This window comes from Paraburkholderia sp. BR10872 (genome assembly GCF_040965835.1).
Taxonomy (GTDB): domain Bacteria; phylum Pseudomonadota; class Gammaproteobacteria; order Burkholderiales; family Burkholderiaceae; genus Paraburkholderia; species Paraburkholderia nodosa_A.
In genome coordinates this window covers 1-56,541 of record NZ_JBFRCN010000021.1, presented here as the reverse complement: position 1 = coordinate 56,541, position 56,541 = coordinate 1, and the positions used below count along the sequence as shown (strand labels likewise).

The window sequence follows — 56,541 nt, the reverse complement described above, 5'->3', positions numbered from 1 at the left end:
CCAGCCGCCGCGCGTGAGGCGCGGGCTGGCGCGGGGGCGCGCGGCGCTACGACCTGTTCTTGTTCTGCTTGCAGGCTCATCTGCTGCTCCACACCTGGCGGGTTTCCTTGGCGGGGCGCAGGCGGCGCGTCACGCGCACATAGTCGAGCACCACCCAGATGGCGAACAACGGCGCCCCGATCGAAGCCGCGATAATGAACGGCGACACGACGCCCGTCAGCGTGACAAGGGGTAGCAGATACAGCACGTCTTCGGTCTCGAAGCCGCCGGCGAACGCCTGTTGGGTGCCCGCCTTGCCGGCTATTTCCTCGATGCGCATGCGCAGGAAAAAGATCACGGCGACCGCGACGCCCGCGATGCCGCCCAGCACGGCCGGCGGCACATGCCATTCGGCGCCGGTGTGGGCGGCCACGACGCCGAGGCCGTAGCCCATGCCGAGGAACAGCAGGACGGTGACGAGCGCGTCCGCCGCGAGATCGTAGAAATGCCCGATGCGGCTGGTTTTACCGCCGATACGCGCCAGTTCGCCGTCGGTATGATCGACGAAATTCGACAGTACGATCAGAAACGCGCCAATATTGACGTGCAGAAAGTCTCCGCGCGCCAGAAAAAACCCGCCGGCAACGCCAATCAGGAGTCGCAGCGTGGTCAGATGATTCGGGGTAACGCGCGTGGGTACAAGCGGAGTGACAAGCCAGCGCGCCGCGCGAGCGTCCCACGTGCGCGGCGGCGGCACCGCTTTCGGAGCCATTTTTACAGGTTTGTCTTTTTCGGTCATAACCGCGCAATATATACGCCTTCCAGAAATCTTGCAGGTATTCCGACGATCGTCCCACTTTTTGCTTGTGGTTCTGTAAGGCAAAGCGCTAGATCGGCTCCCGCGGCGCCGCAAGCGAAGTTGCCCGAACACGCGTAGAGTGCAACCCTTCGCGCCAGCCCGGACGTTTTGCGTCCAACGGCTCCGGCGCACGCACTTTCGCCATTCACGTAATGAAACGCTTTACCTTTGCCGCCCTTTTTCTCGCTGTCCTGACGCTTCTCGCCGGCAACGCCCGCGCCGCCGCCATCGACGATTCGCTGACCTGCAGCGAGTCCGCACACGACTTCATCTCCGGGCTGATCACGCAAAACCTGATCGATCCGAAGCCCATGAAGGTCGAAAGCAATTCGATCAACGCATTCTGGCCCGCGCGCGGCCAGCACATGACCGCCTATGGCTTCAGCGTGTTCGCCATCGTGGGTTTCCAGAAGGACGACCCGCTCTTCAAGACCGGCGACGGCACACCCATCGCCCCTTCCGCCTACGGCGCCGTCGTGGTCGGCACCCAGACGAGGGTGCAGGCGGCCCTCACGGCGGCAGGCAATAACGCCATCGTCCACCATGCCGGACCGCTGTTAACAGCGATCTTCTGCAAGCAGGAGTAAGCGGGCAGGCTTTGAGCGTTATTCGATACGCCCGAAACCGCCTTCGGCCCAGGCCTCGGCGCGGGCTTTCGTGAGCTTGAAGTTCGGCGCGACGCGCGCCTGAGCGAGTTGCTCGCCGAACGCGTCGATCGCGCTGATGAGCCCGTAGGGCTCGTACTCGTCGGGAACGATGTCGAGCGTCACGTCCACATCGCCTTCGGCGGTCTGCACGCTCACGCGCTTGTGCAGCAGTGCGCGCAATTGCTGCTCGTGCCGGCGCAGCACCTCCGAAGCGGTCTTCACGAGCGTGTTGAACGCCGACGTGTCGAGCGGCTTGGGATTCTTCTTGTCACGGCCCATGGTCCACGGGCCGACGAGTGCAGGCTCAGGCTCGCCGTCCTTGATCATTTCGACGGCCCAGCCGTCGTCGTCCTCATTCTTGATCACGCGCGCGGTCCAGCCGTCCTTGCGCCACAGGCGCGCCTCCTGGATCACCTCGGCTTCAGCGGCGAGGTCATCGGCGGGGAAATCGGAATCGGTTGCGGGTGAGGAATCGGTCATGGCGGGGTTTTCATCGGGTTCTGCGGGGGACTTGCCCGTCGCGGGGCAAGGGCAAGATTCTACCCGGATCGCGTCGCGCGTCGGGCGCCGCGTCTTTCTATCCAGCCGGTTCGGATTATCGCGCCACCAAAGCAGAATATCGACTGGTGATTTTAATCATTGCGTTTTCCGCAACGCATCATTCCGCCTTGCGCATTAATTTAAAATAATTTCCTGCGGGCAAAAAAAACGCGGCCCGAGAGCCGCGTAAAAACAGATGAAAAAAGACCACCCTTGGTCGAGGGCTGAAGCCATTGTACCGCCGCGCAATGCGTGGGTTCAGCCCATGATCTGGAACAGTACCTTTCACCAAACGACAAGAATCGCGCTTGAAAAAGCGTTGAATTCGCGTTAGGCCAGCTCCTGCGCGGGTTTGTCGCATCGTCGCGGATGCACAACGGATTATCCAGATCGACCATTTTGTCGCACCCGATAATCCAATAGAAAAAGTCTTTATATGCAATCACTTACGGCGATTAATGCCGATCGCGAAATGAGATGAATGCATTGTTGCGTCGATTTGCGTAAATACGCCGAATACCGGGCTTACACTTCGTTGCGAATCATCCGGGCACGAAATCGATTTTCAGAATATTCGGCCTGAGATTCCCCAAGTTCTGACCGGAGAAAAACATGAAAAAAGCACTCATTGCTGCAGGCGTCCTCAGTGCATTTGCCATCAGCGCCCATGCGCAAAGCAGCGTCACCCTTTACGGCTCGCTCGACGCCGGCATCGTCTACGCGAACAACGTCGGCGGCCACAGCCTGTGGGCTCAGGGCAGCGGCGCTCTCTCGAACAACTACTTCGGCTTTCGCGGCGCCGAAGACCTGGGCGGCGGCCTGAAGGCGATCTTCACCCTCGAAAGCGGCTTCAACCTCAACAACGGCGGCTACAAGAACGGCGACAGCGGCTTTAACCGCCAGGCCTACGTCGGCTTGAAGAGCGACAAGTTCGGCACGCTCACGCTCGGGCGGCAGTACGACTCGATGGTCGACTACCTCTCGCCGCTCTCGGAAGCCGGCGCGGGCTACGGCAACAATCTCGCGGGCCACCCGTTCGACAACGACAACCTCGCCCAAAGCTATTCGATCAAGAACTCGGTCAAGTACGCCAGCGCAAACTACGCGGGCCTCCAGTTCGGCGGCCTGTACGGCTTCAGCAACGACGCGAACGGCTTCGCGAATGGCCGCGCGTGGAGCGTGGGCGCATCGTACGGCAACGGCCCGCTGAACTTCGCGGCCGCCTACTCGCAACAAAACAACTCCGGCGGCCTCGGCGCCGCGAACAGCGCGGCCTCGGCCGACCAGAACATCTCGGCGCGGCTGCAGCGCTCGTTTGGCGCGGGCGTGAACTACACCTACGGCCCGGCACAAGTTGGCTTCGTGTGGACACACTCGCAGATCGACGGCATGCAGAGTCTCTCGAGTGGCGGCAGCGCGCCGCTGCCGGGCCTCTCAGGCCTCAACCTGCACGTCGACAACTATGAAATCAACGGCGCCTACCATCTGACGCCCGCCCTCGCGTTCGTCGGCTCCTACACGTTCACCGACGGCACGGTCACCGGCAACGGCAGCAACAACAGCCCGAAGTGGCACACCGTGGTGCTCGGCACCGACTACTCGTTGAGCAAGCGCACGGACGTCTACCTCGCTGGCGTCTACCAGCACGCTTCGGGCTCGCTCGGCTATAACGCCGACGGCTCGGGCATCGCAAACGTCGCTGCGATCAATACGCTCTCGCCTTCTTCAACGAACAACCAGGTGGCCGCGACAGTCGGTCTGCGTCACCGCTTCTGATCGCTCGCGGTTGGGCAAACCCGGCGCGACCCGCCACGCTGCCTGTCCTTTGCGAAACGCACATGCGCCACAAGCGCATGTGCGTTTTTTCTTGTGAACTGTTGCATCTTTTTACGTCTGCGTGGGCCTTGATTCAGATCAGGGTGCGTATACTCATTGGCAGAATCCGCTGCTTCGATATTGTCACGCCGCCTATGAAAACGCTCACGCAACGACTTCTCGCCGCGACTCCGCTCGCACTCATCGCCGCTTGTGGCTCGACACCGCCGTCCGGCACTGCTTCGAATGGCGAACCGATGATCTACGCTTCGTCGGCGCGTTCGGCGTCGTGGGTCGCGAGCTGCCTCGAAGACCGCTTGCCGCACGTGCACAGTTCGCGCGACGGCAATACGACGGAACTGAGCGTAGGCTCGCGCTCGGACGCGTCGTACTTCGTCACGCTCACGCCGAATGGCCACGGCTCGGTCATTCGCGTGACGCACGGCGCTTCCGCGTCGAACGATCCGCCTGAAGAAGAACTGCGCTTCGACGTGGCGCGCTGCACGACCTGACGCGCGAACGGCTGGCGCGGGCACCGCACGCGCCACACGACGTACCGCAAGTCGCCCGCATGTCACCCCTGTCATAACGGCGACACATCTGCGAAGATTGCGCCCCCTTCGACTTCGCAACACAGCGCTTCATGGCATCAGGCACCGCACATCACGCCACGGGTTGGGCCGCCGGCGTCATCGCCGCCGCAATCGTCACGCATCAGGGCGCCGATAGCGCCTGGCATCTCTACGCCGCGCTCGCGTTCGCAGCGGGTGTCGCGGGCGGATCGGCGCCCGACTGGCTGGAGGTCGCCTGGTGGCGCAAGAAGCGGCGCCTCTGGATCACGCATCGAACGTTCACGCACTGGGGCATCGGCTGGATCGCGTTGCTCGCGTGGTCGTATCACAAACTCGGGCACGTGCCGCTCGCGGCGCCCGCGTTCGGCTTCGCTTGCGGAGGCGTGATCCACCTGTTCGCGGACTGGCCCAATCCGCTCGGTGTGCCGTGGATCTTTCAACGGCATTCGCTGAACTGGTGGCGCAGCGGACGCTGCGACCTGATCGTCGTCGCGGCGTCATGGGTGGCCGCGTGGTTTTTCGCCGTGCATGGCGTGCCGCACGATTGGTCGCTCGCGCCATTGCGTCGGCTCGTCTGATCGGTCAGGTTTTCCTGGCAACAGGTGCAGGCACCCTGGGAGTCATGCAGCCGATGAAGCGTCGATTGACAATCGTCGGAACCGGTCAGGCGCCACATCGCCCATTCATCAGGCAACGTTTATTATCGTATTAACCAAAACCAAAATAAAAACGGCGCCCCTTTAAAGGGCGCCGCTCCTAAATCGCGTCATTCGGTAATCAGGTGTTCTCTTCGCACTCCACGCGTCCCATGCGGTAGCCGACGATCAGCCCGGCGTCATAGGCCGACTCCAGCGCGCGGCCAATATCCTCCGCGCTCACGAGGTGCGCGTCGGCGGTCGGCTTCCCGGTCAGTTCGAAGCTCTCGATCCCGAGCGTTCTTCGCGAGATTGCCAGCAATAACTCCAGTCGTTCGTCATGCATTTTGCTCTCTCCACTTGATCCACATCATCTGATTACAATGATAAATATCAAAATCCGTGAGAGCCGCGGCGCATGGACGCATATTGAGGCGTCACTCTAATATCAAAACCAGAAATCTTTAAAATTTGTTAAAACATCGGCGGATTAACTTTTAGATATCGTTAAGTCGAATCGTTTTGATTCGCAATTGAACAGGGCGTCAATCCACGATGGGTTAACCCATACCGCCGAGCCGACGTCGCGGCGCGGCCCAGCCAGGCCAGTCCAGGGTTTCTTGCGGGCAACCGTTTGATATGATCGGTAAGACATCGCGGGGCCCAACCAGGGCTTTTCGTCAGCATTCGAACGTAGCCCATGGATTCCACGCTCACCCCATCCGCCAGCACGGCGACCACCGACCTCGGCCGCCGCGTGCGCGCCGCGCGCGTCGCCCAGGAGCTGACGCTCGATACGGCCAGCCGCCTGTGCGGCGTCTCGCGCTCGACCCTGTCGAAAGTCGAAAACGGGCTCATGTCGCCGACCTTCGACGTGCTGCAAAAGATCGTCGGCGGGCTCAGAATCGACCTGGCCGAGCTGTTCGGCACCCCGCCCAAGCTCAATGCCGGCGGCCGCCGCGCGCTCACGCGCAATGGCGCGGGTCAACGCCACGCCTATCGCGGCTATCAAATGGAGTTGCTCGCAACCGATCTCGCGCACAAGGCCATGCTGCCGTTTCGCATCCGCATCACCGCGCATTCGCTCGACGCGTTCGACGACTGGGGCCGCCACGAAGGCGAAGAGTTTCTCTACGTGATCAGCGGCAGCGTGTGCCTGTATTCGGAGCTTTACGCGCCCACGTGTCTGGAAGCCGGCGACAGCCTCTACTTCGACAGCCGCACCGGCCACGCGGCCATTTCGACGAGCGAAGAAGACGCCGAAGTGCTGTGGATGGCAACGAGTGCGCGCCTGCCCGGCGTCGCACCGGAAGCGTCGGCAACCTCGAAGTCACGCGCCAGGACGAAGCTCACGGCCAGCTAAATGTGGCGCGCGGCGTTGGGTCTGCTGGAGCCGTAAAGCCTCACCCCCCGGCGTCGGGCGAACGCTTGCCAGCGGAAGGGTTTGCGGTACGCGCACGCCGCGCCCGCGGAGCCGCTGAGCCATCCGGCCGCACATCGCGCTCGCGCGCCGCACGCCGCACCGCCTCGATCAGCGCGCGACCGGCAGGCGTGGGCTGGGTATCGGTACGCTGAATCACCCCCACCGGCTCCTCGCCGCCCGCAGAAGGCAACGGCAACCGCACCAGCGTCCCGCGCCGCAGGTCGTACTCGACGGCACCGGCGGGCACGAACCACACCGCGTCGTTCTCGAGCGCGAGCGCGCGCCCCACCGAAACCGATAGCAACTCGACGAACGCCGACAGCGGCGGCGCCCCCCAGGCGGCGAGCAGACTGTCCGCCGCCTGGCGGATCAACGTGCCGAACGGCGGCAGCACAAGCGGAAACGATGCGAGTTGCGCCGGCAGCCCCGCCCCCGGCGCGAGCGGATGTCCCGCGCGCACCACCACGGCGAGCGGCTCGTTGTACAACTGCTCGAAGCTCAGGCCCACCATGCGCTCGGGGTCGGCCAGACGGCCCACTGCAAAGCTGATTGCCCCTGTCTTCAACCGCTCGAGCAACTCCGTGTTGGCGCCCGTCACGAGCCGCACGCTCACCCGCGGCCATTCCTCGCCGAAGTGACGCAACGCGCCGGGCAGCAACGCCGTCGCCACCGTGGGCAGCACGCCGATATCGAGCGTCGCGGCCACCGCGCCTTCGTCGCGCGCGAGCAAGGCCACGCCCTGGCGCAGCGCGCTCACGCAGGCGCTCGCGTGTGGCATGAAAAGCTGCCCCTCGCGGGTGGGCACCGCACCGTGCCGACCGCGCTCGAACAGCTTCACGCCCAGCACGAGCTCCAGCTCGGCGATCGTCTTCGACACCGCGGGCTGCGTGACCGAAAGACTCTCGGCAGCCTGCTGCACGCTGCCCATCTGCGCCACGGCAAGAAAACACTGGAGATGGCGGAATTTGACGCGTCCGTCCGCGAGCCGGTTTTGCATAACGGTTCGTTATACGAAGTGCGAAAAAACATCATTTTGCATAACTTTTCGCTTTGGATAAAGTGGCTGCATCGGCTCGTAGCGACAAATCGCTGCAGGCAACGAGCCCTTCCCCAATAATCCACCCCAGGAGACACCCCATGGACGAGTCCATCCTGTCGCCGCGCGACTTCGACTCGCATCCCGCGTACGTTTATCCGCCGTACCGTTCGTCGGTCAAACGCGGCCCCACGCTCCCGCTCATCCCCCTGAAGGAAAAGCTGCGCAACCAGCATGCACCCGTGTACGGCACCGACGACCTCGGCGCGCTCGACCACGACCTCACGCGCAACGCGGCCAGGAATGGCGCGCCGCTCGGCGAGCGCATCATCGTGACGGGCCGCGTGCTCGACGAAGGCGGCAAGCCGGTGCGCAACACGCTCGTCGAAATCTGGCAGGCCAATGCCGCCGGCCGCTATGTCCACAAGCAGGACCAGCACGACGCGCCGCTCGATCCGAACTTCCTCGGCGCCGGCCGCGCGATCACCGATAACGACGGCCGCTATCGTTTCCTCACGATCAAGCCGGGCGCGTATCCCTGGGGCAATCACCCGAACGCGTGGCGTCCGAATCACATCCACTTCTCGCTGTTCGGCGACTACTTCGGCTCGCGTCTCGTCACGCAGATGTATTTCCCCGGCGACCCGCTGCTCGCGTTCGACCCGATCTATCAGGGCACGCCGGAAGACGCACGCGAGCGCATGATTTCGCGCTTCTCGCTCGACACCACCGAAGAAGGCTACGCACTCGGCTACGAATTCGACATCGTGCTGCGCGGCCCGAACCAAACCCCCACGGAGCGTTGAACCATGGCCCTCAAGGAAACGCCTTCGCAAACGGTCGGCCCGTACTTTGCCTACGGCCTGTGTCCGCAGCAATACGACTTCGATTTGAAGAGCCTCTTCACGGCCAACGTGGTCGGGCCTGAAACGCCAGGCGAGCACATCACGCTGATCGGCCGCGTGATCGACGGCGACGGCAACGCCGTGTTCGACGCGATGCTCGAGTTTTCGCAGGTCGACGCAAACGGCCGCTATCCGGCTTCGCGCGAGGAAATCGCCAAAGACGGCTTCCGCGGTTTTGCACGCGTGGGCACGGGCACGGATGCGCAGCACCGTTTCATCGTGCACACCGTGAAGCCGGGCGTCGAGAACGCCGGCGAAGCGCCGCATCTGAATGTGATCGTGATGATGCGCGGGATGCTCACGCACACCTTTACGCGCATCTACTTCGAAGACGAAGCCGCCGCCAACGCCGCGGACCCGGTGCTCTCCGCCGTGCCCGCGGCGCGCCGCGACACGCTCATCGCGCGCCGTAGCGAGCAGGCCGGCAGCATCGTCTACACGTTCGACATCCGCATGCAGGGCGAACAGGAAACGGTGTTCTTCGATCTTTGATGCAGCAACGGACACGCGAGACGAATCGCGCGGACTTTCACGCGGCTTTCATGAACTGGCCCTATGATCGTGACACTGCGATCTGATCGCGGAACTCCGAGCTGTACCTTGTGAAGCCTGCCATGCGCAGGCTTCTTTTTTTGCAGTGCGCTCGCGGCCTGCCGCGCACTCAGCCGAGCGGCCGCACGCCGATCAGCACGCCATGCAGCCAGAAGGCGAACACGGCCCAGACGACGAGCCCGACCACGACGACGATCGCATCGCGCGACACCTCTCCCGGCGGATAGACCACCCCGGCTTCTCGGTCGCGCCGGTTCTCGCCTCGCAGCTCGAACAACGCCCAGACGAGGAAGACCCCGAAGAGGATGATGTCGTTGAGCGTGCCGTTGGCGAGCAGATGCGCGAACGCCCAAAGCGCGACGCCGCTCACGAACGGCTGGCCGAGCGCGCGCTTGAAGTGATTGCCCGGCACATAGGCCGCGACGATCAGAATGAAGGCAATGGCGGTGAGGAGTGCCGTGACATGCGCCATCCAGAACGGCGGCAGCCAGATCGGCACGGGGTAGCGGCGTGACAGACCGTAGCCATAGACGATCAGCACGAAGCCCAGAATGGAGAGCAACGCGAACGCGCCTCGCCAGGCACGCGGACCCAGGCGCTCGATCTGCGCGGCGCGCCAGGGCCCTGCCACGATGCGGATCGAATGGACACCAATGAAAATCACGAGGCCCAGCACGAGTATCGCCATGACTACCTCCCTGCCGTAGCAAGAACGCAATGGGCGAGATTGTCGCGCAGCTTGATCGCGCAGCCAACCGAAGTTTTCAAAAAAGCTGACTAATTACGCGCGCAAATGCCAGCAAAAAAGAATGCATAAATCATTGCGCGCCTAAACCGGCACGGCACATTAGGAGGCGCAATTAAATCCCGGCTCGCGCCGAAAGGCATTTTAAAACTATGCTGAATAATACTGGGCGCCGCACCGATGTGCGGCTTTGCGGCATGCGCCGCGAACGGTCTGGCGGTCGAAGGGCAACACCGGCGCGCACTCACGCACCGTCATGGCTAGCAGCGAAAATGCTCGATATCCTGTCCCGCGTGCTTATAGCGCAACAGCCAGGCCGGCATATCGCCCTCGCCATTCCACGTATTCCCGTATGCGTCGCGGTACTTGGGTAGTTTTTCGCTTTCAGCAATAGACGCTTCAAGCTCTTCGAACGTAATGCCGTACTCTTCCATGCGGCGTCGAATCCACACGATGAGCCGTTCGCGCGCCTCTCCATCGAGGTCGAACATCGATTAATTCCTCTCGCTTCGTCAAGGGCAAGGCACCGATACAACGATCGGCAAAGAATGGTCTTCCCTGAAAAGACAAAGGCTTCGCGCACGAACTGCGAAGCCTTGCTGCACTGATGAGGTAGCCTGGGTATGGAGCCCGCGACCGGTTCGGAGGGGATCTGTAGTCCGCTGCTCCGCTCTCAGGTGACGCCGCTACAGGTGAGCGAACGTTTGCTGCAAGCGGAACCGATGATACCTTGCGCGCGCGGCACAGATCAAGCGGTTTCAAGGCGGAGCGGGCCTCTGCGGCCCGCTCCATTCCTTTAGCCTGAAGCCGCCGCGCCCGTTGCGCGCCGCTCTGGTGCAGGCTTGCTTTCGGCGGCATTCACGTCAGCCTGGCCACGCGCCAGCACGGGCGCGAGTGCCGCACCGGTGTGGCTCGCCCGCACCTTCGCGAGCGCTTCGGGATCGGCCGCGGCGACGATCGTGCCACCGCCCACGCCGCCTTCGGGCCCGAGATCGATGATCCAGTCGGCTTCGGCGATCACGTCGAGGTCGTGCTCGATCACGACGACGCTATGTCCCGCGTCCGCAAGCCGGTGCAGCACGCTGATGAGGCGCGCCACGTCGGCCATGTGCAGGCCCACCGTGGGCTCGTCGAGCACGTAGAGCGTGTGCGGCGCCTTCTGGCCGCGGCGCGTGATGTCGTCGCGCACCTTCGAGAGTTCGGTCACGAGCTTGATGCGCTGCGCCTCGCCGCCCGAGAGCGTGGGCGAAGGCTGGCCGAGCGTGAGGTAGCCGAGACCCACGTCCTTCATGAGCTGCAGCGGGTGCGAAATGCTCGTGATCGACCCGAAGAACTCCACCGCCTCGTCGATTTCCATCGTCAGCACTTCGCCGATGTTCCTGCCGCGCCACGTCACGGCAAGCGTTTCCGGATTGAAGCGCTGGCCGTGGCACACGTCGCACGGCACCTTCACGTCGGGCAGGAAGCTCATGCCGATGGTGCGCACGCCCTGGCCTTCGCACGCGGGACAGCGTCCGTCGCCGGTATTGAACGAGAAACGGGACGCGCTATAGCCGCGGGCGCGCGCCTCGAGCGTATCGGCGAAAAGCCGGCGGATCGCGTCCCATACGCCGATATAGGTCGCGGGGCACGAGCGCGGCGTTTTGCCGATCGGCGTCTGGTCGACTTCGAGCACGCGGTCGATGCTTTCCCATCCGCTGATCGAATCGCAGCCCTGCCACGTATGCGAAACCTCGAGCTTCGGCTTCGCGCTCGTGCGCGCGAGCACGCTCGACCGGCGCTCCGCCGCGCTCGGCGCTTTCTCCTTCACCGCCTTGCGCGCGCGGCGCTCGGCAGGCGAAGACAGCACCGAACGCCCCACGGCGTCGAGCAGATTGGAAAGCAGCACGTCGCGCGCGAGCGTGGACTTGCCGGAGCCGCTCACACCCGTGATCGCCACGAGACGTCCGAGCGGAATCTGCGCGGTGACGTTGCGCAGGTTGTGCAGCTTGCCGCCGTGCACGGTCAGCCATTGGCCCGGCACCGCCTCGCGTCCCGCGCGCGCCGGACGCACTTCGCGACGCGGCTGCAGCGGGTGCTGGATCGGCTGTGCGAGATAGCGGCCCGTGAGCGAATCGGCCTGCGCCGCGAGATCGGCCACGCTGCCCTGCGCGACCACACGGCCGCCGCGCTTGCCCGCGCTCGGACCGATGTCGATGATGTGATCGGCGCGCCGGATCGTGTCCTCGTCGTGTTCGACCACCACGAGCGTGTTGCCCTTCTCGCCGAGGCTGCGCAGCGCGTCGAGCAGGATCTGGTTGTCGCGCGGATGCAGGCCGATGGTCGGTTCGTCGAGCACGTAGCACACACCCTGCAAGTTACTGCCGAGTTGCGCAGCGAGACGAATGCGCTGTGCCTCGCCACCCGAAAGGCTCGGCGCGGCGCGATCGAGGCTCAGATAGCCGAGCCCCACTTCTTCCAGGAACTGCAGTCGGCTGCGGATTTCGCTCACCACGTCGCGCGCGATCTGCGCGTCGCGGCCATTGAGCTTCAGCGTATCGATCCAGCGGCGCGTATCCGCCACGGTCCACTGCGCGACATCGACGATGGGATGCGCGTCGAACGTCACCGCGCGCGCCACCGGATTCAGGCGCGTGCCGCCGCAATCGTGGCACGGCTCGTCGACCATGCCGTCGGGTTCCTGCTCTTCCGAAGGCAGGGTCTGCTCGCGGCCACGGCCGTCTTCGGCGACGATCGTGTCGTCATAGGCGGCGCGCTGCTCGCGCGTGAGCGCGAGGCCCGTGCCTACGCAGGTCGTGCACCAGCCATGCTTGCTGTTGTACGAGAACATACGCGGATCGAGTTCGGGATAGCTCGTGCCGCACACGGGACAGGCGCGCCGCGTCGACAGCACCTTCACCTCGCCGATGCTCGCCGTCGAACCGCCATTGCCCAGCACGTGATGGAGGCCGTCGAGTGGCGCGAGCAGGTGCACGATGCCCTTGCCCGCTTCGAGCGTCGCGCCGAGCATCGTCCGCAATTGCGCCTCGTTTTCAGGCTCGATCACGAGGTCGCCCACCGGCAACTCGATCGTATGCTCGCGGAAGCGGTCGAGCTTGGGCCACGGCGCGACGGGCACGAACTCGCCATCCACGCGCAGATGCGTATTGCCGCGCGCCTTCGCCCACTTCGCGAGATCGGTGTAGACGCCCTTGCGATTGACGACGAGCGGTGCGAGCAAACCGACATGCTGGCCGCGATGCTCGCGCAGCAGTTGCGCGACGATCGCATCGACGCTCTGCGACGTGACGGGCGTGCCGTCATGCACGCAGTGCTGCACGCCGAGCTTCACGTAAAGCAGACGCAGGAAGTGCCACACCTCGGAGGTCGTGGCGACCGTGCTCTTGCGGCCGCCGCGCGAAAGGCGCTGCTCGATCGCGACGGTCGGCGGAATGCCGTACACGGCATCGACTTCGGGGCGGCCCGCGGGCTGCACGATCGAACGCGCATACGCGTTGAGCGATTCGAGGTAGCGCCGCTGGCCTTCGTGAAAGAGGATGTCGAACGCGAGCGTGGACTTGCCCGAGCCCGACACGCCCGTGATGACGTTGAAGCGGCCGTGCGGGATATCGACGTCGAGCGCCTTGAGGTTGTGCTCGCGCGCATTCACGATGCGCACCACGTCCTCGCCCTGCACGTCGCGGCGCGCCTGCGCGGCACGCAACGCCGTTTGCAGCGCCACGCCCTCTTCTTCCGCCAGCAGTTCGACGCCGCTGCCAAGCGCGGCTTCGTAGCGCTCGAGCGCCGCGCCCGTATGCGAACGCGGACACGCGATCACGTCTTCGGGCGTGCCGACGCACACCACTTCGCCGCCCGCGTCGCCGCCTTCGGGGCCGAGATCGATCAGCCAATCTGCGGCGCGGATCACGTCGAGGTTATGTTCGATCACGAGCAGCGAATGACCGCCCGCGAGCAGCTTGCCGAAGGCGCGCATCAGCTTGGCGATGTCGTCGAAATGCAGGCCCGTAGTCGGTTCGTCGAACATGAAGAGGCGGCCGCCCGCTTCCTTGCCGCGTGACTGCGCGGTTTCGGCGAGATACCCCGCGAGCTTCAGGCGCTGCGCCTCGCCGCCCGACAGCGTCGGCACCGGCTGGCCGAGCTTCACGTATTCGAGACCGACGTCCACGATAGGCTGCAGCACGCGCAATACTTCGGCGTCCTCAGCGAAGCATTGCACTGCTTCGCTGACCGTGAGGTCGAGCACGTCCGCCACCGAAAGCGTGCGGCCCGCGCGCTCGATCTTCACTTCGAGCACTTCCGCGCGATAGCGGCTGCCGTCGCAATCGGGGCAACGCAGATACACATCGCTCAGGAACTGCATTTCGATGTGCTCGAAACCCGAGCCGCCGCAAGTCGGGCATCGACCTTCGCCCGAGTTGAAGCTGAACATGCCCGCCGTGTACCCACGCTGCTTCGCGAGCGTCGCCTTGGCGAACAGCTTGCGGATCTCGTCGAACGCGCCGACATAGCTGGCCGGATTCGAGCGCGCCGTCTTGCCGATCGGCGACTGATCGACGAACACGGCGTCGCTGATCTGCTCCGCGCCGCTCAGCTTGCGGAACGTGCCCGGCGCGTCCGTCGCCTTGCCCAGATGCCGCGCGAGCGCGGGATAGAGCACGTCCTGCACGAGCGTGGATTTGCCCGAGCCCGAAACGCCCGTCACGCACACGAGCCGCTGCAGCGGAATCTGCACGGTCACGTCGCGCAGGTTGTGTTCGCTCGCGCCTTCGAGCAGGAGGTTCGGCGTGGACGCGTCAACCGGGCGTCGCTCCCAGTGCGAAGCGTCGGCAACGGCGCGGTGGCCGCCCAGGTACTCGCCCGTCAGGGTGCCCGAGGAGCGGATATCGTTCGGCGTGCCGTCGTAGACGATCGAGCCGCCGCGCTCGCCCGGGCCGGGGCCCATGTCGATGAGGCGGTCGGCCGCGAGCATCACGGACGGATCGTGCTCGACCACGACGAGCGTGTTGCCGGCGTCGCGCAGACGTTGCATCGCTTCGACGATGCGGTTGAGGTCGCGCGGATGCAGGCCAATACTCGGCTCATCGAGCACGAACAGCGTTTTCGTGAGCGACGTGCCGAGCGCCGTGGTCAGGTTGATACGCTGCACTTCTCCGCCCGAAAGCGTGCGGCTCTGGCGGTCGAGCGTCAGATAGCCGAGACCCACGTCGCAGAGATACTTCAGGCGCGTGCGCACTTCCTCGAGCAGCAGCTTCAGCGCGTCGTCGAGCAATGCTGAGGAAAGCGAAAGATTGTCGAAGAAGCGGCGGATGCGCTCGATCGGCAGCAGCATCACGTCGTGCACGGTGAGGCCCGGCAACGCTTCGAGCTGCGCGCGTGTCCAGTCCACGCCGTGCGGCAGGAAGCGCCCCGATGGCGCGAGCACGTCGTCCGCGTTCTGCTGCGTGCCGAGACGCCATTGCAGGGCCTCGGTTTTCAGGCGTGCGCCTCCGCAGGTTTCGCACGGCGTGTAGCTGCGGTACTTCGACAGCAGCACGCGAATGTGCATCTTGTAGGCCTTCGACTCCAGATACTGGAAGAAGCGCTTCACGCCGTACCACTGCGTTTGCCAGCTGCCCTTCCAGTCCGGCGCGCCGTTGATGACCCAGTCGCGCTGCGCCTGCGTCAGCTCGGACCATGCCGTATCGCGCGGAATGCCGGCTTTCGCGGCATAGCGCATCAGGTCGTCCTGGCATTCCTTCCACGCCGGCGTTTGCAGCGGCTTGATCGCGCCGCCGCGCAGCGTCTTGCGCTCGTCGGGGATCACGAGGCCCCAATCCACGCCGATCACGCGGCCAAAACCGCGGCACGCGTCGCAGGCGCCGTAGGCCGAGTTGAACGAGAACAACGCGGGCTGCGGATCGGCGTAGCGTAAATCGCTGTCCGGGCAATGCAGCCCCGTCGAGAAGCGCCAGATCTGCGGCTCGGCCTGCGCATCGTCATCGCTGCTGGCCAGCACGTAGACGTTCACGCGCCCGCTGCCGCGCTTGAGCGAGGCTTCGATCGCCTCGATCGCGCGGCTCTTCTCCACATTCTGCATGCGGAAACGGTCGGCGACGACGTCGAGCAGCTTGCGCGTGCCTTCGGCCGTCTTCACCTCGCGCTGCGCCTGCACGCGCGTATAGCCACTCGCGGAGAGCCACTGCGCGACTTCTTCCTCGGTGGTCGTATCGGGCAACTCGACCGGAAACGTGACCACAAGACGCGGGTCGCCCGCGGCCGTACGCGCCATCAGTTCGGCGTAAATCGTCTCAGGCGTGTCGTGCCGCACGGGCTGCGCCGTGACGCGGTCGAACAGATTCGCGGCGCGCGCGTACAGCAGCTTCAGGTGGTCATTGAGCTCCGTCATCGTGCCGACCGTGGAGCGCGAACTGCGCACGGGGTTGGTCTGGTCGATGGCGATGGCGGGCGGCACACCGTCCACGCGATCGACCTGCGGCCGGTCCATGCGGTCGAGGAACTGACGCGCGTAGGCGCTGAAGGTTTCGACGTAACGGCGCTGGCCTTCCGCGTAAAGCGTATCGAAGACGAGGCTCGACTTGCCCGAGCCCGAAGGCCCGGTGACGACCGTCATTTCGCCGGTGTGCAGGTCGAGGTCGAGGTTCTTGAGGTTGTGCTGGCGGGCACCACGGATTCGGATGGATCGGTTTTCGCTCACTTGCGCTGGCATTCCGGCTGGATCACACGCGTGGGGCCGGACGGCGCGCGAAATGGGGCAAATACGCGGCGCGGCCCGGCAACTTGCAGCGCGGCGCGCGCGGGGAATCGGCGCGCGGCCCTGGCTGTCAGGCTAGGATTCTACTGTATATTTATACAGCACGCTGGATGGCCGTTCGGCTGGGTCTCGGCCGCCAGTTGCCCGTATTTACGCGCCAGATGGCCCTATTGCGCTGCAGCGCGCCACATGGCGTCGTACGCCGCTTCGACGCCGCGCGCAAACCGCTCTCCGTCCATGAGCGGCGAGTGCACCATGCGTTCGCGCAGCGTCGCGCGCAGATTCGCGAGGCGCGGCAAGTCGTTCGCGAGACTCACCGCCGTCTCCACGAATGCCTCGTCGGAATCGGCGGCCAATTCGGCAAGACCGAGGTTCGCGAGCTGGCTCAAGCCCGCGCGCCCAGCCACGGTCGGCCCGATGCGTGTGACGACGGGCACCCCCATCCACAGCGCGTCGAGCGAGGTGGTGTGGCCGTTGTACGGCAACGTGTCGAGCCCGAGATCGACCTCGTGATAACTGCGCAGATAATCCGTGCGCGGCCGGAACGGCAGGAAGCGCACGCGCGCCGGGGCGATGCCTGCCCGCGCAAGCCGCTGTACGAGGCCGCGCCTCGCTTCGCCCTCGGCGGCCATGAGCACGAGGCGCGCCGCAGGCAAGCGCGCGAATACACGGGCCCACAGGTTCAGCGTCGTATCGGTGAGCTTGCACGGGTTGTTCAGGCTGCCGAACGTGACGTGTCCCGCGCTCGATGCCGGCAGCGCATTCACTTCGGGTTCCGAAGCAAGCGGGTCATAACACCAGAACGTGTGCGGCAAACGCCACGACTTTTCGCTGTAGTGGCGATCGTGTGCAGGCGGATCGAGCCACGGATCGGTGAGCCGCCAGTCCATCGCGCCGATGCCGGTCGTACCGGGATAAGCGAGCCAGGCGACCTGCACCGGTGCCGGCTTGCGAGCGAACAGCAGAGGCCGGCCATTGGACATGTGCATCGTGAGATCGACCAGGATATCGATGCCGTCCGCACGGATCTGGTCCGCCAGCGCCGCGTCGCTCAACGTGCGCACGTCGTGCCACTCGTCTACGTGCGCGGCGAGACGTGCGGTCGTCGCATCGGGCCTGACCACGCTCGAGTATGCGTGAATCTCGAAGCGCGTGCGGTCGTGGTGGGCAAACAGCGGCGTCATGAACAATGCCTGGCAATGCTCACGAAAATCGCCCGATACGTAACCGATGCGCAAGCGCCTTCCCGCCGCGGGTTCGAAAGCCGCCCGCGTGCGTTGCACGCCGAGCGGCGCTTCGTGCTGCGCGGACCAGCGTCTCGCCTCGTCGAGAATCACCTGCGGGTCTTCGGCCTGGAACGACAACGCGTACAGAAGATTGCTGTGCGCGATGAGGTTGCCGGGTTCGCTCGCCACGGCCCGGCGAAAGCATTCGATGCCTTCGCCCAGGTCCCCGCAGTCCTTGAGCACGTTGCCCAGATTGTTGAGCGTGGCCGAGCGCGACGGATCGAGGTCGAGCGCCTGGCGCAAGAGCGCTTGCGCCTCGTCGAGGCTGCCGAGCGTGCGCATCAGGTTGGCGGCGTTGTTGAACGCGTCGACGAAATCCGGCCGGGCGCAGATAGCCGTTTCGTACGCTTCGCGTGCAGCCGGGTAATCGCCGAGATCGCGGCAGACATTCCCAAGGTTGTTCGCCGCTTCCGCATGCGCCGCGTCAAGCGCCAGCGCGCGGCGATATTGCGCTTCGGCCTCACGCAAACGGCCGCGCGCCTGCAGCGCGACGCCATAGTTGTAGGCCGCATGCGCCATATGCGGTTCGATGGCCACCGCGCGTTCGAGCAGGGGCAATGCCTCGTCCAGACGCTCAAGACGCGTCAGCAGCACGCCGAGGTTGATCATCGCGACGGCGGTTTCCGGCGCAGCCGCCAACGCGGCGCGCAAGCTTTCGAGCGCCTCCTCGTCCTGCCCCGCTTCCTGCAGCAGCGTGCCGAGGTTCGTCAATGCGTTGACATCGCCCGGCTGCAAGGCGAGCGCTCGACGGTAAGCGGCCTGAGCCTCGCCGGAATCGCCCAGCAGACGCAGACAATTGCCGAGATTGTTCCAGGCGTCGGCCCGGTTCGCCTCGCGCTCCAGTGCCGCGCGCCACGCCTCCACCGCTTCCGCCAGCGCACCCTGCGCCTGCAGCGCCGCGCCGAGCCCGCACCAGAGATCGGCCGACGACGCGTCGTCCGCCAGCAGACCGCGATAGATCTGCGCTGCTTCGGCGTGGCGCGCGGCCATGGCATAGGCCTGCCCCAGGGCTTCGCGATAGCGCCGCTGACCGGGCTCGATGGCGAGCGCGCGCTGCAGCCAGCCGATCGCATCGGCCGGCGCGCCTTCCTGTAGACCAATCACGCCGAGGCGAAACATCGCACCCGCGTGCGCTGCGTCGGCTTCGAGCAATTGCGTGTACAACTGACGCGCGCGCGGCAGGTCGCCGGCGAAATGGCGCTCACTGGCGCGCTCGTAAAGGGAGTCGTTCTGCATCGGGCTCACTGAATTCGTGCAACGAAGTCGTTACCAAACCTTATTCAATATTAACGGCAGTTTCTTTCGAAACCTTCACAGCCGTTCTACTACCGACTATTGAGCAAGTTCATCGCACACGACAATCCTTTCCTTCAAACTCGAAAGGCAGGCGGACGTGCGGCGACACCGCGATGCGCAACGCATCCGGCCGCGCGCCGCCACTCAGCTTCGACAGGAGCCCGACGATGAGCAAGACGATGCAAGCCGCGGTAGTCCGCGCATTTGGCAAACCCCTCGTGCTGGAGGAAGTGACCGTCCCCACGCCGGGGCCAGGCGAGCTGCTGGTGAAAATCGAAGCCTGCGGCGTGTGCCACACGGACCTGCACGCCGCGCACGGCGACTGGCCCGTGAAGCCGCAGCCGCCGTTCATTCCCGGTCACGAGGGCGTCGGCTATGTGGTGGGTGTGGGCGCGGGCGTCACGCACGTGAAGGAAGGCGATCGCGTGGGCATTCCGTGGCTCTACTCGGCATGCGGCCATTGCGAACATTGCCTCGGCGGCTGGGAAACGCTTTGCGAGCAGCAGCAGAACACCGGCTATTCGGTCAATGGCGGCTTCGCGCAATACGCGAAAGCCGACGCGAATTACGTCGGCCTGCTGCCGAAAAATATCGACTTCATCGAAATCGCACCCGTGCTCTGCGCGGGCGTGACGGTCTACAAGGGCCTGAAAGTCACCGACACGCGCCCTGGCAACTGGGTCGTGATTTCCGGCGTGGGCGGCCTCGGCCACATGGCCGTGCAGTACGCGCGCGCGATGGGGCTCAACGTCGCAGCCGTCGATGTCGACGATACGAAACTCGAACTGGCGAAACGCCTCGGCGCGACCGTGACGGTCAACGCGAAAACCACCGATCCCGCGGCGTATCTGAAGAAGGAGATTGGCGGCGCGCACGGCGTGCTCGTGACCGCGGTCTCGCCCGTTGCGTTTTCGCAGGCGCTTGGCATGGTGCGCCGGGGCGGCACGGTGTCGCTGAACGGCCTGCCGCCCGGTGACTTTCCGCTGCCGATCTTCGACATGGTGCTGGGCGGCGTGACGGTGCGCGGCACGATCGTCGGCACGCGTCTCGACCTCGAAGAGTCGCTGATGTTCGCGCAGGAAGGCAAGGTCAAGGCGACCATCTCCCCGGAAAAACTGGAGAACATCAACGACGTGTTCGCGCGCATGGAGCGCGGCGCGATCGAAGGCCGCGTCGTGCTCGATATGGCGGGCTAGGCGGCGCGCGGCCGCTCAATGAAAAACGCGCCGGACACCGCTGCGAAGCGATATCCGGCGCGTCAATGGATCGCCGTAACGATTGCGGCAAGAAGCGCGGCCTCAGTCCGCGACGTCCACGCCCTTCAGCAGCTTCACTTCGGGCGGCTCCGTCACCCACGCACCGATCTTCGCGCGGTACGCCACGAAATGCGCGCTATCGCGATGCGCCTGCACCGCGGCCTCGTCGACATAGGTCTCGTAAAGGTAAAAGCCCGGCGCACCATCGGCGCGGCGCAGCAGGTCGTAGCGCAAGTTGCCCGGCTCCTTGCGCGTGTGCGAGACCATGTCGCGCATCAGCGTCTCCACTTCGGCGACATGCTCGGGCTTGGGCGTAATGCTCGCGAATAGATAGACGGTCATCGGTATTCCCTCATCGTCAACGGTTGAACCGGTCGGCACATTTCAGCCGACCTTGTAGCGCTCGAGCCAGTGCGCGTAAGGCGCCGGCAAGGTCCATGCGGCGCGTTCGACACCCAGTTCCTGAGCCGCGAAATACGGCCAGTGCGGATTCGCGAGATGCGCGCGCCCGACCATCACGATATCGAGTTGCTCCTTCGCCACCGAGCGCTCGGCCAGTTCCGGCGTGCCGATCCCCCATGCCGACGACACCTGCAGACCGGTTGCGCGACGCACTTTTTGTGCGATCGGCGCGAGGAATGCGGGCGCCCATGGAATCTGCGCGGCGGGCGTCGAGAAGCCGACGCTCACGCCCAGCATGTCGAGGCCTTCGCGCTTGAGGCCCTTGGCCAGTTCGATCGATTCGGCAAGCGTCTCCTCGTCGCGGCCATCGTACTCGATCACGCCAAAGCGCGCCGTCAGCGGCAGATGCTCCGGCCAGACCTTGCGCACCGCGGCCAGCGTTTCCAGCAGGAAACGGCTGCGGTTCTCGAGGCTGCCGCCATAGATATCGTCGCGCTGGTTCGAATGCGTCGAGAAAAAGCTCTGGCCGAGATAGCCGTGCGCAAAGTGCAGTTCGAGCCATTCGAAGCCGGCTTCGAGCGCGCGCTTCGCCGCGGCCACGAAATCCTCGCGCACGCGCGCGATGTCGTCGATCGTCATCGCCATCGGCACCTTCGGCAGATGCGCGCCGAACGCCGTTGCCGAGGGCGCGATGGTCTGCCAGCCGCGCGCATCGCCCTCGGCGATGTGATCGTCGCCTTCCCACGGGCGGTTCGCGCTCGCTTTGCGCCCCGCGTGCGCAATCTGGATGCCGGGCACGGCGCCCGCTGCCTTGATTGCCGCGACGGTGGGCTTGAACGCTTCCCTCTGCGCGTCGTTCCACAGGCCCGTGCAGCCCGGCGTGATGCGGCCTTCGGGCGAAACCGCCGTCGCCTCGACGATCACGAGGCCAGCGCCGCCGCGCGCGATTTGCGCGTAGTGGACGTGGTGCCAGTCGTTGATCACGCCATCGACGGCCATGTACTGGCACATCGGCGGCACGGCGATGCGGTTGCGCAGGGACACGCCCTTGAGCTTGAACGGTTCGAACAATGCGGACATCTACAGCTCCTTTCCTGGCACAGGTCGCGCGTCGCGCGGCACCTGCGCCGGTTGGCAAAAACGGGATTTCCTTGCGGCAACGCGCAGCCGCGCACGCGCTGCGAGCGCGCCTCGCAGCGTTGCCGAAAGGAAATCGAGGGAAGCGAACGCGCTCGCCAAAGACGCGCGCGTTCGCGCAACATCAAGCGCGTCGCAGCGCCGCGAGCAGGGCTTCGGCAACCGGCTCCGACGAAGCCGGGTTCTGGCCCGTGATGAGCAGGCCGTCGGTTGCGACATGCGGCTGCCAGTCGGCGGCCTTCGAGTACTGGCCGCCGTTGGCCTTCAGCATGTCCTCGACGAGGAACGGCACGACGTCCGTCAACTGCACGGCGGCTTCTTCGTCATTCGAAAACCCGGTGACCGACTTGCCGGCCACGAGCGGCTTGCCGTCTGCCCCCTTCACGTGACGCAGCACGCCCGGTGCATGGCAAACGGCAGCGACAGGCTTGCCCGCGGCGATCGTCTTTTCGATCAGCGCGATCGAAACCGGATCTTCGGCCAGGTCCCAGAGCGGGCCGTGGCCGCCCGGATAGAAGACGGCGTCGAACGCGCCCGCGTCGATCTCGGCGAGACGTTTCGTACTGGCTAGCGCCGTTTGCGCCACGCTATCGGATGCGAAACGCCGTGTCGCATCGGTCTGCGCGGCGGGATCGCTGCTCTTCGGATCGAGCGGCGGCTGGCCGCCCTTGGGCGACGCGAGCGTGAGCTCGGCACCCGCGTCGCGCAGCGCGTAGTACGGCGCGGCGAACTCCTCGAGCCAGAAACCCGTCTTCTTGCCCGTGTTGCCGAGGTCCTCGTGCGAGGTCAAAACGATCAGTACCTTCATCGGCGTTCCTTTTTTGCGTTAGGTTCGGGCGCTCGCACGCCCTTCGGAAACCAGTCTCTTCATCCTCTATTAGACCGGTCGTCTAGTACTTCTGCGCAAAACGCGACAATCGCGCGCACTTCACACGCCGCCGCGGCTTCGCGTTCGGTTAGTTGCCCGGAGGCAGGTTCAACAGGATGCGCGTGGTCGCCATAGCCGCGTCGAGCGGCTTGCGGTCGCGGTGGATCTTCTCGAGCAGCGTCGCGCCGAGCCAGAGTTCGTAGAGCGTCACCGCCATGGTCGCGGCGTCGTTTACACCTGCGAGCGAGCCATCCACGCGCCCTGCTTCGAGGCACGCAGCAATGCGCGAGATCGTCGCATCGGTGCCAAGACGCAGCGCCTCGCGCATCGCCTCGGAAAGGTCGCTCACCTCCGCGCCCAGCTTCACCGCGAGACATTTGCCTACGGGATCGTCGGCGCACTGGATCAGGCGCCACTCGTCCCAGTAGCGCATCAGCTTCTCGGCCGCCGTGCCCGGCGCCCGCACCAGCAGATCGTCGAGACGCTCCGCATACTCGTCGAAATACGACGTGAGCAAGGCTTCGCCGAACGCTTCCTTCGAGCCGAAATAGTGATAGAACGACCCTTTAGGCACACCGGCGGCCGCGAGGATCTCATTGAGACCGACTGCGGAAAAGCCCTTGCCCAGCAGAATGGGCATGGCGGTATCGAGGATGTGTTGCCGCACTTCGACGGCTGCCGCTGCATTCATGAGGTGACATGGTACAGAGCGATTAGACCAGTCGTCTAGTAATCTCCCACGATGAGTAATGGCATTGCATCGCACCCCGCAACCAGCTAACCAGTAACCAGGAAGAGGCAACCCATGACGTCACGCACCCTGCTCTGTTACGGCGATTCCAATACGCACGGCACGAAGCCGCTGACCGTGCCCGGTGTGTCCGAGCGATTCGGCCCCGCCGACCGCTGGCCCGGCGTGCTGCGCGAGGCGCTGGGGCCGGGCTGGGCGATCATCGAGGAAGGCCTGCCCGCGCGCACCACGGTTCACGACGATCCCATCGAAGGCCGGCACAAGAACGGTCTCGCCTATCTGCGCCCATGCCTCGAAAGCCAGTTGCCCATCGATGTGGTCGCGCTGATGCTCGGCACCAACGACCTCAAGACACGCTTTTCCGTCACGCCCACCGACATTGCGAACTCGGTCGATGTGCTGCTCGAAACGCTCGTCGCGTGCCGCGCGGGTCCGGGCGGCTCGACGCCGCATGTGCTGCTCATGTCGCCGGTGCCGATCGAAGAGATTGGCTTTCTCGGCGATATCTTCACGGGGGGCGCCGCGAAATCGCGCCTGCTTGCGCCGCTCTATGAGCGCGTAGCCGTCAAATACGGCTCGGCGTTTCTCGACGCCGGCGAATTCGCCACTGTTAGCCCCACCGACGGCATTCACTACGAAGCCTCGCAACACCACCGGCTCGGCAAGGCCGTCGCGGAAGTCGTGCGTCAGCGCTTCGGCGCATAAGCGCACATCGGGCCGCAAAAAGAAAAAACGCCGCCGGCCTGAAGGCCTGGCGGCGTTTTTCTTTTGCGCTTCACCCGCAGCGGGCGAAGCGCAAGTCCAGCAACGATGAACGCTTAACGCGACATCATGTTCATGCTGACGTTGTGCATGACCCACAGCGTGCCGACGACCACGATCAGGACCGTCAACACCGTGAAGCCAAATGCCGTCACGTTCCAGCGCTGGCCCGACGACGTGTTCATGTGCAGGAAGAACACGAGGTGAACCAGGATCTGCACGACTGCCAGCACGGCGAGGCCGAGCAGCGCGGTTTCGCGCGAAAAGCCGCCATGCAGCACGAGCCAGAACGAAGCGGCCGTGAGCACCACCGCCAGGACGAAACCAACCAGGTAGCTGCCTACGCTGCCGTGGCTTTCTTCTTCATGGATAGGATGAGCACTCATTTAGATCACGCTCGCAAGATAGACAAAGGAGAACACGCAGATCCAGACGATGTCCAGAAAGTGCCAGAAAAGGCTCAGGCAGGTCAGGCGGCGAATTTCACGCTCGCCCAGAACCGGCGCCTTCAAGGCCTGAACCATCAGGACGACCATCCAGATCATGCCCATCGTCACGTGGATACCGTGGGTGGCAACCAGCGTGAAGAACGACGAGAGGAACGCGCTGCGTTGCGGGCCGTTGCCCTCGGCGATCATGTTCGCGAATTCGTGCAGTTCGAAATACAGGAACGTTGCGCCGAGCAGGAACGTGATCGCCAGCCAGACGAACACTTGACCCTTGCGCTGCTTGTGCGCGCCGATCATCGCGAAACCGTACGTGATGGACGACAGCAGCAGCACTGCCGTTTCCATCGCGACGCCCTGAATGTCGAACAGGTCCTTGCCCGTCGGGCCGCCTGCGAACTGGTTCTGCATCACGGCGAACACTGCGAACAGCGAGCCGAACAGAATACAGTCCGTCATCAGGTACAGCCAGAAGCCGAACACCGAGTGTGACGGCGGGTGATCGTGGTGATCGTGCTCCGCGTGTGCGGCCGCACTAGTATGCGTCGACATCAGTTGGCCTCCAGTGCTGCTTCAACCTTGCCATTGCGTTGCTTGTCGGCGAACGCCTTGACCAGTGCGCGCTCGCGCGCTTCTTCGTCTGCCCGAACCTTGGCGGCCGGGATGTAATAGCCTTCGTTCTTCTGGAAGCTGTAGCCAATAGCCGTCGCGAGAATGCCGACGAAGCCAGCGATCATGAGCCACCAGATGTGCCAGATGCCAGCGAAGCCGAGCACCAGGCTGAAGAGACCGATGAACAGACCCGCGCTCGTGTTCGAGGGCATGTGGATGTCGGTGTACTTCGTGTTCGCGACGTCCACGGTTTCGCGGCCGGTGTCCTTCAGGTGCTGGAACTCGTCGAGTTCGCTCACGTGCGGAATGATCGCGAAGTTATACGACGGCGGCGGCGACGAGATCGCCCACTCCAGCGTACGGCCACCCCACGGATCGCCCGTCAAGTCGCGGTTTTCCGGCAGGTTGCGGTCGCGGATCGAGACGTACAGCTGCAGCAGCTGATGTGCGATACCGATTGCCACGAGCACGGCGCCAACCCACGCGATGATCATCCACGGATGCCATGCCGGATTGTCGTAGTGGTTCAGACGGCGGGTTGCGCCCATGAAGCCCAGCACGTACAGCGGCGTGAAGGCAACATAGAAGCCCGAGAGCCAGAACCAGAACGCGCGCTTGCCGAGCTTTTCGTTGAGCTTGAAGCCGAACGCCTTCGGGAACCAGTAGTTCATGCCGGCGAGATAGCCGAACACCACACCGCCGATGATCACGTTGTGGAAGTGCGCGATCAGGAACAGCGAGTTGTGGAGCACGAAGTCCGCACCCGGGATCGCCATCATCACGCCGGTCATGCCGCCGATGGTGAAGGTGACCATGAAGCCGATCGTCCACAGCACCGCCGAGTTGAACTCGAGGCGGCCGCGGTAGATCGTGAACAGCCAGTTGAAGATCTTCACGCCCGTCGGGATCGAAATGATCATCGTGGCGATACCGAAGAACGCGTTCACATCGGCGCCCGAACCCATCGTGAAGAAGTGGTGCAGCCACACGACGAACGCCAGAACCATGATCGCGCAGGTCGCGTAGACCATTGCCTTGTAGCCGAACAGCGGCTTCCTGGCATACGTCGCGACGACTTCCGAGAAAATACCGAACGCCGGCAGGATCAGGATGTACACCTCGGGGTGACCCCAGGCCCAGATCAGGTTCAGGTACAGCATGGCGTTGCCGCCGCCGTCATTCGTGAAGAAGTGCGTGCCGATGTAGCGGTCGAGGCCGAGCAGCGCGAGCGTGACGGTCAGGATCGGGAACGCGGCCATGATCAGCACGTTCGTGCACAGCGCCGTCCACGTGAACACCGGCATCTTCATCATCGTCATGCCGGGGGCACGCATCTTGATGATGGTGACGAAGAAGTTCACGCCGGTCAGCAGCGTGCCGACACCGGAGATCTGCAGCGCCCACAGGTAGTAATCCACCCCTACCCCCGGACTGTACGCAAGCTCCGAAAGCGGCGGATACGCGAGCCAACCCGTCATTGCGAACTCACCCACGACGAGCGAGATCATCAGCAGGATGGCGCCGACTGCGGTCATCCAGAACGACAGCGAGTTCAGGAACGGGAACGCGACGTCGCGTGCGCCGATCTGCAGCGGCACGATGATGTTCATCAGGCCAACCATGAAAGCCATGGCCATGAAGAAGATCATGATCACGCCGTGAGCCGTGAAGATCTGGTCGTAGTGGTGCGGCGGGAGGTAGCCCGGCGCGTTGTACGCAAGCGCAAGCTGGGTACGCATCATGATCGCGTCGGCGAAGCCGCGCAGCAGCATGATGAGGGCGAGCACGATGTACATCACGCCCAGACGCTTGTGGTCGACGCTCGTCAGCCACTCCGTCCAAAGATATTTCCACTTACCGAGGTAAGTGATGCCACCGAGCACGAATGCGCCGATGACGGCCATACCGATCATCGTGCCGAGAATAATCGGCTCGTGATACGGAATGGCGTCCAGTGTAAGTTTTCCGAACATGCCTGGTTTACCCCTTGGTCACGCACGACGGGTCACTGAAATTCGTGACGTGGCCGTTGTTGTACTTCGCGATGATGTTGTTGAAGAGCTTCGGGTCGACCGTCGAGAAGTACTCCACCGGAGCCTTCTCGCTCGGCTGTGCGACCGTCGCGTATTGATCCATCGAAAGCTGCGTCTGCGACGCCTTCACCTTCTGGACCCACGCGTCGAAGTCTTGCTGGCTGGTGGCGAGGGTGCGGAACTTCATGTCCGAGAAGCCCTTGCCGCTGAAGTTCGCCGAGAGGCCGGCGTAGTCGCCAGCGTGGTCGGCGATCAGGTGCAGACGCGTCTGCATGCCGGCCATCGCGTAAACCTGGGTGCCAAGCTGCGGGATGAAGAACGAGTTCATCACCGAATCCGACGTGATGCTGAAGTTCACCGGCGTGCCAACGGGCACGGCCAGCTGGTTCACCGTCGCGATACCGAGATCGGGGTAGATGAACAGCCACTTCCAGTCGAGCGCGACAACTTCGACGTTGATCGGCTTGACGTTCGATTCGAGCGGCTTGTAGGGGTCGAGCTCGTGCGTGGTTTTCCACGTGAGCACGGCGAGGAACAGAATGATCAGTGTCGGAATGGTCCAGACGACGACTTCGATCGCCGTCGAATGCGACCACTTCGGGTCGTACGTGGCGCTACGATTCGACGCGCGGTAGCGGTACGCAAACCACAGCGTCAGGACGATCACGGGGATCACAACAATCAGCATGGCCCATGTGGAGGTCGCAATCAGCTGCTTTTCCGCCACGCCCACACTTCCCTTGGGGTCAAGGAGCTCCATGTTGCATCCGGAAAGACACAAGGCCAATCCGGCGCTGATGGGAAGCAGTAACCTTTGAAAGGTCGTTCTTTTCATCACGTTTGCCTGAAATTCATTCATTGAATAGTTCCGGACGCGTCCCCTGACATCCGACAAAGGAAGCGCGCCCGCATCATACAGCCGCTTTGATATTTCGCAATCAATGAATGTGGAAAATGACCTTTGTCAAAAGAAGATTGAGACACTTTGTCGCATGTGTTCGCGAGGTTTGTCGCGCCTCGGAAACACACGCACGTCGCGCCCTGCTCTGCCCTTGACAGCGGCCCGCCGCGGCTACTTCTCGAATCTCAAAATTCGAAAACCCTTGGACGCAACAACGCGCCGCAGCGCCCGGAGGCGATGCGGCGCGTTGGTTGCGCCGTCAATCTTCAGCGATCACGTCGGCGAGTGCTGAGCACGAACGTCCGTGCCAGCTCGCACTGCGTCAGCAGGCGCTGCTTCGTCGACGGGTTGCTTGTTGCGACCGGCCTGGGTGACGAGGTTCGCCGCCGACAGTTCGATCGCGTCGGTCATCGGCTTCGGGTAGAGGCCGATTGCCAGCACGAACGCTGCGAGCGAAGCGAAGATCAGCGTTTCGCGGCGGCCGATGTCGGCCAGCTTCGCAACGCCCTTGTTCGCCACAGCGCCGAAGATCACGCGCTTGTACATCCACAGGGTGTACGCCGCGCTCAGAATGACGGTCGTCGCGGCGATCGCGCCGACCCAGAAGTTCACGCGGATCGCGCCCATGATGACCATGAACTCGCCCACGAAGCCCGACGTGCCCGGCAGGCCGAGGTTGGCCATGCAGAACAGCATCATGAAGGTGGCGTAGCGCGGCATCACGTTGACGACGCCGCCGTAAGCCGAGATCGTGCGCGTTTTCGTGCGGTCGAACAGCACGCCAATCGAGAGCAGCATCGCGCCCGAAACGAAACCGTACGAGATCATCTGCACGATCGCGCCTTCGGTGCCGATCTGGTTGAAGAGGAAGAGGCCCAGCGTGACGAGACCCATGTGGGCGACCGTCGAGTACGCGAGCAGCTTGGTCATGTCGGTCTGCGCGAGCGCGAGCAGGCTCGAGTAGACCACGGCCACGAGCGAGAGCGTGATGATCGCCGGCGCGAAGAAGTGCGCAGCGTCGGGCGTGATCGGCAGCGTGAAACGCAGGAAGCCGTAGCCGCCGAGCTTCAGCATGGCCAGCATCACGGTCGCGCCGGTCGGCGCTTCGAGGTGGACGTCGGGCAGCCACGTGTGAAACGGCCACATCGGGACCTTCACCGCGAAGGCCGCGAAGAAGCCGATGAACACGAGAATCTGCGGGATGAAGCCGAGCGTGAGGTTGTGCCACACCGACATGTCGAAGGTGTGCGACTGGCTGTAGAGGTACAGCATCGACACCAGCATCAGCAGCGAGCCGGCGAGCGAGAAGAAGAAGAACTTGACCGCGGCGTAGGTGCGGCGGGCATTGCCCCACGTGCCGATCAACAGGTACAGCGGGATCAGCGTGGCTTCGAAGAACACGAAGAACAGCATGCCGTCGGTCGCGGCGAAGGTGCCGACCATCAGGCCCGAGAGAATCAGGAACGCGCCGAAGTACTGGGCGACGCGCACCGTGATCGATTCCCACGAAGCGATCACGATCACGAGCGTCGTGAACGCGGTGAGCACCACGAGCCACATCGAAATACCATCGATCCCGAGTCGCCACGCCACGCCGAACTCAGGCAGCCAGTCGCGGAATTCGACGAACTGCATGCCGGCCGCGTGGTTGTCGAAGCCGGCGATGAGCGGGAGGGTCAGCAGCAGACCGACGACGGCGCCAACCAGCGACAGCCAACGGGCACGCTGCGGATGACGATCCGACCCGAGGCGCAGCACGGCCACGCCGAACAGGATGGGAATCCAGATCGCCAGACTCAGGAATGGAACGGATTGCATTTCAACAGGACCTCAAAAATGCGGAGCAAATAGCTTCCACGGCGCACGTTCAGGTACGCAAGCAACTTGAAAGATTGACGCGGGGTGAAAATCGAACCAGGCTGGCTGTAATGTATTTGTCAGCGACGAGGCGAAATGCAACACACGTTCAAGGGTTAACGAGGGTAAACGGAATACGGAAGTTTTGCAGCGCAACAACACGGGCCGGATCTAAGATTGACGCAAGTCATTGTTTTTATTCAAGAACGTACTAAGAGAAAAAACAACAAACGGGCTGTTACCACCCATTTTTGATCGCGAACGCAGCGCTTTCGACCTTCTGGGCGCCATGACGCGCGGCAGGCTGTCACGCTGCGCGGCCGAAATAATACCTTACTTGTTTCTTTCGGTTCAATGACTTATGCATCGAAGTCAGGTCCCCGGCGCCCTCCAGAACGCGTGCCAGGCCCGCCCCGCGCGCCCTTGCGCGGTGCAAAAAAAAGCCCCGGCCTTCATGGGGCCGGGGCCAACTCTCACGTTGCGCCAGAACACTGGAACACGCATGGCCGGCACTTTAACGGCTTGTGTCCCCGCAATTAAGGGCGCTGGATGGAACAGTCCCTTACTGGGTGTGCGAGGCCGTCTTTGCGCAGCAGCTCATTTTTACAAATGAGAATCATTTGCATTTATCCACCATTTGTCCCAGAATACAGCCCATGCCGGACGACCCGGCACCACCCGAATGATTTGTGCGGGACCGGAGGCTCCATGAACTACACCACCCCTTTCGCGAGAAATGACACGCTGATCGACGACACCTTCGTCCATCATCCCGACACCGCCGAGCAGACCGTCCTGCGCGCCGTGCGCACCTGGCTGCGACCGCATTGCGACGCCTACGGCAAGGCCGAAAGCTGGCGCGGCGTGCTCGCCGACGCGGGGCTCGGCGGCGAAGGCTTCGGCTACTTCGATCTGCTGATGGGCACCCTGTGCCGCGCCTCGTGCCGCCCGCTCGATACGCGCTGCCGCTGCGCCTCCGAACTCGCGAAGGATGAAGGCTCGCTGCTGCAGGTGATCGCGCTCCTGCAGTCCACGCGCAGCGAGGCCGCCGTGCAACTGCTCAACGACTGGCTGCCGATGCCGAGCGTGAGCGGCATGCTCAAGACCGCGCGCTGGTTCGCCATCGCGCTGCTCGACGCGGGAGTGCGGTTGAGCGACCGCTCGCGCCGCGTCACCTACATGCACTGACACAGGCACTGGCTGGGCCGCACGGCATGAATCAATCCCGCTTGCCTGAACGCTCACGCAGATAACGCCGCACGGCACGCGCCATCTTCGGATACTGCTCGCCGGGTACGGCGAACAGCACCAGCGCGCACAGCGCGAGCGCGCCGCAAACAAGAAACGTGCCGCGATAGCCGAACGCCTGCACGAGCATGCCGGAAAGCACGCCCGACAGTATCGAGCCGAGCCGCGACGCGTTGAAGAACAGCGCCGTTGCGCGCCCCGGCGACGACGGCATCAGATCCTGCACGAACGTCATGCCGAGACACGACGTAACGGCCACCACGAAGGCGTTGAGGATCTGCATCGGGATCAGCGCGTGCACGCCCGGCGCCAGCGACATCGCGACGAAGTAGACGGCATGCACCACGGCGCAGGCGGCCAGCCACCATGACTTGTCCAGCACCGAGGCGCGCGCGCCGAGCGCGAGCATCATCGGTATCTCCATGAGCGCGCCGAGGCCGAGCATGATCGACACGTCGATGCGCGTGCCCTGCAGGCCATGGACGATGTAGAGCGGCAGCACGATCATCGTCGCATTGGCGGCCAGGCCGATGAGTGTGAGCGCAACGATCGCGCGCATGATGTCTTTCTGCGAACCCTCGGCGGCGGGCACCGGCGCGCGCGCCGCTCTGACCTTCGCTTTTGCCGTTGCCTTAGCCGCCGGAAGCGTTGCGGGGTCGCGTGGCGCACCCGGCTGCACTTCGGCCTGCGTGAGCGGTTGGCCCTCGTACTGCGCCTCGCTCTGTGCATCGATCTCCTGCGCAACTTCGCCGGCGGTGGGACGCGCCATCAGATGCTGCGTGGCGTGTTCGTCGTGGCGCGGCTCGCGCATGCGCCAGACGATCGTGCCGCAAGCCGCGAAGCTCGCCGCCGCGAACAGGAAGAGCCCGTAGAAGTTCGTGGCCGCCAGCACGAGCGCGCCGACCGCGGGCCCGAACACCCACGCGGCGGAGAGGATCGTGCGCAGCGTCGCGCTCGCGAAGGTCCGCTCGGCGTCGTCGCTCGCGGGCAGCGCCGCACGGCTGAACGAGAACACGAGCGAGAGCGCGCAGCCGCCCGCGCCGATGAACGCAATGCCCACGAGCAACAGCAGCCGGTAATCGCGCACGACGCACAGGCAGAGATAGCCGAGCGTGGCCGCGCACAGCGAGACGAGCAGCAGGGTTCGGTGCTTGCCGGTGGCGTCGCTCCAGCGGCCCGCCGCGGTGCTCGCGATCACGCCGCTCGTGGCAATGGCGGTCATGAACACACCGAGCCGGAACGGCGTCATGCCGGCGCGCTCGACGCCGAAGAGCGAGAGATAAGGCGCGGTGAAGGACATCGCCACGCCGAGCATCAGGGTGGCGCCGGCGAGTGGCAGAAAACCAGGAATACGCAGAAGACCGGCAAAGCGCGAGTTTTTGAGCACGGCGCGGCGGGTAGTGGCGAGAAGAGAGTTGCCCGTGCACGCGCGGTCACGCGACGGCCATATCGACGGCGATTATCGGGCCGAACTCCCACACTGTGCAAGGTTGAGCCCGCAGCGATCAACATCTGGGTGCGCTATCCACAACTTCGGGGGACAGCCTTGTGCGTAACCCTTTGACGACTGCACCAAGTGCTTGATGCGATTCGGATTGTGCGCAGCGTTGCCGTTTGTTGCAGCGGCGGCGTTTTGGGGGGAAACGCGCGGAGGGTTTTCCACAGATTTTGTTGAGAGCCCTGTTAGCAAGTTCTGGACATCCGCATCAACTCCTTGAATGGAAACGGGAAGCTCGCAAACGACATGAAAAATGCATGTTTTTTGCGCAGCAAAGTTGTCCACAGTTTTTGGTGACAAACCTGTTGATAACCGCCTGGCGAGCGCGCCAACTCATTGATCGGATAGAGAGTTCGTCGCTTGTGTCGCGGATGCATCAAATTGCGTTCCGGATGGGCAACCCGGGGCGGCGGCGCAAACGTTTCGCGACGGCCGCCGCCCGTTCTCCCGCGATGCATCCGTGCGTGCAGCACTCAGGCCAGATCGAGTGCCGCCGTGAGATCGCCGGGCGGAGTCTGCTCCCGCGAGAGGAACGTCTGATCGCGCGCGGCCACGCCGTCGAGCGGCGCGAGGCCATGCACGCGGCTGATGAAGCGCAGGATCGAGACCGTGTCGTAGAACGTGTGATCGACATAGCCCTTCTTCGCGAACGGCGCGATCACGAGCGCCGGGATGCGCGAGCCCGGACCCCAGCGGTCGCCCAAGGGCGGCGCGACCGGGTCCCACCAGCCGCCGTTCTCGTCGTGCGTCACGACGATCATCGTGTTCGCCCATTGCGGGCCGCGCTGGATGTGCTCGATCACGGTCGTGATGTGGCGGTCGCCCGACTCGACGTCCGCATAGCCGGCGTGCATGTTCAGGTTGCCCTGCGGCTTGTAGAACGTCACGGCAGGCAAGCGCCCTGCGTCGATATCCGCGAGCAGACGGTTGGTCGACGGATCGTCGCCGAGGCCCGCATCGCGCAGGTGGCGCGCGCGTGCGGACGTGCCCGGCGCGAAGTTGGCAAAGTAGTTGAACGGCTGGTGGTGATACTGGAAGTCGGGCACCGCGCCCGTGTCCTGATGGTCCAGCGCAAACTGCCAGGCGCCGCTGTACCAGGCCCAGTCGACGCCCTTCGCCGATAGCCGGTCGCCGATCGTCGCGTACGTCTGCGGGCGCAGCACGCGCGGATTGGCCGGATCGGCGAGCGCCGGGTTGCCGTCTTCCGACGGGCGCACGTTGCTCGGCTGATACGGCGGCGCCATCGTGTTGACGGCGTAGCCGTCGGGCGTGAAGAGGCCGTCGTTCACGAACTTCGGCGGCCCGTCGAGCGCCGAGGCCGGCGAGTTCGGCGCGACCTTCAGGCGCGTACCGGTGGGATCGTCGCCCTCGACGACGGAGGCGAGATGCCTGGCGGCGCTCGTCTGGATATCGGCGTATTGCGGCACCTGCGCGGAGATCAGGAAGATGTGGTTGAGCCACGAGCCGCCGAACGCGGCCATGAAGAAGTTGTCGCAGAGCGTGTACTGCTGCGCGATATTCCAGAGCCGCAGCGTCTGCGCGGAGTTCTCGTAGAAGCCCATGACGAGGCCGCCCGAGTCGCCCCACGCGGCGAACTGGTCGTTGCGCCCCGCATTGATCTGCATCTGGTTCTGATAGAAGCGATGGATCAGGTCGCGCGTGATGATGCCGTTCGGCAACGGATTGCCGTGCGTATCCACAATCCGGAACGGACGGTTGGACAGACCCGTGATCTGATGCTCCGCGATCATGTAGCGCTTGCCATCCAGCTCCTGCGCCTGGGGCACGAGGCCGCCCCAGATCTTCGGCAACTGCGGCAACGGCGTCTTGCCGTCGCGATCGAGCTGCGCGTAGCGCTCGGCGCTCACATTCGCGAGCGGCGTCTGCACGCCGGGATAGTTGCCGTACAAATTGACGAAGCTGCGGTTCTCGGCGTAGATCACGACGATCTGGCGCACCTGGTCGCGCAGCGCGGCATCGACGCGCGCGTCGGCAGCGCTGCGCGGCGCGCCCGCCGCACTCTGCGCCGGCGTCTCGCAGCCGCCCAGCGCGAGGCCCACGCCAACCGCCGCCAGCCCGCCGAGCACACGGCGGCGCGCGGGATCGTCCGGACCGGCGGGAATGGAAGGTTTTTCGGGACGCCCGTTCCTGGGTTCGTCGTTCTGCTTCATCAGCCTGCCTCCATTGTCGAGGGGACGCGCATTGCGCGCGGCGTACCGCGAATATTACGCAGCAGGATACCGGTTCCGCAGTTGGCCAGGCAAAATACGAAGCGCTCGAGCCGCCCTTTTAACCGTCGCGCGGCATACGCGGCGCGCTTGCGGCGCCTTGCGGCTGGGCTTGCGCGAGCGTTTGCGCGGGACGCGGTTCGCTCGCGTGCCCCTCATGCGCGGCGCGCGGGGCGCTGGGCAACGTCGCGCGCTCGTGGCGCGGCACATCGCCTTCGTCGGTCCAGAGCGGATCGGGAATCTCACCGAAGACCTGGCGCAGCCGCTCGCCCCACGTCGAATGGATCATCTGGAAATACGCATTCGACTGGTCGAGCGACGCATATCGCGTGACCCGGAGCGCGTCACGCTCGTACACGAGCAGGTCGAGCGGCAGGCCGACCGAGAGATTCGAGCGTAGCGTCGAGTCCATGGAGATGAGCGCGCACTTCGCGGCCTCGTCGAGCGGCGTGCCCGGCGTCAGGACGCGATCGATGATCGGCTTGCCGTACTTCGACTCGCCGATCTGGAAATACGGATTGACGCTCGACGTCTCGATGAAATTGCCGGCCGCGTAGATCTGGAACAGGCGCATGGCATGGCCGCCGATCTGGCCGCCGAGAATGAAACTGCAGTTGAAGTCGACGTTGAAAGTCTTGAGCGCTTCGGCGTCGCGCCGGTGCACCTCGCGTACGGCTTCGCCCACCACGCGCGCAGCCTCGACCATGGAAGGCGCGTTCCAGAGCGTGGCGCGCCCCGCGTCCTGCGGCTCGGTCAGCACCTGCAGCGTCGCCTGCGTGATAGCCAGATTGCCCGCGACGAGCAGCACGAGCACACGCTCGCCGGGCTCTTCGAACACGGCCATCTTGCGCGACGTGCTGACGTGATCGACACCCGCATTCGTGCGCGTGTCCGCGAGAAACACGATCCCCTCATCCACTGCCATTGCCACACAGTACGTCATGCGCCTCCCTGACCTCGCCGCTCTTTTTGTTATAGCGGCAAAACTATTGCTGCGACTGTTGCGCGCTCACGTGCACGCTGACATCGAGCGTTTCACCGGCGCCGCCCACGCGGCGGCCGCGAACCGGCGCGGCTGCGTCATAGTCGCGCCCCACCGCGATCCGGCAATATTTTTCGCTTGCGAAACATGCGTGCGTGACGTCCACCGTCACCCAGCCGTTGTCGAGCCACACGTCGACCCATGCATGGCTCGCCATCTCGGGCACGTCGCCGGGGTCGATATATCCGCTCACGTAACGCGCCGGTACGCCGCGCGCGCGGCACACCGCCAGCATCACATGCGCATGGTCCTGACACACGCCACGGCCGAGCGCCAGCGCGTCCGCCGCGGTGTGTGTCACATCCGTGACGCCGGATTCGTAGCGCACGCGCTCCGTGATGCGCGACGCCGCGTCGAGTACGGCCGCGGTGTCGTCCAGCGACGGCAGGCTGAACGCGAATTCCGTGAGTGCCTCGTCGGCTTCGGTGAGGCGTGTCGGCGAAGTGAAATGGTGCATCGGCACCATGCCCTCGCCTTCGGGCAGCCGGCCATCGGGCAATGCCACGGTCTCGACTTCGCCGCGCACGCGCAGACGAATTTCCTTGTGCGGACGCGTGAGCACCAGCGTCATCAGCGCGTTGCCGTAGGCGTCGCGGCACGCGTCGAGCTTGCCCGGCGCTTCGACCTGCCATTGCTTGACAATCTGCGTGGGCGTGGTGAGCGGCGACAGCCGCAACTGCTGGATCGAATAATGCACGGGCGCTTCGTAGCGGTACACCGTGTCGTGCCGGACCGCGAGTTGCATGACGTCAATCCTCCATCGAGGCGATTGGGAGTTCGATGAGCGCGGGATCGCGCTAACCGACCGGCAACATCAGATAGGTGCGCGCCACCTGATTGCCCAGCTCGTACACGCGCGCGAGAAACTGCGTAAGAAACGTATGCACGCCAAGGGAGAAGATCTGCCGCAGGTCCGCATAAAGCAGCTCGGCGCGCAGCTTGCCCGCAGTACGCTCCACTTCGCGAGAGCCATCGGTGCGCAGCATCGCGAGATTCGTGCAGACGCCATCCAGCGACGCCAGCAGCGAGCGCGGCATTTGCTGGTTGAGGATGAGCAGCTCCACCACGCGCGCGGGCGTCACCACGTCGCGGTAAACCTTGCGATAGATTTCGAGCGCGGAAACCGAGCCGAGAATCGAGGTCCAGTAGTAGAAGTCCTCGAGCTGACGCGCGGCAGAGCGCGAGTCGGCGTTTTCCACGTCGACGAAACGCACGTCGAGAATGCGGGCCGTGTTGTCCGCGCGCTCGAGGAATGTGCCGAGCTGCGTGAAGAAGAGCGCGTCGTCCTGCAGCGCCGTGCCAAGGCGCACGCCGCGCGACAGATGCGAGCGGAACTTCACCCACTCGAACAGCGCATCGGGACGCGCTTCCAGCTCACCGCCGCGCAACAGCTCGACGAATTGCAACCACGTGTCGTTGATTGTTTCCCACCATTCCGTGGTGAGCGTGCCGCGCACCGCGCGCGCGTTCTCGCGCGTCGCCTGCAGGCACGAGTAGATGCTCGACGGGTTCGTTGGGTCCGCAACGAGAAATTTGAGCACGTTGCTGCTGGTTGTTTCCTCGTGTCGCGCATCGAAGGCGGGCTCCAGTTCCGAGATCCGCAGCATTGCGCGATGCGTGCGCGCCTCGGCGTCCGCGCTGCCGGGCAGCAGGAGCGCCTTCAGATTGATGTCCAGCATGCGCGCGGTATTCTCCGCGCGCTCCATGTAGCGGGCCATCCAGAACAGATGATCGGCGGTGCGGCTCAGCATGGTCGAACCTCTTGGTGTGCGTGTGGTAGGGCCAGTGGAATCATTCGAGCACCCATGTGTCCTTGGTCCCGCCGCCCTGCGACGAGTTGACGACGAGCGAGCCCTCCTTGAGCGCCACGCGCGTGAGACCGCCGGCCGCCATCTGGATCGTCTTGCCGGAGAGCACGAAGGGCCGCAAATCGATATGGCGCGGAGCGATGCCCGCTTCGACGAAGGTTGGGCAAGCGGAGAGCGACAGCGTGGGCTGCGCGATGTAATTGCCTGGCCGCGCGAGCAGCCGGGTGCGAAACGCCTCGATCTCCTCGCGAGTGGATGCGGGACCGACCAGCATGCCGTAGCCGCCGGCGCCGTGCACCTCTTTCACGACGAGATCCGGCAGATGTTCGAGCGTCCAGGCGAGATCGTCGGGCCGGCGGCATTGCCACGTCGGCACGTTCTTCAGGATCGGCTTTTCGCCGAGATAGAACTCGATCATGTCGGGCACATACGGATAGATCGACTTGTCGTCTGCCACGCCCGTGCCCATCGCATTGGCGAGTACGACGCGGCCCGCGCGGTAGGCCGGGAGCAGCCCCGGCACGCCGAGCGCGGAGTCGGGGCGAAACGCCAGGGGATCGAGAAAATCGTCGTCCACACGCCGGTAGATCACGTCTACGCGACGCGGCCCTTGCGTCGTGCGCATGAATACGTAGTTATCCTCTACGAATAGATCCTTGCCCTCCACCAGCTCGACGCCCATTTGCTGCGCGAGAAACGTATGCTCGAAATACGCGGAGTTGTACATGCCGGGCGTGAGCAGCACGACGGTCGGATCGTCCACGCCTTCGGGGGCCACCGAGCGCAGCGTATCGAGCAGCAGATCGGGATAATGCGCGACCGGCGCCACCTTGTGCTGAACGAACAACTCAGGAAAGAGCCGCATCATCATCTTGCGGTTCTCGAGCATGTACGAGACGCCGGAGGGCACGCGCAAATTGTCTTCGAGCACGTAGAACGCGCCGTCGCGCCCATCGCGCACGATGTCGATGCCCGCGATATGCGCATACACGCCCAGCGGCAAGTCGATGCCCTGCATCTCCGGCCGGTACTGCGCATTGGTGTAGACCTGCTCGGCCGGAATCACGCCGGCGCGCACGATGTTGCGCTCGTGATAGACGTCGTGCAGGAACAGATTTAGCGCCTGCACGCGCTGGCGCAGTCCGCGCTCGAGCAGAACCCATTCGTCTGCGGGAATGATGCGTGGAATGAGGTCGAAGGGAATGAGCCGTTCGGTGCCGGAGAGGTCGCCGTTCACCGCGAACGTGATGCCGACCCGCCTGAACAACAGGTCCGCCTCGGCGCGCTTGCGCGCCATCGTCTCGCCAGTCTGCCTCTCCAGCCACTGCTGGAAGCGTTCGTAGTGCGGGCGCACCGCGCCCTCGTCGCGCATTTCGTCATGGACTTGCATCGGTTCGTTCTCGCGCGTGAGTGCAACTCGGTCAGCGGGCGCCGCCGCGTTTCGTCTCATGAATGAGGCGAGACGATGCGTTGCGCGCTGCGGTACAGGAAAAAGCAAGGCGTATGCCATCGGCCCTGGAGCGCGTTTCATGCGCACGATTGGTGCAACGCGGGGCGGTTCGGCGGCGTCGAAACGGGGCATGCCAATGCGGCGCCGATTTTGCGCTTCAAGGTGGTGCAATGCGCTCGCGCGGCACGCTATATGCAGATGCGGCACGCAACTGGAGGGCCTTGAGTTCCAATGACCGAAGCGACCTGCGTGAACGAGCGTCGTACGAAAATTGCTGCGTGGCAAGCGCTTTGCGCAATCGTGCCCGCGCTCGCACTCGGCGCATGTACGAACATGGCCGGTCCCTTGCCCGCCGCGCTCGAACCGGCGGCCCGCGACGGCCCAACGCGCACGTCTGTTGCCGTCGTGCAGCGCGACTGGCACACCGATATCTGCCTGCGGGTGCGCGACGCCGATGCCTGGGTCGACACACTCGCGCGCGGCTTCGACGACGCAACCGTCCTGTGTTTCGGCTTTGGAGAGAGACAGTTCGTGGTGGAACGCCGCCACGATCCGCTGACGATGATCGGCGCACTCATACCGAGCCAGGCTACCGTTCTGATGACAGTACTGCGCGCGGCCCCGCAGGCGGCCTTCGGCCCGCAGAACGTCGTGGAGGTGCCGGTGGGCGACGCCGGACTTGCCAGCGTTCAGCGCTATCTGCGCACTTCGCTGGAAACCGACGCGGATGGCGCGCCGCGCCGCCTCGCCGACGGACCCTATACGGGCAGCGTCTATTTCGCGGCGTCAGGGACTTACGATGCCTTGCATACCTGCAACACGTGGACCGCGCGAGCGTTGCGCTCGGCGGGTCTCGACGATGTACCGGACGTGCTGTTCGCGGGCAGCCTGATGCGCGAAGTGCGGCACGCGCTGGAGGCGAAAGCGCCGGACGGCGCAATGCACAACGCTGCCGCAGGTCAGTGAATCGATCAGCAAGGCGCAACACAAGCCGCACCCGGCGGGGGTGGCGGCGCCTCGGTGGCCGGCTGCTGCGGCACGACGACGGTACGCGGCGGTGGCGGGTTGGGATCGCTGCTGCTGAACGACAGGCAGCCTGAGAGTGCGAGCGGCAATAGTAAAGCGAGGACGCTGATTCGATGCATTTGATTCTCCCTGACCGGTTAAAGGCCGGAACCGCGCGCGTGGCGCGGCCCTTTTAACCTGGGAGCAAGTCGAATGCCACGGAAATCAGATCATTGAGACGTCGCGCCCTCGCGGTTGCGCGCCGCCGCGAGCCCGGTGCGGCTCTGCACGCCCCACTTGCGCCGCCCGAGCAGGAAATGCAGCCATCCGAGCGCCGCGCCGCCGTGGCGCATCAACTGGAACGAAAACGGCTCGAAGATGGCGGCAAGAAACGCCATGCCGAAACTCGAGTGCGTGCGGTCGCCGCTCCAGCGCCGGTAAAGATGTACGGAGTACAAATGAAACGCGAGGTCGATCGCGATCTTGCCGACGATTACGCCCAGCACCGGCAGCACGATCGTAAAGCGGCCGTCGAACAAAAAGGCGATCAACAACGCGAACGCCGTCAGTCCATAAATGGGCTGCACGGTGTCGAACGCCTTCACGGGCAGCATCATGAGGCCGAGCTTGCCGTACTTGCGGTTGCCCGTCATGTCGCGATACCAGTACTGCGTTTGCAGGAAGCCCGCGAACCAGCGGCGGCGCTGACGCAGGAAGGTCGTCAGCGTACCGGGCGCATCGGTACGCGCGCGGGCGGTGCCCAGCACACGCACATCCCAGCCCAGGCCCTTGCGCGCCGAATAACGGCGCAAGCGGTGAATCAGTTCGTAGTCCTCCACGAGACAATCCGCATCGAAGCCGCCCACGGCCATCACCGCATCGCGGCGAAAGCCCGCAAACGCGCCCGAGATGAGCAGCAGGCTGTCGGCGCGCATCCACGCGAAGCGCGAGATGAAATTGCGGATGTACTCGTAGGTCTGGAACCACTGGAAAAAACGGCCGCTCAACGTATGGTCGCAAACCGGCGTGAGCAGGCCCGCCGCCGCGACGAGGGCCGGCTCGCGGCCAAACGCGCTCGCCATCTCAGCGCATGCGTCGGGTTCGAGCAGCGTATCGGCGTCCACGGTCATGACCGTTTCCGTTGCGATCGCAAGCAAGGCCGCATTGAGCGCGCGCGCCTTGCCGCCGTGCGCGAGCTTCAGCCAGCGCAGATTCGGATACTGCGGCGAAGGCGCGCTCAGCTTGCCGACGCCTGGGTCGGCCAGGCCGTAGCGCTGCGCGAGCAAGGCAGCCGTGCCGTCGGTCGAGCCGTCGTCGGCAATTAAGATCTGCTGCGGCGCGCGGGTTTGCGCGAACAGCGCGTCGAGCGTGATCGGCAGCACGGCCGCTTCGTTGTGCGCGGCGACGATCACGCCGAGCGTCGGCAGCTTCGCCGCGCCTGCGTCCGCGGGTGCTGCCGCAGGCGCAAGCAGCACGCGCGCCTTCCAGGCGACGAACAGCAGCAACACCGTGTCGTAGACGACATAGGCAATGCCCGTGGACCACGCGACCACGCCTTGCAGGAAGAACGCGCGCGCGAACAGCACGAACCAGAGCGCCATGACACCGAGGTGGATGGCGATGCTCGCGAATGGCGTGGGAGGCGGCACGAGGCGCGGCGACGTGCGTGCGAGCGCATCTTCAAGCGTGTTTTTCAAGTCGTACCCTTACCTGTTGCTCACGGCATCATCCGGCGCAGCACCGAATGACGGTCGATCCATTGATGCTTGAGCGCGCCCGCAATATGCAGCGCGAGCACGCCATAAAGCGCATAGCTGCACGCCGTGTGCAGCGCACCGAACTGGCTGTGCAACTGTTCCTTCGTGGCCGCATCGAGATTCATGATGAAGCCGATGCGCGGCCATTGCACGAGGCCGAAGAGATACATCGGATGCGAGGCGGCGGCGACCCAGGCGGAGTCGTGCAGCCAGCCGGAAAGCGGCATCGCGAAGATCAGCACGTAGAGCGCAACGTGCGCGGCGTGGGCCGACGCGCGCTCCCAGCCCGGAAATTCGGCGGGCAGCGCCGGCGGCCGATGCGTAAGACGCCACAGCACGCGCAGGATGGCCAGTCCGAGCACGGTAATGCCGATCGATTTGTGCGTATCGATCACGAAGCGGATGGCGGTGTCCGAAAGCGCGCCGTCGGGCAGCAGCGCGGCAGTCAGGCCGAGGGCGACGTTCGTGAGGATCAGTAGCGCGATCAACCAGTGCAATAGCACGGCAACGCGCGTGTACTTCTGCGCGCCGGCGTCGGCACCGACAAACGGGGATTCGGCGGAAAGGGAAGTTTTCACGTGGACTTGGCCGTTGCGGATCAGTAGGGATAACGCCCGGCGCGGCATTTTTATTCCCGCCGCACGCGGTCCGCCGGCGGGATTGCGCGATGCTGCCACACGGCGACTCGCGCATTATGCCCCGTCGTCCCTGACGCTGCAGAATCCATCAGATGGCGGTTCTGCCAGTTTGGCGGCGGCCGGCCGCCATGCGGCGCCTCGCAAACGGCCGCGCACAAAAGAAGAACCGGAACGGGCCGTGCAACCCGTTCCGGCTCTCTCGTGGCTTCGACGGCTTACTTGCCGCTGCCCGCCTGCTGTTCGATCTGCGAGCCCACTTCGGCGTCGATCTTCTTCCAGTAGTCGAACACGCGCTCGCGCACGGGGCTGCCCACGCCGCTCAGGCTCGCCACCACCTGCTGGATCACCGCCTCGCGCTGCTTGTCGTTGTACACGTTGCGCACGAGAGCGTGCGCCTGGCCGAAATCGTCGTCTTCCGCATGCAGCGAGTAGGCGCTGCGCACCATGTCGCCGTCGGCTTCCCAGCCGTCGTCCGCCGCGCCCGTCGTATCCGCCCACGGACGGCCGAAGCTGTTCGGCACGTAAGTCGGCGCGTTGCCGCTATGTTCGTAGGCCATGTTGCCGTCGAACATATAGGTCTGCACCGGAACCTTCGGACGATTCACCGGCAACTGGTTGAAGTTCGTGCCGATACGCGCGCGCTGCGCGTCGTTATAGGCGAACGCGCGGCCCAGCAGCATCTTGTCCGGCGAGAGGCCGATGCCCGGCACCGTGTTGCCCGGCGAGAACGCGGCCTGCTCGATCTGCGCGAAGAAGTTCTCCGGGTTGCGGTTGAGCGTCATCGTGCCGACCTTGATGAGCGGATAGTCCTTGTGCGACCACGTCTTCGTGAGATCGAACGGATTGAAGCGGTACTTCTTCGCCTCCGCGTACGGCATGACCTGCACGGAGAGCGTCCACGACGGAAACTCGCCGCGCTTGATCGCAACGAACAGATCGCGCCGGTGGAAGTCGGCGTCCTCGCCCGCCATCGCCGCGGCTTCGGCGTTGGTGAAGAACTGCATGCCCTGGTTCGTATGGAAGTGATACTTGACCCAGAACTTCTCGCCCTTCGCGTTCACCCACATATAGGTGTGCGAGCCGTAGCCGTTCATGTGGCGCCACGTTTTCGGAAGGCCGCGCTCGCCCATCAGATAGGCGACCTGGTGCGCGGACTCGGGATTGTTGGTCCAGAAGTCCCACTGCATCTGGCCATTGCGCAGGCCCGAGTCGGGTAGACGCTTCTGGCTGCGGATGAAGTGCGGAAACTTCATCGGGTCGCGCACGAAGAAAACCGGCGTGTTGTTGCCGACGAGGTCGTAGTTGCCCTCGGTCGTGTAGAACTTCAGCGAAAAGCCGCGCACGTCGCGCCAGGTGTCGGGGCTGCCCATTTCGCCCGCAACGGTCGAAAAGCGCGCCAGCATTTCCGTGGCCGCGCCCTTCTGGAACAGCGCGGCCTTCGTGTAGCGCGACACATCCTCGGTGGTCTTGAATTCGCCGAACGCGCCGGCGCCCTTCGCGTGCGGCTGGCGCTCGGGCACCTTCTCGCGGTTGAAATGCGCCATCTGCTCGAGGAAATGCACGTCGTGCAGCACGATCGGGCCGTCAGGACCGACCGTGAGCGAGTTACGGTCGCTGACAGCCGGCGCGCCCGTGCTCGTCGTGGAATGACCGAGGGACTTGTCGTTCGATGCACCCATTACCGCTCTCCTGATGGATTCGCGCATGGCGGCTGCGCGCACCGCGCCTGTGCGACTGCGAAAGCAGGTTCGAGCCGCAGTCGGGGCCGCCATTGCTAGATTGGGGGACCAACCCGGGCTGCGCGCCGGTGCCAGCCTTCGGCACCCCGCGCTCGCCCGAGGGAACGGCCATTTTGCGCGCAGACGCAAAGCGCTGCGCTCAAGCGGTTCACGCGCCGCGCCGCCCAGCTTAGGGGCCTCCCGCCATGTTGGAAATTTCCACCCAAAATCAGGCGTTTACATAATTGTTGCGACGCACAAAAAAGTTCTTGACACGTTTTATGGATGGGTTACCATGAACTCGATTGCTGCATCGCACAAAACTTTGTCTGCGCGAACCGGTGATCGAACCGAAAGTTTGTTTTCGTAACCGAAACCGACGCGTAGCGTCCCCAAAGGAAAGAGACATGAACCTGCCGACCCCCGAACAATTCGCCGCCAACCAGAAAGCCGGTCTCGAGGCCCTCTTCGGCCTGACGAGCAAGGCATTCGAAGGCGCGATCAAGCTCGCCGAACTCAACATCGAAACGGCCCGCTCGGCGTTCGCCGAAGGTCAGGAACAAGCTCAGCGCGCGCTCTCCGCCAAGGACCCGCAAGGCTTCTTCGCCGTGCAAGCCGGCTTCGCCCAGCCCGCCGCTGAAAAAGCGCTGGCCTATGGCCGCAGCGTCTACGGCATCGTTTCGACTACGCAAGCCGAATTCGCCACCGCCGCGCAGTCGCAGTACGAAACGCAGCAGCGCGCGCTCGAAACGCTCGTGGACAACGCCGTGAAGAACGCCCCGGCCGGCTCGGAAGCCGCTGTCGCCGCGATCAAATCGGCGCTGAACGCCGCCAACAACGCGTACACGTCGGTGAACAAGGCTGCGAAGCAGGCTGTGGAATTCGCGGAAAGCAACTTCGACGCCGCCGGCAAGGCCGCGACGAAGGCCGTCGCGCAAGCTTCGGCGCGCGCCACCAAGCAGGCTGCCTAAGCGTTACGCTTCACTTTCCGCTGGCGGAGGCAACCGCTGCCGCCAGCCGGACTGAAGACGGGCGTGGATCTCGTGCAATGCGAGTTCCACGCCCGTTTGCCATTGGAGGGTCCGGCGCAACGCAACGTGAGCCGTCAAGGCGCGCAGCCAGGCGTATCGAACATCGTCGCCAATGCGCAACTCGACGTGAGCATGCGCGCGCCGTCGTGTCCCACGCCGGGGACGATATGAAACGTCTGGTTCAGGCCATTCGGGTGGCGAGTTTGCAGGTAGCGGTAGAAGCCTTGCGCGCGGGCCACGCGCTGCGCGCCCTGCGCCCGTGCAGCACAACGCTTGTCGAGCGAGGCCGAGGCCGGGTCGTCGTCGTTACCGCCCGCCAGGTAGACGATGCGCCGCTTCACGTAGTCCGCTTCGAGCTGTGCGGGCGTGCGCCCGGCGATGGATGCCGGCCGGTTCTCCATCCCGTATTTCCAGTGGTCGAAATCTGCGCAGCGCGAGGCGTCGAATGGCGCCGGCGCGCCGTTCGCACCGGGGCGCTGCGCGTCGAAATACGCGTACGACGACGGACTCGCCACCACGAAACGCACGTCGATTCCCGCGGCGGCGAGCGCATCCGTATGCGAAGCGATCGCGTAGCGCTGCAGCACCTGGGCGCCGCCCGAATGCCCCGCGAACACGATCGTTTTCAGATTGGGAAACAGACGCCGGTCGGCGAGATGCCGCGCAATGTCGTCGAGCACGGCGTATGAACTCACCGGCACGCCGCTCGCGGCGTCCGCGCCGGCCATCCACGCGTTGCCGCGCCAGCTCAGAAGGTCGCCCGGTGCGTGGTGCGCGCTCACGTCGGCGGTGGCGAGAAACTGTGGGGCGACGAGCAGCGTGGCCGCCGGATCGACGCCCGCCAGCTCGCGCGCATGCTGCGCGGTGCGAAAGTAGGTATCGGCGTTACGCAGCCGTCCGTGCACGATGACCACCGCGCGCTGGACGGCGGGCCGCGGCACGTGCCAGTCCGCGCTCACATAGAGCGGGAATTGTGCGTGGCCTTGCGGGGTATCGACGGTCATGCGCGCGTCGGCGATCACACTGACGGGTCGCACGGCGCGAGCCTGTGCGGGTGCTGGCGCAACGATCAGCGCGCTCGCCGCGATCGTCGCAGTCACAACAGCCAGCCGGCGCAGAACGTTTGAACCCATGAAGGCACACGCCGCGCAGGTGCGCTCAGGAGCCGAACATCCGGTTTACGGCGCGCTCGAGATGCGCGCGCATGGCGGTCGATGCGCGCTCGGGGTCGCGCGCCTGGATCGCTTCGAGCACTTCGAGGTGCTCCTGCTGCACGAGGCGCTGCCGCTCGATCGACTTCACGAGCGAGAGGTTGCGCGACAGGTTCATGCTGAACACCATCTGCTCCTGGATGCCCGAGAGCGCCGTGATGAAGAACTGGTTCTTCGAGGCGCGCGCCACGGCCATATGGAACGCGAAGTCGTCTTTCGCGCCGATGCCCGAAGTCTCGATGATGGTCTGCAGGTTGTCCCACTCGCGCTGGATCGCGGCGATGTCTTCATCTTCGGCCTTTTGCGCGGCGAGCGAGGCCGCCCCGGCTTCGACCACCACGCGGTATTCGTAGCAGCGGCGAATGTCCGACAGCGTTTCGAGCGGCGCGAAACGGCGCACGTCCGGGTCGGGACGCCGCATGACCGTCGTGCCCGAGCCGTGGCGCGTGGCGATGATGCCGTCTGCGCGCAGCTGGGCAAGCGCCTCGCGCACCGTGGGGCGCGAGGTCGCGAAGCGCTCCGCGAGCATGTGCTCGGTCGGCAGGCGCTCCCCTTCCTTGTATTCGCCCTCGATGATGCGATTGAGGATGTCGCTGTAAATCCGCGCCGGCATATTCGGCGCTTTCTGCTCAGACATGATCGGACGGTGCACTTTGGGTTGTCAGGAGTGTCGTCAATTGTAAGTCATATGGCACGCCGATAGCGTGCACCTGCCCCCGGCCAGCCCCCATTTTGCGGGTGTTTGCGCGCTTTCCGTCCCGCTTTACCAATTTGCAGCCAATTTACGGGCGCTTACGCTTTTGCGCTGTCCCGCTTTATCGCAGCGCGGCCGCACACTTGCCTCGCCTGCCCGCGCGTTCGCGGCCGGTTCGTGCAGCGTCACGGCAAAAAGTCCCGTCTCCAACGCCGCCAGCACACCGCCATCGCGCGCGAACGCGAAGCAGCCGATGCGCTCCGGCAGCGTCCACTCGGTGCGGCGCGCCGTATCGACCGCATAGCGAACGAGCGTTTGAGCGGGAATATCGACCCAGTAAAGCGCGCTTTCTTCAGCACGCCACACGGGGCACTCGCCGACCGACGAGCGCCGCGCATCGTGTGCCTCGAGCGGCCTCACCGGGGGCGTCGACACCGCATCGAGCGTCACGTCGTGCTGCGCGCTCAACGCTGCTCCTTCTTCCAGGCTTCGTACGCAGCGAGTGTTGCCTCGTTCGGCGGATAGGTGCCCGGCAGCGCCGCGCCCGCCTCGATGCGCTCGGTGATGAAGCGCTCGAGCGTTTCCTGCTCCGTGGCGTCGCGCGCGACTTCCTCGGCCAGATGACGCGGAATCACGACCACGCCATCCGCATCGCCGACGATGATGTCGCCCGGAAACACGGCCACGCCGCCGCAGCCGATCGGCACGTTCAGGTCGACCGTGTGGTGCCTGCAGAGATTGAGCGGCGCCGAAGCACCCGCGCAGAACACCGGAATGCCGAGCGCCGCGATGGTCGCGCTGTCGCGCACCGGTCCGTCCGAGACCATGCCCGCCACGCCGCGCACCTTCATGCGCGTGGCGAGGATCGAGCCCATCGAAGCGGCGTCAGTCACGCCGCGGCAGTCCTGCACGAGCACCGCGCCCGCGGGCACGGTCTCGACGCCCTTACGTTGCGGATGCTCGGGGTTCTGGAACGCGCTCAACTGGTCGAGGTCCTCGCGCGCCGGGATATTGCGCATCGTGAAGGCCGGACCGACCAGGTTGGGAGCGCCCGGCGCCGGTGCGGCGAGCGGCTTCACGCCCTGCAGGAAGACGTTGCGCAGGCCGCGTTTGAAAAGTTGCGTGGTGAGCGTGGCGTTGGAAACGTGGCGCAGTTGTTCGAGCGCGGCATCGCTCACGGGCATGGCGGGGGAAGTCATCGTGTCTCGTCCGTTGTCGTGTTTCGTGGTGCGCGTGGCGCGGGCGGTGGCTCGAAAAACTGTCGAGCGGATCGGTCGCATTGTTGTAATACAACACGAAAATTGTCAACCCGCCATTGCGCTGCGGGCCACCCCAGGATGTATGACGACCGGTCTTCGGACTGGCGCGAAATACCCGTGAGATCGGCGTGCGCGGCTCCAGAAATGATGGTCAAAGTCAACAAATGGCCGTGCAGACGTCGCGCCGGTCGTCCCACCCCGACCCTGCATCAGGGAAATCCCCATCACATCAATATTTGCTTTACAACTTTGCCGCAAATAGAATGATGTCTTACATGAAGGGCCCGATGCGAACAGCAGCGCCCTTGATCCCGGCCAGGCACAGCTTGGTGCCAGAGCCCGCCAACAGCAGGAGACGCGCAGTGCAACGCAAGACAATCAAGGGGGTGCGGTGGTGGATCATCGGCCTCGTCATGATCGGCACCATCTTCAACTACCTCGCGCGTAGTTCGCTCGCGGTAGCCGCACCCACGCTGACTGAAACGCTTCACATGACCACGCAGCAGTACTCGTACGTGGTCACGGCCTTCCAGGCCTGCTATGCCCTCGCGCAACCGATCGCCGGTTTCGTGCTCGACTCCGTGGGCATCAAGATCGGCTTCGCGATCTTCGCGTTCGGCTGGGCCGTCGCCAACATGCTGCACGGCCTCGCCGGCAGCTGGCCCGCACTCGCGGCTTTCCGCGGCATGCTCGGCATGACCGAAGCCGCCATCTTCCCGGCCGGCATGAAGGCCATCAGCGCATGGTTCCCCGCGAAGGAGCGCTCGGTTGCGACCGGCTGGCTCAACACCGGCACCTCGATCGGCGCGATGCTCGCTCCGCCGCTCGTCGTGTGGTGCATTCTCAAGTTCAACTGGCAGTTCGCATTCGTGGTCACCGGCAGCGGCGCGCTGATCTGGGTGGCGCTGTGGCTCGTGTTCTTCAAGATGCCCGCGGAGCACCCGCGGCTCTCGCAGGAAGAGGCCGACTACATCCGCGCAGGCCAGACCGAAGCGCAGAAGTCGACCCGCGGCCGCCGCGCCTCGTTCAAGGAAGTGCTCAAGACGCGCCGCTTCTGGGGCATCGGCATTCCGCGCATGCTCGCGGAACCGGCATGGCAGACCTTCGGCGCGTGGATTCCGCTGTACATGGTCACCGTGCGTCACATGAACCTGAAGGAAATTGCGCTGTTCGCATGGATGCCGTTCCTCGCCGCCGACCTCGGCTGCCTCGTGGGCGGCTACCTCGCGCCGCTCTTCATCCGCTGGTTCGGCTGCTCGCTCATCACTTCGCGCAAGCTCGTCATCACGACCGGCGCGCTGCTGATGGTCGGTCCGGCCTGCGTGGGCCTCGTTGCGAGCCCCTACGCCGCGATCGCCCTCTTCTGTGTCGGCACCTTCGCACACCAGACGATTTCGGGCGCGCTGTTCACGCTGGCTTCGGACGTGTTCGGCCAGCACGAAGTCGCCACGGCCACGGGTCTCTCGGGCATGTTCGGCTACCTCGGCGCGACGGTGTTCTCGCTCATCGTCGGCGCAGTGGCCAGCACGATCGGTTATAACCCGTTGTTCGTGTGCCTGATGCTGTTCGACATCATCGGCGCCTGTGTGGCATGGCGACTGATCTCGAACGAGCAGAAGGACAACGCGGGCAGCCCTGCGCTCCAGCCCTCGCACAAAGTGCAGGCCTGATCGCCCTGTTCACCGGCTGGCGCCCGCGAGGGTGCCGGCTTTCGGCATTTCTACGTGAGGACAATCACAGTGAAGAAAGTTGCATTGACCGGTGCCGGCGGCCAGCTCGGCACCGTGTTGCGCAAGGGCCTGCTCGAACGCGGCGTGAACCTGCGTTCCGCGGCCGGCTCGAAGCCGCTCGAACCGCTCGTCGCGGGCGAAGACGTGATGCACGGCGATCTGCGCGACCCCGCCGTCGTCGACCGCCTGCTCGACGGCGTGGACGTGCTGATCCATATGGCCGGCACGAGCGTCGAGCGTCCCCTGCCCGAGATCATCGAGAACAACCTGCGCGGTCTCGTCGAAGTCTACGAGGGCATGCGCCGCCACGGCACGAAGCGCATGCTGTTCGCGAGCTCGAATCACGCGATCGGCATGTACCCCGTGGAAGAGAAGCTCACGCTCGACTGCGCGTTTCGCCCGGACGGCTTCTACGGTCTTTCCAAGGCGTGGGGCGAATCGCTCGCGCGCCTGTACTGGGACAAGCACGGCATCGAAACCGTGAATGTGCGCATCGGCAGCTGCCTGCCGAGGCCCACCGAGTTCCGTCAATTGAGCACGTGGTTCGGCCACGAGGACCTGTTCCATCTCGTCGATCGTGTGATCAATGTGGATGAAATCGGCTTTGCCGTGGTGTGGGGCGTGTCGAACAACACGCGCAGCTACTGGATTCAGGAAGGCGCGCACGACGACGCGAAACGGCTTGGCTATGAGCCGAAGCAGAACTCGGAAGATTGGGCGGCTGAAATTCTGGCGCAAAAGAACCCGCTCGACGCGACGGCGCAGCGGTATCAGGGCGGCAGTTTCGCCAGCTTCGATTTCACGCCGGTGGAGCAGCGCGGCAAGCGGTCTTGATTCGCCGCTTTTCCGGTGTTTGCGTTTGGGCGCCCCTTGCGTCGGCAAGCCTGAACACCGCAACCGTACCCGTAAGACTCATTGCCTGCTCTTCGAGCGAATGCGCCGCTGCCGCGGCCTCTTCAACGAGCGCGGCGTTTTGCTGGGTCACGTCGTCCATCTGCATGACGGCCTGATTGACTTGCTCGATGCCGCGGCTCTGCTCTTCAGATGCCGCCGCAATTTCGCCCACGATGTCGGACACCTGCTTGATCGCCTGCTTGACCTCACCCATCGTCGCACCCACGTCGCCCGCCTGCTGTGCCCCGTCCCGAATCATCGCCACAGACGAACCGATCAGTTCCTTGATCTCCTTGGCAGCCGCCGCGGAGCGCTGTGCCAGGCTGCGAACCTCACTGGCGACCACCGCGAATCCCCGACCCTGTTCACCCGCCCGCGCTGCCTCCACTGCGGCATTGAGCGCGAGAATGTTGGTCTGAAACGCGATGCCCTCGATCACGCCGGTGATCTCCGAAATCTTCGTCGAACTGCCGCTGATCCGCTCGATCGTGCCGACCATACCCTGTACGGCTTCGTTGCCTGAATCGGCCATATCGGTGGCACGGGTTGCAAGCGCATTGGCTTGCCGGGCGTTTTCGGCGTTCTGCTTCACGGTTTCGGTCAACTCAGTCATGCTTGATGCTGTTTGTTCGAGCGACGCCGCCTGCTCTTCGGTGCGGGCCGACAGGTCGGTGTTGCCGGCGGCAATTTCCTGCGCTGCCACGGTGACCGACTCGGCGCCCGACTTGATGCCCCGCACGGTGTCGCTCAACTGCTGGTCCATTTTATTCAACGCTTCGAGCAGTTGGCCAAATTCGTCGCGTGTGCGCACCGTGATGCGGTTTTCGAGTTCGCCGATGGCGATCCGGTTCGCGATGCCCACCGCTTCGCCGAGCGGCTTCGTAACAGCCCGGGAAAGATAGAACATGGCTCCCGTGGCACCTACGAGACCGAGGCCAATCAGCGCAATGGATACCCAGCGAATCGTGCCAAAAGTGCCTTCGCTGTCGTCGACAGACTGCTTTGCCTGGCGCCGATTTTCGGCAACGTCGTCGTCGAGCGATTTGCTGGTCGCATTGGCCACTTCGCCATACTTGTCAACGAGTGTCGATACGGCGTCATAGTTGCCAGCTTCCAGCGCCGAGACCTCCGCATCAATGCCTGCCTCGAACTGCGGCAACAAATTCTTGATGGTGTCGGCGAGTTCGCGCTCCTTGTCACTGGAGACGCGGTTTGGGTAGTAGTCGCTCCAGCCCTTGCTGAGGCGATCCTGAGCCGCGCGAATCCTGCCGATGCTGGCTTTCGTCTGTGCTACATCGTGAAGAGACTGGGCGCGACGAACCTGAAGGCGCATTTCGAGCAGTGCGGCTCGCATGTCCTCGAGATCAAGAATCGGAAGCAGGTTCCCCTCATAGGAATCGCTTACATTCGAATTCAGCCGCGACAGCCCAAACTGACCAAAGGCACCCATTGCAGCGATGAGTACCAGACATACACTGAATGCAAGAACGATCTTGAATTTGATGCTTTGTGTGAAGCTGTGCATGCTGACTTCCTGATAGTTCGCGCGGCCGGCGCTCGCGTGCTTCGCCGTTGCGACTTGTTTCGTAGCCGGTGGTACCACCATGTTTACGGTGTTTCGCCGCAACGACTGAAACGGAACAGCTGTCAGGTTTTCCTGAATTTGCGGTAGGCAAATCGGGACTGCCCGCGTGGCGTCGCGCGAAACGCACCTGCGTGCTCGTGATGCATTCCCCGCAGAAGCCAGCACGCACCGATCTGGTGAATATCCCCGACATCGAGCCAAAACCGGCGCAGTCATTTCATCTGCCTGGAGGATCACGGGCTTGGCGCGCCGGCATTGGCGCGGTCCTTGCTTGGAGCATGGCACGCTCGCGCTTGATACCCATGGCGAGCGGCAAATCTCCTCGGAAATCCAGCATGGAATACAAGTCCAATTCATTTCGCCGTCGCTGCTGGCTCGCTGCGCTGCTGGCAGTGCCAGCCTTGGCCCTCGTTACGGTACAGGCCGCCAACGCCGATGCGCTCGACGCCATCGCCAAGCGCGGCACGCTGCGTGTAGCCGTCCCAGAGGACTATCCTCCGTTTGGCGCTATCGGTCCCGACATGCAGCCGCAAGGCTATGACATCGACATGGCGGCACTGCTCGCAAAATCGATGAAGGTCAAGCTTCAACTCGTGCCCGTCAACAGCGCGAACCGCATTCCCTACCTGCAGACCGACAAGGTCGACCTCGTGATCTCCTCGCTCGGCAGAACGCCGGAGCGCGAGAAGGTCATCGATTTTTCGCAGGCCTATGCTCCGTACTTCCAGGGCGTTTTCGGGCCAGCCGACATCAAGGTCAACACAGCGGCGGACCTCACTGGCAAAACAGTTGGCGCTACGCGCGGTGCACTCGAAGAAGTCGCGCTCACCAACATGGCGCCCAACGCCACCATCCGACGCTTCGACGACAACAACGCGACCATCCAGGCATTTCTCTCGGGTCAGGTGCAGTTGATCGCGGCGGGCAACATCGTCGCCGCGGCGATCCTCGCAAAACACCCGCCGCGCGAACCGCAGATGAAGTTCGTCATCAAGGACTCGCCGTGTTTCGTGGGCCTCAACAAGAACGAGCCGCAACTGCTCACGAGGGTCAACACAACCATCGAGCAAGCGAAGAAAGACGGTTCACTTCAGGCGATGTCGAAAAAGTGGTTCGGTCAACCATTGCCCGCCAATCTGTGACGCCCGCGTTGCCACCACGCGCGGCTGGCACTTTCCGCTACGCAACCCTCATTTCCTCATGAGCTATCAGCTTCAGTTCGGCGACCTCGCCGCCTATGCCACCATGTTCGCGAGCGGCGCCGCAGTCACGCTTGCGCTCACGGCGAGTTCAACGCTGCTGGGCATCAGCCTCGGCGTTGCGGGCGCCGCCGCATATCAGAGCCCCCGCGCGACGCCGCGCGCAGTCGTTCACGCCTACGTGGAGGCGATTCGCAACACGCCGTTTCTCGTCCAGCTTTTCTTCGTGTTCTTCGGTCTGCCCGCCCTCGGCGTGCACATCGGCGAATACACCGCGGCCGTGCTCGCCATGACGCTGAACCTCGGTGCGTACGCCGTGGAAATCCTGCGCGCAGGCATTGAAGCGGTGCCGCGCGGACATCACGAGGCCGCTGCGGCACTCGCGATGTCGCGCCGCGAAACGTTTGTGCACGTGCTGCTTCCACAAGCATTCGCGAAGGTGTTCCCGGCGCTGGCGAGCCAGATCGTCATCACGATGCTTGGCTCGGCCGTCGTCTCGCAGATCTCGGTCGCGGATCTCACGTATGCGGCTAGCTACGTGCAGTCGCGCAATTTCCGTGCTTTCGAAACGTATTTCCTCATCGCCGGGATCTATCTTGCGATGGCGCTACTCCTGCGCGCCGCGCTCACCGCCGCCGGCCGAAGACTGTTCACGCGCAACATGCGAGGTGCGCGATGATCGAGTTCACATTCGCGCAGATCGTCGCAGGATTGCTCCTGGCCGCGCGATGGACTGTCCTGCTCTCACTCGTTTCGTTCGTTACCGGTAGCATGGTCGGTTTGCTGCTGCTCGTGATGCGCGTATCGAGCTCGCGCGTGCTGCGCGCTCTCGTGCGTGTCTATATCGAAGTGTTCCAGGGCACGCCGTTGCTGCTGCAACTGTTTATCGTGTACTTCGGCCTGCCGCTGCTAGGTGTCGACGTCTCGGCCTGGATGGCGGCCACGCTTGGCCTTACCTTCTTCACCAGTGCCTATCTGGCAGAAATCTGGCGCGGCTGCGTGGAGGCGGTGCCCAAAGGTCAATGGGAAGCATCCGCCAGTCTCGCCATGAACTATTTCGAGCAGTTACGTCACGTGATCCTGCCGCAAGCCGCGCGTATCGCCATCGGTCCCACCGTGGGTTTCGGTGTGCAGGCCATCAAGGATACGGCGCTCGTGTCGATTATCGGCTTTGCCGAACTCACGAAGGCTGGCACCCAAATTTCGAACGCGACGTTTCGCCCGTTTCTCGTCTACGGACTCGTTGCGCTGGTCTATTTCGCCCTTTGCTACCCGCTTACGCGGTATGCGCGGGCCCTGCAAAGGAAATGGCATGCCGCTTGTTAAGACCGAGGGCGTCGAAAAGCAGTTCGGCGCCCATCATGTACTGAAGGGAATCGACCTTACGGTCGAACGCGGCCAGGTCGTCAGCATCATCGGGCGCAGCGGCTCCGGCAAGAGCACATTGCTGCGGACGCTGAACGGGCTCGAAAGTATCGACGCGGGATCGATCGAAATCGACGGCGAACACGTCGATGCACGGCACGCGGACCTGCGGGCACTGCGGCTGAAGGTCGGCATGGTCTTCCAGCAATACAACCTGTTTCCGCATCTCACGGCCAGCGAAAACGTGATGCTTGCACAGACGGTTGTCAAGAAGGCGCCGCGCAAGGAAGCGCGCGCCAACGCGCATCAAATGCTGGAGCGCGTTGGTCTGGGCGACAAATTCGACGCATATCCCAATCAACTCTCGGGTGGACAGCAGCAGCGCGTCGCCATTGCGCGCGCACTCGCCATGAAGCCGAGCGTACTCCTCTGCGACGAAATCACATCCGCGCTCGACCCCGAACTGGTGGGCGAGGTGTTGGGCGTCGTGGAAAGCCTCGCGCGCGAGAACATGACTCTCATCATGGTTACCCACGAAATGCGCTTCGCGCGCGCGGTCAGTGACAACGTGGTGTTCATGCACGAAGGCCGCGTATGGGAAAGCGGACCGCCCGAGGACATCTTCGGCCGCCCGTCCACGGTAGAGCTACGACGTTTCATCCAGTGATGCCCAGACGCCGCCGTACTTCGCAACATCTTTTCTGTTGCCAACTTCAGGCCTGATCCAACAATCAGAGCACGCATCGCCACGACTACCTCCTCCGATCTTCGAGCGGTGCCAGCGTCAAAGCGTTCGACCATGCAATGGACGCCGCCCCCTGCAATGCTCCCGCGTCTTCGCAGCCTGTAATGCATTTCCGAGCGCCAGCAGAGATATCTCTGCTGGCGATGACCACGGCGCGCATGACAGGCGATCGACATTCAATGGACTGCGATGCCCTCGAGGACTTCGTCGTGCTCCTGGCGTTCCGCGAGATACGGCGAGCGGTAGCCCGAATTCACGCCCCAGTAATAGAACACGAGCGAGACCAGCGCGACGACCAGCATGTCCCAGCCGTACGGAAGCAGACCGGCGCCGCCGAACTGCTTGCTGCCGACGAGCGAGAGCAGCGCCA

50 protein-coding genes and 1 pseudogene (1 of these 51 only partly in view) are annotated in these 56,541 nt (G+C 64.2%); 18 read left to right on the top strand and 33 right to left on the bottom strand.

Annotation, left to right across the window (positions count from 1 at the left end):
- Together AB4Y43_RS18115 and AB4Y43_RS18110 are read right to left on the bottom strand one after the other, a co-directional pair.
- Positions 1-80: the beginning of a 2OG-Fe(II) oxygenase gene (locus AB4Y43_RS18115; protein ID WP_368728437.1), read on the bottom strand. 730 nt of this gene lie to the left of the window's left edge; the window shows 80 of its 810 coding nt (coding positions 1-80); it begins with the start codon at positions 78-80; the stop codon falls past the left edge of the window.
- Positions 77-778: a CDP-alcohol phosphatidyltransferase family protein gene (locus tag AB4Y43_RS18110; protein ID WP_368728472.1), complete on the bottom strand. Its 702-nt coding sequence runs from the start codon at positions 776-778 to the stop codon at positions 77-79. The genes AB4Y43_RS18115 and AB4Y43_RS18110 overlap by 4 nt, the downstream gene beginning before the upstream one ends.
- 212 nt (positions 779-990) lie before the next feature.
- Here AB4Y43_RS18110 and AB4Y43_RS18105 point away from each other — a divergent pair, with 212 nt between their 5' ends.
- Positions 991-1,425, top strand: coding sequence for a hypothetical protein (locus AB4Y43_RS18105; RefSeq protein WP_069267452.1), 435 nt, complete (start codon positions 991-993; stop codon positions 1,423-1,425).
- A gap of 18 nt (positions 1,426-1,443) precedes the next feature.
- Here AB4Y43_RS18105 and AB4Y43_RS18100 read toward each other — a convergent pair whose 3' ends face one another.
- Complete coding sequence (locus AB4Y43_RS18100) at positions 1,444-1,965, bottom strand: hypothetical protein (RefSeq protein WP_069267451.1); 522 nt, start codon at positions 1,963-1,965, stop codon at positions 1,444-1,446.
- A 672-nt stretch (positions 1,966-2,637) separates the two neighbouring features.
- On the opposite strand from AB4Y43_RS18100, the gene AB4Y43_RS18095 reads away from it, so the two are divergent.
- The 3 genes from AB4Y43_RS18095 to AB4Y43_RS18085 all read left to right on the top strand — a co-directional run bounded on the left by AB4Y43_RS18095 (position 2,638) and on the right by AB4Y43_RS18085 (position 4,990).
- Positions 2,638-3,801: a porin gene (locus AB4Y43_RS18095; protein ID WP_069267450.1), complete on the top strand. Its 1,164-nt coding sequence runs from the start codon at positions 2,638-2,640 to the stop codon at positions 3,799-3,801.
- Positions 3,802-4,097: 296 nt separating this feature from the next.
- Positions 4,098-4,352 (top strand): sugar ABC transporter ATPase, encoded by a 255-nt coding sequence (locus tag AB4Y43_RS18090; protein ID WP_368728436.1) that lies wholly within the window; start codon positions 4,098-4,100, stop codon positions 4,350-4,352.
- A 131-nt stretch (positions 4,353-4,483) separates the two neighbouring features.
- Positions 4,484-4,990, top strand: a complete 507-nt coding sequence (locus AB4Y43_RS18085; protein WP_368728435.1) for a metal-dependent hydrolase — start codon at positions 4,484-4,486, stop codon at positions 4,988-4,990.
- A 199-nt stretch (positions 4,991-5,189) separates the two neighbouring features.
- Here the strand turns inward: AB4Y43_RS18085 and AB4Y43_RS18080 are convergent, their stop codons facing one another.
- Positions 5,190-5,393: a hypothetical protein gene (locus tag AB4Y43_RS18080; RefSeq protein ID WP_342946330.1), complete on the bottom strand. Its 204-nt coding sequence runs from the start codon at positions 5,391-5,393 to the stop codon at positions 5,190-5,192.
- Positions 5,394-5,747: 354 nt separating this feature from the next.
- Between AB4Y43_RS18080 and AB4Y43_RS18075 the strand changes: the two genes are divergently transcribed.
- Positions 5,748-6,410, top strand: a complete 663-nt coding sequence (locus AB4Y43_RS18075) for a helix-turn-helix domain-containing protein (RefSeq protein ID WP_368728434.1) — start codon at positions 5,748-5,750, stop codon at positions 6,408-6,410.
- A gap of 40 nt (positions 6,411-6,450) precedes the next feature.
- On the opposite strand, the gene pcaQ is transcribed toward AB4Y43_RS18075, so the two are convergent.
- Complete coding sequence (gene pcaQ / locus AB4Y43_RS18070) at positions 6,451-7,467, bottom strand: pca operon transcription factor PcaQ (protein WP_069267445.1); 1,017 nt, start codon at positions 7,465-7,467, stop codon at positions 6,451-6,453.
- Between the two features lie 140 nt (positions 7,468-7,607).
- On the opposite strand from pcaQ, the gene pcaH reads away from it, so the two are divergent.
- On the top strand, positions 7,608-8,312 hold the full coding sequence (gene pcaH, locus AB4Y43_RS18065) for a protocatechuate 3,4-dioxygenase subunit beta (RefSeq protein ID WP_069267444.1): 705 nt from the start codon (positions 7,608-7,610) through the stop codon (positions 8,310-8,312).
- A 3-nt stretch (positions 8,313-8,315) separates the two neighbouring features.
- Positions 8,316-8,903, top strand: coding sequence for a protocatechuate 3,4-dioxygenase subunit alpha (pcaG, locus tag AB4Y43_RS18060; protein ID WP_069267443.1), 588 nt, complete (start codon positions 8,316-8,318; stop codon positions 8,901-8,903).
- 169 nt (positions 8,904-9,072) lie between these two features.
- Here pcaG and AB4Y43_RS18055 read toward each other — a convergent pair whose 3' ends face one another.
- From AB4Y43_RS18055 to AB4Y43_RS18040, 4 genes are all read right to left on the bottom strand, one after another.
- Positions 9,073-9,651, bottom strand: a complete 579-nt coding sequence (locus AB4Y43_RS18055; RefSeq protein ID WP_069267442.1) for an NnrU family protein — start codon at positions 9,649-9,651, stop codon at positions 9,073-9,075.
- Between the two features lie 317 nt (positions 9,652-9,968).
- Positions 9,969-10,199: an H-NS histone family protein gene (locus AB4Y43_RS18050; protein WP_069267441.1), complete on the bottom strand. Its 231-nt coding sequence runs from the start codon at positions 10,197-10,199 to the stop codon at positions 9,969-9,971.
- 305 nt (positions 10,200-10,504) lie between these two features.
- Positions 10,505-16,402, bottom strand: a complete 5,898-nt coding sequence (gene uvrA, locus AB4Y43_RS18045) for an excinuclease ABC subunit UvrA (protein WP_368728433.1) — start codon at positions 16,400-16,402, stop codon at positions 10,505-10,507.
- A gap of 224 nt (positions 16,403-16,626) precedes the next feature.
- On the bottom strand, positions 16,627-18,981 hold the full coding sequence (locus AB4Y43_RS18040) for a tetratricopeptide repeat protein (RefSeq protein WP_368728432.1): 2,355 nt from the start codon (positions 18,979-18,981) through the stop codon (positions 16,627-16,629).
- Positions 18,982-19,208: 227 nt separating this feature from the next.
- Here AB4Y43_RS18040 and adhP point away from each other — a divergent pair, with 227 nt between their 5' ends.
- The gene (adhP, locus tag AB4Y43_RS18035; RefSeq protein WP_368728431.1) at positions 19,209-20,237 is read left to right on the top strand and encodes an alcohol dehydrogenase AdhP; all 1,029 of its coding nucleotides are present in this window, start codon (positions 19,209-19,211) and stop codon (positions 20,235-20,237) included.
- 102 nt (positions 20,238-20,339) lie between these two features.
- Here adhP and AB4Y43_RS18030 read toward each other — a convergent pair whose 3' ends face one another.
- The 4 genes from AB4Y43_RS18030 to AB4Y43_RS18015 form a co-directional block, all read right to left on the bottom strand.
- The gene (locus AB4Y43_RS18030) at positions 20,340-20,639 is read right to left on the bottom strand and encodes a putative quinol monooxygenase (RefSeq protein ID WP_069267363.1); all 300 of its coding nucleotides are present in this window, start codon (positions 20,637-20,639) and stop codon (positions 20,340-20,342) included.
- Between the two features lie 42 nt (positions 20,640-20,681).
- Positions 20,682-21,779, bottom strand: a complete 1,098-nt coding sequence (locus AB4Y43_RS18025; protein WP_368728430.1) for an NADH:flavin oxidoreductase/NADH oxidase — start codon at positions 21,777-21,779, stop codon at positions 20,682-20,684.
- A gap of 181 nt (positions 21,780-21,960) precedes the next feature.
- The gene (locus tag AB4Y43_RS18020; RefSeq protein WP_368618466.1) at positions 21,961-22,644 is read right to left on the bottom strand and encodes a type 1 glutamine amidotransferase domain-containing protein; all 684 of its coding nucleotides are present in this window, start codon (positions 22,642-22,644) and stop codon (positions 21,961-21,963) included.
- Positions 22,645-22,792: 148 nt separating this feature from the next.
- Positions 22,793-23,395 (bottom strand): TetR/AcrR family transcriptional regulator, encoded by a 603-nt coding sequence (locus AB4Y43_RS18015; protein ID WP_069267360.1) that lies wholly within the window; start codon positions 23,393-23,395, stop codon positions 22,793-22,795.
- Between the two features lie 114 nt (positions 23,396-23,509).
- Here AB4Y43_RS18015 and AB4Y43_RS18010 point away from each other — a divergent pair, with 114 nt between their 5' ends.
- On the top strand, positions 23,510-24,160 hold the full coding sequence (locus AB4Y43_RS18010) for an SGNH/GDSL hydrolase family protein (RefSeq protein ID WP_069267359.1): 651 nt from the start codon (positions 23,510-23,512) through the stop codon (positions 24,158-24,160).
- Positions 24,161-24,273: 113 nt separating this feature from the next.
- Here AB4Y43_RS18010 and cyoD read toward each other — a convergent pair whose 3' ends face one another.
- From cyoD to AB4Y43_RS17985, 5 genes are all read right to left on the bottom strand, one after another.
- Positions 24,274-24,603, bottom strand: coding sequence for a cytochrome o ubiquinol oxidase subunit IV (gene cyoD / locus AB4Y43_RS18005; RefSeq protein WP_069267358.1), 330 nt, complete (start codon positions 24,601-24,603; stop codon positions 24,274-24,276).
- Positions 24,604-25,215: a cytochrome o ubiquinol oxidase subunit III gene (cyoC, locus tag AB4Y43_RS18000; protein WP_069267357.1), complete on the bottom strand. Its 612-nt coding sequence runs from the start codon at positions 25,213-25,215 to the stop codon at positions 24,604-24,606.
- Entirely contained in the window at positions 25,215-27,248 is a 2,034-nt protein-coding gene (gene cyoB / locus AB4Y43_RS17995; RefSeq protein WP_069267356.1) for a cytochrome o ubiquinol oxidase subunit I, read from the bottom strand. The genes cyoC and cyoB overlap by 1 nt, the downstream gene beginning before the upstream one ends.
- 7 nt (positions 27,249-27,255) lie before the next feature.
- The gene (cyoA, locus tag AB4Y43_RS17990; protein WP_069267482.1) at positions 27,256-28,143 is read right to left on the bottom strand and encodes a ubiquinol oxidase subunit II; all 888 of its coding nucleotides are present in this window, start codon (positions 28,141-28,143) and stop codon (positions 27,256-27,258) included.
- A 339-nt stretch (positions 28,144-28,482) separates the two neighbouring features.
- On the bottom strand, positions 28,483-30,027 hold the full coding sequence (locus AB4Y43_RS17985; RefSeq protein ID WP_069267355.1) for an NADH-quinone oxidoreductase subunit M: 1,545 nt from the start codon (positions 30,025-30,027) through the stop codon (positions 28,483-28,485).
- Positions 30,028-30,774: 747 nt separating this feature from the next.
- Here AB4Y43_RS17985 and AB4Y43_RS17980 point away from each other — a divergent pair.
- On the top strand, positions 30,775-31,254 hold the full coding sequence (locus AB4Y43_RS17980; protein ID WP_069267354.1) for a hypothetical protein: 480 nt from the start codon (positions 30,775-30,777) through the stop codon (positions 31,252-31,254).
- A gap of 31 nt (positions 31,255-31,285) precedes the next feature.
- On the opposite strand, the gene AB4Y43_RS17975 is transcribed toward AB4Y43_RS17980, so the two are convergent.
- The 6 genes from AB4Y43_RS17975 to AB4Y43_RS17950 form a co-directional block, all read right to left on the bottom strand.
- Positions 31,286-32,701 (bottom strand): sugar efflux transporter, encoded by a 1,416-nt coding sequence (locus AB4Y43_RS17975; RefSeq protein ID WP_368618463.1) that lies wholly within the window; start codon positions 32,699-32,701, stop codon positions 31,286-31,288.
- A gap of 584 nt (positions 32,702-33,285) precedes the next feature.
- Positions 33,286-34,983 (bottom strand): acid phosphatase, encoded by a 1,698-nt coding sequence (locus AB4Y43_RS17970; protein ID WP_368728429.1) that lies wholly within the window; start codon positions 34,981-34,983, stop codon positions 33,286-33,288.
- A gap of 118 nt (positions 34,984-35,101) precedes the next feature.
- The gene (locus tag AB4Y43_RS17965) at positions 35,102-35,983 is read right to left on the bottom strand and encodes a proteasome-type protease (RefSeq protein WP_342946342.1); all 882 of its coding nucleotides are present in this window, start codon (positions 35,981-35,983) and stop codon (positions 35,102-35,104) included.
- 43 nt (positions 35,984-36,026) lie between these two features.
- Positions 36,027-36,827 carry a transglutaminase family protein gene (locus AB4Y43_RS17960; RefSeq protein ID WP_069267350.1) on the bottom strand — a complete coding sequence of 267 codons (801 nt, stop codon included), beginning with the start codon at positions 36,825-36,827 and terminating at the stop codon, positions 36,027-36,029.
- Positions 36,828-36,879: 52 nt separating this feature from the next.
- Positions 36,880-37,833 carry an alpha-E domain-containing protein gene (locus AB4Y43_RS17955; protein WP_069267349.1) on the bottom strand — a complete coding sequence of 318 codons (954 nt, stop codon included), beginning with the start codon at positions 37,831-37,833 and terminating at the stop codon, positions 36,880-36,882.
- Between the two features lie 40 nt (positions 37,834-37,873).
- The gene (locus tag AB4Y43_RS17950; protein WP_368728428.1) at positions 37,874-39,280 is read right to left on the bottom strand and encodes a circularly permuted type 2 ATP-grasp protein; all 1,407 of its coding nucleotides are present in this window, start codon (positions 39,278-39,280) and stop codon (positions 37,874-37,876) included.
- Between the two features lie 291 nt (positions 39,281-39,571).
- Here AB4Y43_RS17950 and AB4Y43_RS17945 point away from each other — a divergent pair, with 291 nt between their 5' ends.
- A complete protein-coding gene (locus AB4Y43_RS17945) occupies positions 39,572-40,306 on the top strand; it encodes a DUF2459 domain-containing protein (protein WP_368728427.1) in 735 nt (244 codons plus the stop codon).
- A gap of 269 nt (positions 40,307-40,575) precedes the next feature.
- On the opposite strand, the gene AB4Y43_RS17940 is transcribed toward AB4Y43_RS17945, so the two are convergent.
- From AB4Y43_RS17940 to AB4Y43_RS17930, 3 genes are all read right to left on the bottom strand, one after another.
- On the bottom strand, positions 40,576-42,042 hold the full coding sequence (locus AB4Y43_RS17940; protein ID WP_368728426.1) for a glycosyltransferase: 1,467 nt from the start codon (positions 42,040-42,042) through the stop codon (positions 40,576-40,578).
- A 20-nt stretch (positions 42,043-42,062) separates the two neighbouring features.
- Positions 42,063-42,680, bottom strand: a complete 618-nt coding sequence (locus tag AB4Y43_RS17935) for a cytochrome b (RefSeq protein ID WP_069267480.1) — start codon at positions 42,678-42,680, stop codon at positions 42,063-42,065.
- A 275-nt stretch (positions 42,681-42,955) separates the two neighbouring features.
- Positions 42,956-44,419 (bottom strand): catalase, encoded by a 1,464-nt coding sequence (locus tag AB4Y43_RS17930; RefSeq protein ID WP_368728425.1) that lies wholly within the window; start codon positions 44,417-44,419, stop codon positions 42,956-42,958.
- A 446-nt stretch (positions 44,420-44,865) separates the two neighbouring features.
- Here AB4Y43_RS17930 and phaP point away from each other — a divergent pair, with 446 nt between their 5' ends.
- The gene (phaP, locus tag AB4Y43_RS17925) at positions 44,866-45,429 is read left to right on the top strand and encodes a TIGR01841 family phasin (RefSeq protein ID WP_069267345.1); all 564 of its coding nucleotides are present in this window, start codon (positions 44,866-44,868) and stop codon (positions 45,427-45,429) included.
- A 134-nt stretch (positions 45,430-45,563) separates the two neighbouring features.
- Here the strand turns inward: phaP and AB4Y43_RS17920 are convergent, their stop codons facing one another.
- From AB4Y43_RS17920 to AB4Y43_RS17905, 4 genes are all read right to left on the bottom strand, one after another.
- A complete protein-coding gene (locus tag AB4Y43_RS17920; protein WP_368728424.1) occupies positions 45,564-46,622 on the bottom strand; it encodes an alpha/beta hydrolase in 1,059 nt (352 codons plus the stop codon).
- Positions 46,623-46,647: 25 nt separating this feature from the next.
- Complete coding sequence (locus AB4Y43_RS17915; protein ID WP_069267343.1) at positions 46,648-47,337, bottom strand: FadR/GntR family transcriptional regulator; 690 nt, start codon at positions 47,335-47,337, stop codon at positions 46,648-46,650.
- A 126-nt stretch (positions 47,338-47,463) separates the two neighbouring features.
- Positions 47,464-47,862 carry an SMP-30/gluconolactonase/LRE family protein gene (locus AB4Y43_RS17910; RefSeq protein WP_368728423.1) on the bottom strand — a complete coding sequence of 133 codons (399 nt, stop codon included), beginning with the start codon at positions 47,860-47,862 and terminating at the stop codon, positions 47,464-47,466.
- Complete coding sequence (locus AB4Y43_RS17905) at positions 47,859-48,593, bottom strand: ribonuclease activity regulator RraA (protein ID WP_368618456.1); 735 nt, start codon at positions 48,591-48,593, stop codon at positions 47,859-47,861. The genes AB4Y43_RS17910 and AB4Y43_RS17905 overlap by 4 nt, the downstream gene beginning before the upstream one ends.
- A 473-nt stretch (positions 48,594-49,066) precedes the next feature.
- Between AB4Y43_RS17905 and AB4Y43_RS17900 the strand changes: the two genes are divergently transcribed.
- Positions 49,067-50,323 carry an MFS transporter gene (locus AB4Y43_RS17900; protein WP_069267478.1) on the top strand — a complete coding sequence of 419 codons (1,257 nt, stop codon included), beginning with the start codon at positions 49,067-49,069 and terminating at the stop codon, positions 50,321-50,323.
- 69 nt (positions 50,324-50,392) lie between these two features.
- Positions 50,393-51,217, top strand: coding sequence for an NAD(P)-dependent oxidoreductase (locus tag AB4Y43_RS17895; RefSeq protein ID WP_069267341.1), 825 nt, complete (start codon positions 50,393-50,395; stop codon positions 51,215-51,217).
- On the opposite strand, the gene AB4Y43_RS17890 is transcribed toward AB4Y43_RS17895, so the two are convergent.
- Positions 51,183-52,802 carry a methyl-accepting chemotaxis protein gene (locus tag AB4Y43_RS17890; protein WP_368728422.1) on the bottom strand — a complete coding sequence of 540 codons (1,620 nt, stop codon included), beginning with the start codon at positions 52,800-52,802 and terminating at the stop codon, positions 51,183-51,185. The genes AB4Y43_RS17895 and AB4Y43_RS17890 overlap by 35 nt on opposite strands.
- A 395-nt stretch (positions 52,803-53,197) precedes the next feature.
- Here AB4Y43_RS17890 and AB4Y43_RS17885 point away from each other — a divergent pair, with 395 nt between their 5' ends.
- Genes AB4Y43_RS17885 through AB4Y43_RS17870 form a run of 4 tightly spaced genes read left to right on the top strand, consistent with a single transcriptional unit; the run spans position 53,198 to position 56,093 of the window.
- Positions 53,198-54,004, top strand: a complete 807-nt coding sequence (locus tag AB4Y43_RS17885) for a transporter substrate-binding domain-containing protein (RefSeq protein WP_342946643.1) — start codon at positions 53,198-53,200, stop codon at positions 54,002-54,004.
- 58 nt (positions 54,005-54,062) lie between these two features.
- Positions 54,063-54,740, top strand: coding sequence for an amino acid ABC transporter permease (locus AB4Y43_RS17880; RefSeq protein WP_342923874.1), 678 nt, complete (start codon positions 54,063-54,065; stop codon positions 54,738-54,740).
- Positions 54,737-55,387, top strand: a complete 651-nt coding sequence (locus AB4Y43_RS17875; RefSeq protein ID WP_368728421.1) for an amino acid ABC transporter permease — start codon at positions 54,737-54,739, stop codon at positions 55,385-55,387. Before AB4Y43_RS17880 ends, AB4Y43_RS17875 begins: the two co-directional genes overlap by 4 nt.
- Positions 55,374-56,093, top strand: coding sequence for an amino acid ABC transporter ATP-binding protein (locus tag AB4Y43_RS17870; protein WP_069267337.1), 720 nt, complete (start codon positions 55,374-55,376; stop codon positions 56,091-56,093). The genes AB4Y43_RS17875 and AB4Y43_RS17870 overlap by 14 nt, the downstream gene beginning before the upstream one ends.
- Positions 56,094-56,347: 254 nt before the next feature.
- Here AB4Y43_RS17870 and AB4Y43_RS17865 read toward each other — a convergent pair.
- Positions 56,348-56,541 (bottom strand): annotated as a pseudogene (locus tag AB4Y43_RS17865) (amino acid:proton symporter); the annotation flags it as partial.

Excerpts from the sequence above, each read along its gene's own strand:
- AB4Y43_RS18110 (WP_368728472.1), bottom strand. The coding sequence starts at position 778 with ATGACCGAAAAAGACAAACCTGTAAAAATGGCTCCGAAAGCGGTGCCG.
- AB4Y43_RS18105 (WP_069267452.1), top strand. The coding sequence starts at position 991 with ATGAAACGCTTTACCTTTGCCGCCCTTTTTCTCGCTGTCCTGACGCTT.
- AB4Y43_RS18100 (WP_069267451.1), bottom strand. The coding sequence starts at position 1,965 with ATGACCGATTCCTCACCCGCAACCGATTCCGATTTCCCCGCCGATGAC.
- AB4Y43_RS18095 (WP_069267450.1), top strand. The coding sequence starts at position 2,638 with ATGAAAAAAGCACTCATTGCTGCAGGCGTCCTCAGTGCATTTGCCATC.
- AB4Y43_RS18090 (WP_368728436.1), top strand. The coding sequence starts at position 4,098 with ATGATCTACGCTTCGTCGGCGCGTTCGGCGTCGTGGGTCGCGAGCTGC.
- AB4Y43_RS18085 (WP_368728435.1), top strand. The coding sequence starts at position 4,484 with ATGGCATCAGGCACCGCACATCACGCCACGGGTTGGGCCGCCGGCGTC.
- AB4Y43_RS18080 (WP_342946330.1), bottom strand. The coding sequence starts at position 5,393 with ATGCATGACGAACGACTGGAGTTATTGCTGGCAATCTCGCGAAGAACG.
- AB4Y43_RS18075 (WP_368728434.1), top strand. The coding sequence starts at position 5,748 with ATGGATTCCACGCTCACCCCATCCGCCAGCACGGCGACCACCGACCTC.
- pcaQ (WP_069267445.1), bottom strand. The coding sequence starts at position 7,467 with ATGCAAAACCGGCTCGCGGACGGACGCGTCAAATTCCGCCATCTCCAG.
- pcaH (WP_069267444.1), top strand. The coding sequence starts at position 7,608 with ATGGACGAGTCCATCCTGTCGCCGCGCGACTTCGACTCGCATCCCGCG.
- pcaG (WP_069267443.1), top strand. The coding sequence starts at position 8,316 with ATGGCCCTCAAGGAAACGCCTTCGCAAACGGTCGGCCCGTACTTTGCC.
- AB4Y43_RS18055 (WP_069267442.1), bottom strand. The coding sequence starts at position 9,651 with ATGGCGATACTCGTGCTGGGCCTCGTGATTTTCATTGGTGTCCATTCG.
- AB4Y43_RS18050 (WP_069267441.1), bottom strand. The coding sequence starts at position 10,199 with ATGTTCGACCTCGATGGAGAGGCGCGCGAACGGCTCATCGTGTGGATT.
- AB4Y43_RS18040 (WP_368728432.1), bottom strand. The coding sequence starts at position 18,981 with ATGCAGAACGACTCCCTTTACGAGCGCGCCAGTGAGCGCCATTTCGCC.
- adhP (WP_368728431.1), top strand. The coding sequence starts at position 19,209 with ATGAGCAAGACGATGCAAGCCGCGGTAGTCCGCGCATTTGGCAAACCC.
- AB4Y43_RS18030 (WP_069267363.1), bottom strand. The coding sequence starts at position 20,639 with ATGACCGTCTATCTATTCGCGAGCATTACGCCCAAGCCCGAGCATGTC.
- AB4Y43_RS18025 (WP_368728430.1), bottom strand. The coding sequence starts at position 21,779 with ATGTCCGCATTGTTCGAACCGTTCAAGCTCAAGGGCGTGTCCCTGCGC.
- AB4Y43_RS18020 (WP_368618466.1), bottom strand. The coding sequence starts at position 22,644 with ATGAAGGTACTGATCGTTTTGACCTCGCACGAGGACCTCGGCAACACG.
- AB4Y43_RS18015 (WP_069267360.1), bottom strand. The coding sequence starts at position 23,395 with ATGAATGCAGCGGCAGCCGTCGAAGTGCGGCAACACATCCTCGATACC.
- AB4Y43_RS18010 (WP_069267359.1), top strand. The coding sequence starts at position 23,510 with ATGACGTCACGCACCCTGCTCTGTTACGGCGATTCCAATACGCACGGC.
- cyoD (WP_069267358.1), bottom strand. The coding sequence starts at position 24,603 with ATGAGTGCTCATCCTATCCATGAAGAAGAAAGCCACGGCAGCGTAGGC.
- cyoC (WP_069267357.1), bottom strand. The coding sequence starts at position 25,215 with ATGTCGACGCATACTAGTGCGGCCGCACACGCGGAGCACGATCACCAC.
- cyoB (WP_069267356.1), bottom strand. The coding sequence starts at position 27,248 with ATGTTCGGAAAACTTACACTGGACGCCATTCCGTATCACGAGCCGATT.
- cyoA (WP_069267482.1), bottom strand. The coding sequence starts at position 28,143 with ATGAAAAGAACGACCTTTCAAAGGTTACTGCTTCCCATCAGCGCCGGA.
- AB4Y43_RS17985 (WP_069267355.1), bottom strand. The coding sequence starts at position 30,027 with ATGCAATCCGTTCCATTCCTGAGTCTGGCGATCTGGATTCCCATCCTG.
- AB4Y43_RS17980 (WP_069267354.1), top strand. The coding sequence starts at position 30,775 with ATGAACTACACCACCCCTTTCGCGAGAAATGACACGCTGATCGACGAC.
- AB4Y43_RS17970 (WP_368728429.1), bottom strand. The coding sequence starts at position 34,983 with ATGAAGCAGAACGACGAACCCAGGAACGGGCGTCCCGAAAAACCTTCC.
- AB4Y43_RS17965 (WP_342946342.1), bottom strand. The coding sequence starts at position 35,983 with ATGACGTACTGTGTGGCAATGGCAGTGGATGAGGGGATCGTGTTTCTC.
- AB4Y43_RS17960 (WP_069267350.1), bottom strand. The coding sequence starts at position 36,827 with ATGCAACTCGCGGTCCGGCACGACACGGTGTACCGCTACGAAGCGCCC.
- AB4Y43_RS17955 (WP_069267349.1), bottom strand. The coding sequence starts at position 37,833 with ATGCTGAGCCGCACCGCCGATCATCTGTTCTGGATGGCCCGCTACATG.
- AB4Y43_RS17950 (WP_368728428.1), bottom strand. The coding sequence starts at position 39,280 with ATGCAAGTCCATGACGAAATGCGCGACGAGGGCGCGGTGCGCCCGCAC.
- AB4Y43_RS17945 (WP_368728427.1), top strand. The coding sequence starts at position 39,572 with ATGACCGAAGCGACCTGCGTGAACGAGCGTCGTACGAAAATTGCTGCG.
- AB4Y43_RS17930 (WP_368728425.1), bottom strand. The coding sequence starts at position 44,419 with ATGGGTGCATCGAACGACAAGTCCCTCGGTCATTCCACGACGAGCACG.
- phaP (WP_069267345.1), top strand. The coding sequence starts at position 44,866 with ATGAACCTGCCGACCCCCGAACAATTCGCCGCCAACCAGAAAGCCGGT.
- AB4Y43_RS17920 (WP_368728424.1), bottom strand. The coding sequence starts at position 46,622 with ATGGGTTCAAACGTTCTGCGCCGGCTGGCTGTTGTGACTGCGACGATC.
- AB4Y43_RS17915 (WP_069267343.1), bottom strand. The coding sequence starts at position 47,337 with ATGTCTGAGCAGAAAGCGCCGAATATGCCGGCGCGGATTTACAGCGAC.
- AB4Y43_RS17905 (WP_368618456.1), bottom strand. The coding sequence starts at position 48,593 with ATGACTTCCCCCGCCATGCCCGTGAGCGATGCCGCGCTCGAACAACTG.
- AB4Y43_RS17900 (WP_069267478.1), top strand. The coding sequence starts at position 49,067 with ATGATCGGCACCATCTTCAACTACCTCGCGCGTAGTTCGCTCGCGGTA.
- AB4Y43_RS17890 (WP_368728422.1), bottom strand. The coding sequence starts at position 52,802 with ATGCACAGCTTCACACAAAGCATCAAATTCAAGATCGTTCTTGCATTC.
- AB4Y43_RS17885 (WP_342946643.1), top strand. The coding sequence starts at position 53,198 with ATGGAATACAAGTCCAATTCATTTCGCCGTCGCTGCTGGCTCGCTGCG.
- AB4Y43_RS17880 (WP_342923874.1), top strand. The coding sequence starts at position 54,063 with ATGAGCTATCAGCTTCAGTTCGGCGACCTCGCCGCCTATGCCACCATG.
- AB4Y43_RS17875 (WP_368728421.1), top strand. The coding sequence starts at position 54,737 with ATGATCGAGTTCACATTCGCGCAGATCGTCGCAGGATTGCTCCTGGCC.
- AB4Y43_RS17870 (WP_069267337.1), top strand. The coding sequence starts at position 55,374 with ATGCCGCTTGTTAAGACCGAGGGCGTCGAAAAGCAGTTCGGCGCCCAT.